The 55,433-nt window shown below is 61.2% G+C and carries 52 protein-coding genes and 5 pseudogenes (2 of these 57 only partly in view); 34 read left to right on the top strand and 23 right to left on the bottom strand.

The window, feature by feature from the left end; genetic code table 11:
* Both GJU48_RS24050 and GJU48_RS24045 read left to right on the top strand, forming a co-directional pair.
* Window positions 1–677: the end of an aldehyde dehydrogenase gene (locus GJU48_RS24050; RefSeq protein ID WP_094948713.1), read on the top strand. It extends 817 nt beyond the left edge of the window; 677 of the gene's 1,494 nt are visible here — the last part of the coding sequence; its start codon lies off the left edge, out of view; its stop codon occupies window positions 675–677.
* A gap of 178 nt (window positions 678–855) precedes the next feature.
* Entirely contained in the window at window positions 856–1,998 is a 1,143-nt protein-coding gene (locus tag GJU48_RS24045) for an MFS transporter (protein ID WP_094948714.1), read from the top strand.
* A 123-nt stretch (window positions 1,999–2,121) separates the two neighbouring features.
* On the opposite strand, the gene GJU48_RS24040 is transcribed toward GJU48_RS24045, so the two are convergent.
* Window positions 2,122–3,690, bottom strand: coding sequence for a phospholipase D family protein (locus tag GJU48_RS24040; protein WP_094948833.1), 1,569 nt, complete (start codon window positions 3,688–3,690; stop codon window positions 2,122–2,124).
* Between the two features lie 60 nt (window positions 3,691–3,750).
* The gene (locus GJU48_RS24035) at window positions 3,751–5,175 is read right to left on the bottom strand and encodes an aminotransferase-like domain-containing protein (protein ID WP_094948715.1); all 1,425 of its coding nucleotides are present in this window, start codon (window positions 5,173–5,175) and stop codon (window positions 3,751–3,753) included.
* Between the two features lie 166 nt (window positions 5,176–5,341).
* On the opposite strand from GJU48_RS24035, the gene GJU48_RS24030 reads away from it, so the two are divergent.
* Complete coding sequence (locus GJU48_RS24030) at window positions 5,342–5,566, top strand: DUF1127 domain-containing protein (protein ID WP_094948716.1); 225 nt, start codon at window positions 5,342–5,344, stop codon at window positions 5,564–5,566.
* Here GJU48_RS24030 and GJU48_RS24025 read toward each other — a convergent pair whose 3' ends face one another.
* The gene (locus GJU48_RS24025; RefSeq protein ID WP_094948717.1) at window positions 5,567–6,859 is read right to left on the bottom strand and encodes an NAD(P)/FAD-dependent oxidoreductase; all 1,293 of its coding nucleotides are present in this window, start codon (window positions 6,857–6,859) and stop codon (window positions 5,567–5,569) included. It abuts the gene before it with no gap.
* A gap of 115 nt (window positions 6,860–6,974) precedes the next feature.
* On the opposite strand from GJU48_RS24025, the gene GJU48_RS24020 reads away from it, so the two are divergent.
* Complete coding sequence (locus tag GJU48_RS24020; protein WP_003176897.1) at window positions 6,975–7,328, top strand: YkgJ family cysteine cluster protein; 354 nt, start codon at window positions 6,975–6,977, stop codon at window positions 7,326–7,328.
* A 25-nt stretch (window positions 7,329–7,353) separates the two neighbouring features.
* Here the strand turns inward: GJU48_RS24020 and GJU48_RS24015 are convergent, their stop codons facing one another.
* Complete coding sequence (locus GJU48_RS24015; protein ID WP_003176896.1) at window positions 7,354–7,842, bottom strand: Lrp/AsnC ligand binding domain-containing protein; 489 nt, start codon at window positions 7,840–7,842, stop codon at window positions 7,354–7,356.
* Window positions 7,843–7,998: 156 nt separating this feature from the next.
* On the opposite strand from GJU48_RS24015, the gene dadA reads away from it, so the two are divergent.
* The 7 genes and pseudogenes from dadA (at window position 7,999) to GJU48_RS23980 (ending at window position 14,248) form a co-directional block, all read left to right on the top strand.
* Window positions 7,999–9,300, top strand: a complete 1,302-nt coding sequence (gene dadA / locus GJU48_RS24010; RefSeq protein WP_094948718.1) for a D-amino acid dehydrogenase — start codon at window positions 7,999–8,001, stop codon at window positions 9,298–9,300.
* Entirely contained in the window at window positions 9,272–9,625 is a 354-nt protein-coding gene (locus GJU48_RS24005; protein WP_034116404.1) for a RidA family protein, read from the top strand. Before dadA ends, GJU48_RS24005 begins: the two co-directional genes overlap by 29 nt.
* 79 nt (window positions 9,626–9,704) lie before the next feature.
* A complete protein-coding gene (gene alr, locus GJU48_RS24000; protein ID WP_094948719.1) occupies window positions 9,705–10,778 on the top strand; it encodes an alanine racemase in 1,074 nt (357 codons plus the stop codon).
* 116 nt (window positions 10,779–10,894) lie between these two features.
* On the top strand, window positions 10,895–11,443 hold the full coding sequence (locus tag GJU48_RS23995) for a cupin domain-containing protein (protein ID WP_094948720.1): 549 nt from the start codon (window positions 10,895–10,897) through the stop codon (window positions 11,441–11,443).
* 181 nt (window positions 11,444–11,624) lie between these two features.
* Window positions 11,625–12,065, top strand: a pseudogene (locus GJU48_RS23990) (c-type cytochrome); the annotation flags it as partial.
* A 31-nt stretch (window positions 12,066–12,096) separates the two neighbouring features.
* A pseudogene (locus GJU48_RS23985) lies at window positions 12,097–12,189 on the top strand (c-type cytochrome); the annotation flags it as partial.
* A gap of 136 nt (window positions 12,190–12,325) precedes the next feature.
* Entirely contained in the window at window positions 12,326–14,248 is a 1,923-nt protein-coding gene (locus GJU48_RS23980; RefSeq protein ID WP_094948721.1) for an acetyl-CoA hydrolase/transferase C-terminal domain-containing protein, read from the top strand.
* 125 nt (window positions 14,249–14,373) lie between these two features.
* On the opposite strand, the gene GJU48_RS23975 is transcribed toward GJU48_RS23980, so the two are convergent.
* Window positions 14,374–14,946: a xanthine phosphoribosyltransferase gene (locus GJU48_RS23975; RefSeq protein ID WP_094948722.1), complete on the bottom strand. Its 573-nt coding sequence runs from the start codon at window positions 14,944–14,946 to the stop codon at window positions 14,374–14,376.
* A gap of 58 nt (window positions 14,947–15,004) precedes the next feature.
* A complete protein-coding gene (rep, locus tag GJU48_RS23970; protein WP_094948723.1) occupies window positions 15,005–17,014 on the bottom strand; it encodes a DNA helicase Rep in 2,010 nt (669 codons plus the stop codon).
* A gap of 257 nt (window positions 17,015–17,271) precedes the next feature.
* On the opposite strand from rep, the gene GJU48_RS23965 reads away from it, so the two are divergent.
* A complete protein-coding gene (locus GJU48_RS23965; protein ID WP_094948724.1) occupies window positions 17,272–18,936 on the top strand; it encodes a putative bifunctional diguanylate cyclase/phosphodiesterase in 1,665 nt (554 codons plus the stop codon).
* Window positions 18,937–19,062: 126 nt separating this feature from the next.
* Here GJU48_RS23965 and GJU48_RS23960 read toward each other — a convergent pair whose 3' ends face one another.
* Window positions 19,063–20,466 carry a NorM family multidrug efflux MATE transporter gene (locus tag GJU48_RS23960; protein WP_094948725.1) on the bottom strand — a complete coding sequence of 468 codons (1,404 nt, stop codon included), beginning with the start codon at window positions 20,464–20,466 and terminating at the stop codon, window positions 19,063–19,065.
* Between the two features lie 137 nt (window positions 20,467–20,603).
* On the opposite strand from GJU48_RS23960, the gene GJU48_RS23955 reads away from it, so the two are divergent.
* Together GJU48_RS23955 and GJU48_RS23950 are read left to right on the top strand one after the other, a co-directional pair.
* Window positions 20,604–21,524, top strand: coding sequence for a LysR substrate-binding domain-containing protein (locus GJU48_RS23955; protein ID WP_094948726.1), 921 nt, complete (start codon window positions 20,604–20,606; stop codon window positions 21,522–21,524).
* A 175-nt stretch (window positions 21,525–21,699) separates the two neighbouring features.
* Complete coding sequence (locus GJU48_RS23950) at window positions 21,700–23,715, top strand: methyl-accepting chemotaxis protein (protein ID WP_155296086.1); 2,016 nt, start codon at window positions 21,700–21,702, stop codon at window positions 23,713–23,715.
* Here the strand turns inward: GJU48_RS23950 and GJU48_RS23945 are convergent.
* On the bottom strand, window positions 23,612–24,583 hold the full coding sequence (locus tag GJU48_RS23945) for an ABC transporter six-transmembrane domain-containing protein (RefSeq protein WP_155296085.1): 972 nt from the start codon (window positions 24,581–24,583) through the stop codon (window positions 23,612–23,614). The two genes, GJU48_RS23950 and GJU48_RS23945, sit on opposite strands and share 104 nt — an antisense overlap.
* 113 nt (window positions 24,584–24,696) lie before the next feature.
* Here GJU48_RS23945 and GJU48_RS23940 point away from each other — a divergent pair.
* Window positions 24,697–25,266 (top strand): annotated as a pseudogene (locus tag GJU48_RS23940) (TetR/AcrR family transcriptional regulator); the annotation flags it as partial.
* A gap of 21 nt (window positions 25,267–25,287) precedes the next feature.
* Here GJU48_RS23940 and GJU48_RS23935 read toward each other — a convergent pair.
* Both GJU48_RS23935 and GJU48_RS23930 read right to left on the bottom strand, forming a co-directional pair.
* Window positions 25,288–26,766, bottom strand: a pseudogene (locus GJU48_RS23935) (YifB family Mg chelatase-like AAA ATPase); the annotation flags it as partial.
* A gap of 214 nt (window positions 26,767–26,980) precedes the next feature.
* Window positions 26,981–27,244 (bottom strand): accessory factor UbiK family protein, encoded by a 264-nt coding sequence (locus tag GJU48_RS23930; RefSeq protein WP_094948733.1) that lies wholly within the window; start codon window positions 27,242–27,244, stop codon window positions 26,981–26,983.
* A 421-nt stretch (window positions 27,245–27,665) separates the two neighbouring features.
* Between GJU48_RS23930 and glnK the strand changes: the two genes are divergently transcribed.
* The 4 genes from glnK (at window position 27,666) to sutA (ending at window position 30,448) form a co-directional block, all read left to right on the top strand.
* On the top strand, window positions 27,666–28,004 hold the full coding sequence (glnK, locus tag GJU48_RS23925; protein ID WP_002555808.1) for a P-II family nitrogen regulator: 339 nt from the start codon (window positions 27,666–27,668) through the stop codon (window positions 28,002–28,004).
* A 35-nt stretch (window positions 28,005–28,039) separates the two neighbouring features.
* The gene (locus tag GJU48_RS23920; RefSeq protein WP_094948734.1) at window positions 28,040–29,380 is read left to right on the top strand and encodes an ammonium transporter; all 1,341 of its coding nucleotides are present in this window, start codon (window positions 28,040–28,042) and stop codon (window positions 29,378–29,380) included.
* Between the two features lie 211 nt (window positions 29,381–29,591).
* Entirely contained in the window at window positions 29,592–30,017 is a 426-nt protein-coding gene (locus GJU48_RS23915; RefSeq protein ID WP_065938004.1) for a secondary thiamine-phosphate synthase enzyme YjbQ, read from the top strand.
* A gap of 101 nt (window positions 30,018–30,118) precedes the next feature.
* Window positions 30,119–30,448: a transcriptional regulator SutA gene (gene sutA / locus GJU48_RS23910; RefSeq protein WP_094948735.1), complete on the top strand. Its 330-nt coding sequence runs from the start codon at window positions 30,119–30,121 to the stop codon at window positions 30,446–30,448.
* A 197-nt stretch (window positions 30,449–30,645) separates the two neighbouring features.
* On the opposite strand, the gene GJU48_RS23905 is transcribed toward sutA, so the two are convergent.
* From GJU48_RS23905 to lptM, 6 genes are read right to left on the bottom strand one after another with little or no spacing between them, the layout of a single operon-like run.
* Window positions 30,646–31,341, bottom strand: a complete 696-nt coding sequence (locus GJU48_RS23905; protein WP_094948742.1) for an HAD family hydrolase — start codon at window positions 31,339–31,341, stop codon at window positions 30,646–30,648.
* Window positions 31,338–32,237, bottom strand: a complete 900-nt coding sequence (gene xerC, locus GJU48_RS23900; RefSeq protein ID WP_094948743.1) for a tyrosine recombinase XerC — start codon at window positions 32,235–32,237, stop codon at window positions 31,338–31,340. Before xerC ends, GJU48_RS23905 begins: the two co-directional genes overlap by 4 nt.
* 2 nt (window positions 32,238–32,239) lie before the next feature.
* Entirely contained in the window at window positions 32,240–32,956 is a 717-nt protein-coding gene (locus tag GJU48_RS23895; protein WP_094948744.1) for a DUF484 family protein, read from the bottom strand.
* A gap of 13 nt (window positions 32,957–32,969) precedes the next feature.
* A complete protein-coding gene (dapF, locus tag GJU48_RS23890) occupies window positions 32,970–33,800 on the bottom strand; it encodes a diaminopimelate epimerase (protein ID WP_094948745.1) in 831 nt (276 codons plus the stop codon).
* Between the two features lie 3 nt (window positions 33,801–33,803).
* Complete coding sequence (gene lysA, locus GJU48_RS23885; protein WP_094948746.1) at window positions 33,804–35,051, bottom strand: diaminopimelate decarboxylase; 1,248 nt, start codon at window positions 35,049–35,051, stop codon at window positions 33,804–33,806.
* A gap of 9 nt (window positions 35,052–35,060) precedes the next feature.
* Window positions 35,061–35,228, bottom strand: coding sequence for an LPS translocon maturation chaperone LptM (lptM, locus tag GJU48_RS23880; RefSeq protein WP_017845169.1), 168 nt, complete (start codon window positions 35,226–35,228; stop codon window positions 35,061–35,063).
* A 238-nt stretch (window positions 35,229–35,466) separates the two neighbouring features.
* Here lptM and cyaY point away from each other — a divergent pair, with 238 nt between their 5' ends.
* The 3 genes from cyaY to rnk all read left to right on the top strand — a co-directional run bounded on the left by cyaY (window position 35,467) and on the right by rnk (window position 36,562).
* Entirely contained in the window at window positions 35,467–35,799 is a 333-nt protein-coding gene (gene cyaY, locus GJU48_RS23875) for an iron donor protein CyaY (protein WP_094948747.1), read from the top strand.
* A gap of 2 nt (window positions 35,800–35,801) precedes the next feature.
* Window positions 35,802–36,020: a DUF1289 domain-containing protein gene (locus GJU48_RS23870; RefSeq protein ID WP_094948748.1), complete on the top strand. Its 219-nt coding sequence runs from the start codon at window positions 35,802–35,804 to the stop codon at window positions 36,018–36,020.
* 131 nt (window positions 36,021–36,151) lie between these two features.
* Window positions 36,152–36,562, top strand: coding sequence for a nucleoside diphosphate kinase regulator (rnk, locus tag GJU48_RS23865; RefSeq protein WP_094948749.1), 411 nt, complete (start codon window positions 36,152–36,154; stop codon window positions 36,560–36,562).
* A gap of 11 nt (window positions 36,563–36,573) precedes the next feature.
* Here the strand turns inward: rnk and GJU48_RS23860 are convergent, their stop codons facing one another.
* From GJU48_RS23860 to GJU48_RS23850, 3 genes are all read right to left on the bottom strand, one after another.
* Window positions 36,574–39,414 (bottom strand): class I adenylate cyclase, encoded by a 2,841-nt coding sequence (locus tag GJU48_RS23860; RefSeq protein ID WP_094948750.1) that lies wholly within the window; start codon window positions 39,412–39,414, stop codon window positions 36,574–36,576.
* 168 nt (window positions 39,415–39,582) lie between these two features.
* Window positions 39,583–39,837, bottom strand: a complete 255-nt coding sequence (locus GJU48_RS23855) for a TIGR02647 family protein (protein WP_014720451.1) — start codon at window positions 39,835–39,837, stop codon at window positions 39,583–39,585.
* 151 nt (window positions 39,838–39,988) lie between these two features.
* Entirely contained in the window at window positions 39,989–40,273 is a 285-nt protein-coding gene (locus GJU48_RS23850; RefSeq protein ID WP_094948751.1) for a hypothetical protein, read from the bottom strand.
* 125 nt (window positions 40,274–40,398) lie between these two features.
* On the opposite strand from GJU48_RS23850, the gene GJU48_RS23845 reads away from it, so the two are divergent.
* Window positions 40,399–41,058 (top strand): glutathione S-transferase family protein, encoded by a 660-nt coding sequence (locus GJU48_RS23845; RefSeq protein ID WP_094948752.1) that lies wholly within the window; start codon window positions 40,399–40,401, stop codon window positions 41,056–41,058.
* Between the two features lie 116 nt (window positions 41,059–41,174).
* On the opposite strand, the gene argH is transcribed toward GJU48_RS23845, so the two are convergent.
* Window positions 41,175–42,569 (bottom strand): argininosuccinate lyase, encoded by a 1,395-nt coding sequence (gene argH / locus GJU48_RS23840; RefSeq protein ID WP_094948753.1) that lies wholly within the window; start codon window positions 42,567–42,569, stop codon window positions 41,175–41,177.
* Window positions 42,570–43,072: 503 nt separating this feature from the next.
* Here argH and GJU48_RS23835 point away from each other — a divergent pair.
* The 7 genes from GJU48_RS23835 (at window position 43,073) to rsd (ending at window position 49,471) form a co-directional block, all read left to right on the top strand.
* Window positions 43,073–43,819 (top strand): LytR/AlgR family response regulator transcription factor, encoded by a 747-nt coding sequence (locus tag GJU48_RS23835; protein WP_094948754.1) that lies wholly within the window; start codon window positions 43,073–43,075, stop codon window positions 43,817–43,819.
* A 138-nt stretch (window positions 43,820–43,957) separates the two neighbouring features.
* On the top strand, window positions 43,958–44,899 hold the full coding sequence (hemC, locus tag GJU48_RS23830) for a hydroxymethylbilane synthase (protein WP_094948755.1): 942 nt from the start codon (window positions 43,958–43,960) through the stop codon (window positions 44,897–44,899).
* Window positions 44,896–45,645 (top strand): uroporphyrinogen-III synthase, encoded by a 750-nt coding sequence (locus GJU48_RS25430; RefSeq protein WP_094948756.1) that lies wholly within the window; start codon window positions 44,896–44,898, stop codon window positions 45,643–45,645. The genes hemC and GJU48_RS25430 overlap by 4 nt, the downstream gene beginning before the upstream one ends.
* 39 nt (window positions 45,646–45,684) lie before the next feature.
* A complete protein-coding gene (locus tag GJU48_RS25425) occupies window positions 45,685–46,800 on the top strand; it encodes a uroporphyrinogen-III C-methyltransferase (RefSeq protein ID WP_094948757.1) in 1,116 nt (371 codons plus the stop codon).
* 5 nt (window positions 46,801–46,805) lie between these two features.
* On the top strand, window positions 46,806–48,047 hold the full coding sequence (locus tag GJU48_RS23820; protein WP_094948758.1) for a heme biosynthesis protein HemY: 1,242 nt from the start codon (window positions 46,806–46,808) through the stop codon (window positions 48,045–48,047).
* A 236-nt stretch (window positions 48,048–48,283) separates the two neighbouring features.
* A complete protein-coding gene (locus GJU48_RS23815) occupies window positions 48,284–48,805 on the top strand; it encodes a disulfide bond formation protein B (RefSeq protein WP_094948759.1) in 522 nt (173 codons plus the stop codon).
* Window positions 48,806–49,012: 207 nt separating this feature from the next.
* Window positions 49,013–49,471: a sigma D regulator gene (gene rsd / locus GJU48_RS23810; RefSeq protein WP_094948760.1), complete on the top strand. Its 459-nt coding sequence runs from the start codon at window positions 49,013–49,015 to the stop codon at window positions 49,469–49,471.
* Between the two features lie 53 nt (window positions 49,472–49,524).
* Here rsd and GJU48_RS23805 read toward each other — a convergent pair whose 3' ends face one another.
* Entirely contained in the window at window positions 49,525–50,202 is a 678-nt protein-coding gene (locus GJU48_RS23805) for an FKBP-type peptidyl-prolyl cis-trans isomerase (protein ID WP_094948761.1), read from the bottom strand.
* 192 nt (window positions 50,203–50,394) lie between these two features.
* Here GJU48_RS23805 and GJU48_RS25820 point away from each other — a divergent pair.
* A pseudogene (locus GJU48_RS25820) lies at window positions 50,395–51,556 on the top strand (AlgP family protein).
* On the opposite strand, the gene GJU48_RS23795 reads toward GJU48_RS25820, so the two are convergent.
* A complete protein-coding gene (locus GJU48_RS23795; protein ID WP_094948763.1) occupies window positions 51,553–52,017 on the bottom strand; it encodes a TIGR02444 family protein in 465 nt (154 codons plus the stop codon). The pseudogene GJU48_RS25820 and the gene GJU48_RS23795 sit on opposite strands and share 4 nt — an antisense overlap.
* Before the next feature lie 50 nt (window positions 52,018–52,067).
* On the opposite strand from GJU48_RS23795, the gene GJU48_RS23790 reads away from it, so the two are divergent.
* The 3 genes from GJU48_RS23790 to GJU48_RS23780 all read left to right on the top strand — a co-directional run bounded on the left by GJU48_RS23790 (window position 52,068) and on the right by GJU48_RS23780 (window position 55,272).
* A complete protein-coding gene (locus GJU48_RS23790; protein WP_094948764.1) occupies window positions 52,068–53,978 on the top strand; it encodes an ATP-binding cassette domain-containing protein in 1,911 nt (636 codons plus the stop codon).
* A complete protein-coding gene (locus GJU48_RS23785; protein WP_094948765.1) occupies window positions 53,978–54,550 on the top strand; it encodes a mechanosensitive ion channel family protein in 573 nt (190 codons plus the stop codon). The genes GJU48_RS23790 and GJU48_RS23785 overlap by 1 nt, the downstream gene beginning before the upstream one ends.
* Window positions 54,551–54,639: 89 nt before the next feature.
* On the top strand, window positions 54,640–55,272 hold the full coding sequence (locus tag GJU48_RS23780; RefSeq protein ID WP_094948766.1) for a LysE family transporter: 633 nt from the start codon (window positions 54,640–54,642) through the stop codon (window positions 55,270–55,272).
* A gap of 138 nt (window positions 55,273–55,410) precedes the next feature.
* Here GJU48_RS23780 and GJU48_RS23775 read toward each other — a convergent pair whose 3' ends face one another.
* Window positions 55,411–55,433, bottom strand: partial view of a penicillin-binding protein activator LpoB gene (locus GJU48_RS23775; RefSeq protein WP_094948767.1) — the end only. It continues 718 nt past the right edge of the window; only the last 23 of its 741 coding nucleotides appear in the window; its start codon lies off the right edge, out of view — the gene reads right to left on this strand; the stop codon is at window positions 55,411–55,413.

The following is a 55,433-nucleotide window of genomic DNA, read 5'->3' as shown; positions in this document are numbered from 1 at the left end:
CGAACATCGTGTTTGCCGATGCGCCAGACCTGCAAGCGGCTGCCGAATCCGCCGCGGGCGCCATCGCCTTCAACCAGGGCGAAGTCTGCACCGCCGGTTCGCGACTGCTCGTCGAGCGTTCAATCAAGGATAAATTCCTGCCGCTGGTGATCGAGGCCCTCAAGGGCTGGAAGCCAGGCAACCCGCTGGACCCGGCAACAACCGTCGGCGCGCTGGTGGACACCCAGCAGATGAACACCGTGCTGTCGTACATCGAAGCCGGCCACGCCGACGGCGCCAAGCTGGTCGCGGGCGGCAAGCGCACCCTGGAAGAAACCGGTGGCACGTACGTTGAGCCGACGATTTTCGACGGGGTGACCAATGCCATGAGGATCGCCCAGGAAGAGATCTTCGGCCCTGTGCTGTCGGTCATCACCTTCGACAGCGCCGAAGAAGCCATCGCCATTGCCAACGACACCCAATACGGCCTGGCCGCGGCGGTGTGGACGGCGGATATCTCCAAGGCACACCTGACCGCTAAGGCCTTGCGCGCTGGCAGCGTATGGGTCAACCAGTACGATGGCGGCGACATGACCGCGCCGTTTGGTGGCTTCAAGCAGTCGGGCAATGGTCGCGACAAGTCGCTGCACGCGTTCGACAAGTACACCGAGCTGAAGGCGACCTGGATCAAGCTCTAAGCAATACTGCTGATCCCCTGTAGGAGCAAGCTGGTGTGGGAGCTGGCTTGCCTCCGGTAGCAGCACCAAGGTGTGACTGACACACCGAGGCGTCTGCATCGCGGGCAAGCGCGGCTCCCACATAAGTTCGCTCCTACAGTTCGTTTGAAACCCAGAAATTATCCACAGGAGCGTGGAAATGCGTTGGGCGACTTATTTCGCCGTCCTGGCCTCGGTACTCAGCGTTGGCCTGGCCCTGGGCGTCAGCATGCCGCTGGTGTCCCTGCGCCTGGAAAGCTGGGGCTACGGCAGTTTCGCCATTGGGGTGATGGCAGCCATGCCGGCCTTCGGCGTGCTACTGGGCGCGAAGGTCTCCAGCCGCATGGCTTCATGGCTGGGCACCGCCAACCTGATGCGCTTGTGCCTGTGGGCCGGTGCAGTGTCCATCGGCCTGCTGGCAATCCTGCCCAGCTACCCGGTCTGGCTGGTGCTGCGGCTGATGATCGGGGTGATCCTGACCATCGTGTTTATCCTCGGTGAAAGCTGGATCAACCAGTTGGTGGTGGAGCAGTGGCGTGGCCGCTTGGTCGCGCTGTATGGCTGCACGTATGCCTTGAGCCAATTGTCGGGGCCATTGCTGCTGGGCGTGCTCGGCACCGACCATGATTACGGCTTCTGGGTGGGCGTGGGCCTGTTGATGGTCGCGCCGCTGCTGTTGCTCGGGCGTTCCGGTGCGCCGACGGCCGAATCCTTCAGCGTCACCTTCGGCGATCTGTGGCGTTTTTGCCGGGGCCTGCCGGCGATTGCCTGGGCGGTGGCGTTGTTCGCTGCATTCGAGGCGATGATTCTGACGCTGCTGCCGGTGTATTGCCTGCAGCAAGGTTTCACGGCCGAGATTGCTTTGGCCATGGTCAGTACGGTGGTGGTCGGCGATGCGTTGCTGCAATTGCCCATTGGCGCATTGGCCGACTATCTGCCGCGACGCACGCTGTTCTTGAGCTGTGCGCTGCTGTTGCTGGCCTCCAGCCTGGCGATTCCGCTGTTACTGCACACGCCGCTGATCTGGCCGGTGTGGGTGGTCTTCGGCGCCAGTGCCGGTGGGTTGTTCACCTTGTCGCTGATCCTGATCGGCGAGCGTTACCGCGACGATGCGCTGGTGCGCGCCAATGCCCACGTGGCGCAGTTGTGGGGCATCGGTTGCCTGATCGGGCCGCTGGTGGCCGGTGCGGGCAGCCAGTGGATCAGCGGGCATGCATTGCCGTGGCTGATGGCAGCCGGGGCGTTGGGGCTGGTGGTGTTGTTGTTGCGCCAGGGCGCGTTTGGCGTCGCGCAACCGGCCTGACCTGAAATGCAATCAACCGTGGGAGCTGGCTTGCCTGCGATAGTGGTGTGTCAGCTGCCAATACAGTGCCTGACACTCCGCCATCGCGGGCAAGCCCGGCGCCCACAGGGATCTACTCTGTCCTTAAAGCATCCGCTCCAGGCCGACTGACGTGGCGAACCAGGCATTGAACCGGCGCCACCAACTGCCGGGTTCATCGGTCAGTGTGTGCAATTGGCCGTTATCTTCGGTCACCCACACCACTTGCCCGTCCTGCAGTTTCGCCTGGTAGCTCAAGGCCGGTGCCATGCCTTGCAACGCCAGGTTGCGAACGTGCTCCGCCAGTTCGGGGCTGTCCACCAGCACGCCGACTTCGGTGTTCCACAGCACTGAACGTGGGTCGAAGTTGAATGAGCCGATAAACGACTTCTCCCGATCAAAGATCATCGCCTTGCTGTGCAGGCTGGAGTCCGAGCCGTGGAAGGCGCCTCGGCGAAACAAGTGCGGGCCGCTGCCGGCGCTGGGGTCGCCGGGTTGGCGGCGCAGCTCATAAAGTTTTACGCCGTGCTCCAGCAGCGCCTTGCGATACGGCGCATAGCCGCCGTGCACGGCCGGTACGTCGGTGGCCTCCAGTGAGTTGGTCAGCAGGCTCACCGACACCCCCGCATCGGCGCGGCCGGTCAGGTACACCAGCCCAGGCTGGCCGGGCACGAAGTACGCCGAAATCATGATCAGCTCATGGTTGACGCCTTCCAGCTCCGGCGCCAGTTGGGTGGTGAGCAGCAAGCGCGGGTCGGGGTCGGCCTTGGCCAGCACCTTGCTCGGCGCGTCCCACAACGCCTGGTTCCAGGCCCAGATCAGCTCGCGGCGCCAGATGTCCATGCGCGGCTGGGTCTGGTAGGTGCGCAAGCGGTTATACAGGGTGTGATTCTGCTGGCGTGATTCGGCCAGCGAGTCGTGCAGGCGCACACGTGCGGCGGCCAGGTCGCGTTTGGACGGGGCGTTGGAGACGAAGTCATCAATCGGCTTGCTCAGCGCGCTGTTCCAGTACTGATCAAAACTGTGGCCGAGCTGCTCAGCCACCGGGCCGACGCTGAGCATGTCGATATCGGTGAAGTTCAGGTTGGGCTCGGCGTCGAAATACTCGTCGCCCAGGTTGCGCCCGCCGACAATCGCCACGCTGTTGTCCGCCAGCCACAGCTTGTTGTGCATGCGCCGGTGTTGCAGCGACAGGTTGAACAATCGGCCCATGGCCCGCGTCACGCCGGTGCTGCGGCCCAGGTGCAGCGGGTTGAACAGGCGGATTTCAATCTGTGGGTGGGCGGCGAGGGTGGCGATGATCTGGTCGAGGCCATCGCTGGTGGTGTCGTCCAGCAGGATGCGCACGCGCACGCCACGGTCGGCGGCCTTGAGCAGTTCATCCACCAGCATGCGCGTGCTGATGCCGTCGTGGACGATGTAGTACTGCAGGTCGAGGCTGCTTTGGGCGTTACGGATCAGTTCGGCGCGGGCCATGAAGGCTTCACTGCTGTTGGGCAGCAGGCGAAAGCCTGAGCGGCCCTGATACGGCGCCGCCTGCGCCTGGATCGAGCGGCCGAACGACGATTGGGCGGCGGGCAGGGCGTCGCTGGGCACGCGCGGCGTATCGACCGTAGCGCAGCCGCCCAGGGCCAGGGCGCCCAGCAGGAAAAACGGTAAAAGCCGTCGAGTCATCAAGGGCGCTGCTTCCAGGTCAGGGCGGTTGGGCATATGACGGCCAATTCCGGCGAAAGGTCAGTCTGACGCCTCGGCAAGCATCTTGATCGCGGCGGCGCCGACCTTGCGCACCGCTTCTTCGATCTGCGCGGTTGGCTTGGCAGCGTAGTTCATGCGCAGGCAGTTACGGTACTTGCCGGAAGCGGAAAAAATGCTGCCCACCGCCACCTGTACGCCTTGTTCCACTAGCACGCGGTTGAGCTTGAGGGTGTCGAAGCCTTCTGGCAGCTCGATCCACAGCATGAAGCTGCCCTGGGGCCGACTGGCGCGTGTGCCTGCCGGGAAATAGCGGCTGACCCAGTCGAGCATCAGGTCGCGATTACGCTGGTATTGGGTGCGCATCCGCCGCAAATGTGGCTCGAAGTGGCCGTTTTTGAGGAATTCGGCGATGGCGATCTGCGGTTGGGTCGCAGTGGAACCGGTGCTGATGTATTTCATGTGCAGCACCCGCTCCAGGTATCGCCCGGGCGCAACCCAGCCGATACGCAAGCCTGGCGCCAGGGTTTTCGAGAACGAGCTGCACAGCAGCACGCGGCCGTCCTCGTCGAAGGATTTGATCGTGCGTGGGCGTGGGTAGCTGTAGGCCAACTCGCCATACACATCGTCTTCGATGATCGCCACGTCAAAGCGCTGGGCCAGGGTCAGCAACGCGCGTTTGCGCGCCTCCGGCATGATGTAGCCCAAGGGGTTATTGCAGTTGGGCGTCAGCTGGATGACCTTGATCGGCCACTGTTCCAGGGCAAGCTCCAGTGCTTCGAGGCTGATGCCAGTGACCGGGTCCGTCGGGATTTCCAAGGCTTTCATGCCCAGGCCCTTGAGGGTCTGCATGGCGCCATGGAAGCTCGGCGAGTCCACGGCAACGATATCGCCCGGCTCGCAAATGGCATGGATGCTGGCGGACAGCGCCTCGTGGCAACCTGTGGTGATCACAATGTCTTCGGCCGTCAGTTGGCAGCCGGAATCCAATGACAGTCGCGCAATCTGTTCGCGTAATTCCATACAGCCGAGGATGTTGTCGTAATACAGCCCCGGCAGATCCTGGCGGCGACTCACCCGTGCAAGGCTGCGCAGCAAGGGTTTCAGGGTCGGCGACAATACATCCGGCATGCCCCGGCCCATCTGTATGACGTCTTTGCGGGGCACCGCGCGAATCAGTTCCAGCACCTGATCCCACTGGGAAATCTCCACCGGGCGCTGGGCCGGGCGGCCTACCTCGGGCAGCGCCGGCAGCTCGCGCCCAACGGGTACAAAGTAGCCGGACTTGGGCTTGGGCATTGCCAGGCCGTTGTCTTCCAGCAAGCGATAGGCTTGTTGCACGGTGCTCAGGCTGACCCCGTGTTCCACGCTCAAGGCTCGTACAGAGGGCAAACGATCGCCGGGGCGGTAGAAGCCCTGTTCGATGCGAGTGCCCAGCAATTCGGCGAGGTTGACGTAAAGGGTCATGGCGGTCACTCCCGAGGGACCAGTACAGATACCGGGAAAATACAGGATTCAGGCACCCTTGGGCAGCATCTGTATGGATTTAATAAAGATGGGTTGAATCTGTAATGGTTTGGCGTGCGCGCTCACTCTAGTCACTCATGGCAACAAGCAAATGAGGGGCAGCAAAATGAGCGGCATAAGCGATGTGCGTCTGATGCTACACAGTCAGGAGTTGCAGGCAGGGCAGGAGCGGGGGACGGCGCCGCGCGATATCAGCCGATGGAGCCTGTTCTGGCACCGCCGCCACACGCGCAAAGCCTTGCTGCATTTGACCCGCGAGCAACTGCGCGACGTTGGGCTGACCGCCGAACAAGCGCGCCAGGAAGGCCTGAAACCGTTCTGGCGCGATTGATCAGATCAGCTCTTTGAACCGGTGCCAGAGCATCCCCAGCGCCAGCAGCGGCGAACGCAAATGTTTACCGCCGGGGAAGGTGATGTGCGGCACCTGGGCGAACAAATCGAAACGGCCCTGCTGCTGGCCGCGGATCGCCTCGGCCAGCAGCTTGCCGGCCAGGTGCGTGGCGTTGAGGCCGTGGCCGGCGTAGGCCTGGGCGTAATACACGTTAGGCTGGTCGGCCAGCCGGCCAATCTGCGGCAGGCGGTTGGCGCCGATGCCGATCATGCCGCCCCACTGGTAGTCGATCTTCACGTCGGCCAGTTGTGGAAACACCTTGAGCATCTTCGGGCGCATGTAGGCGCCGATGTCCTGAGGGTCGCGTCCGGAATAGTGGCAGGCACCGCCAAACAACAGGCGGCGGTCGGCGGATAACCGGAAGTAATCCACCGTCACCCGCTGATCACACACAGCCATGTTCTGCGGCAACAGGTTGGCGGCTTGTGCTTCGCTCAACGGCTCGGTGGCGATGATGTAACTGCCGGCGGGCAGCACTTTGCCGCTCAGGTGTGGGTTCAGGCCATTGAGGTAAGCGTTACAGGCCAGCACCAGGGTCTTGGCGCGCACATTGCCAAGGGCGGTGTGCACGTTGACCTCGGGGCCGTAGTCGATGCGCGTCACTTCGGACTGCTCGAACAGCTTCACGCCCAACTGCTGCGCGGCGGCGGCTTCACCGAGGGCCAGGTTCAGCGGGTGCAGGTGGCCGGAGCCCATGTCGATCATGCCGCCCACGTAGCGGTCAGAGCCGACCACGCTGCTCATCTCGCTGGCTTGCAGCAGGCGCACTTCATGGCGATAGCCGAGGCTGCGCAATTCTTCGGCGTCCTCGGCCAGGTCGTGCAGATGCTGAGGTTTGTTCGCCAGGTCGCAATAGCCCCACGTCAGGTCGCAGGGGATCTGATAGCGCTCGACGCGTTCGCGCACGATCTCCACGGCTTCCAGGCCCATCAGCTTCATCTGGCGTACGCCGTCGCTGCCGATCACATTGGCGAACTGGTCCAGGCCATGGCCGACGCCACGAATCAGCTGGCCGCCATTACGGCCACTGGCGCCCCAGCCGATTTTGCGCGCCTCCAGCAACACCACGCTAAAACCGCGCTCGGCCAGCTCCAGCGCCGTGTTAAGCCCGGAATAACCACCGCCAATCACGCACACATCGGCGCTGACTTCGCCCGCCAACGCCGGGCAGTCGGGTTGTGGGACGCTGCTGGCGGCGTAGTAGGAAGCGGTGTGCCGGGCGCTGGCGGTCATGGGGAGCATCCCTGTTTGGAAAATTTGACGCAGGATACAGCGGTCGGACGAAGCTGTCTGCGCAGGGCGTTTTGCGTCAGAATCAACGCCTATTCGCCGTTCGGTACGTGTTTCGATGAGTTGCAACAGCCAGAAAATCAGCGCGCTGCGCCGACAGATTCCTTCGTTCGAGTGCGTCCCCGGCTGCCACGACTGCTGTGGGCCGGTGACCACATCGCCCGAAGAAATGTCGCGACTGCCACGTAAGACCGCTGCTGAGCAGGACGCGGCCATGGACGAGCTGAACTGCGTACACCTCGGGCCAAATGGCTGCACGGTGTATGACGAGCGGCCGTTGATCTGTCGGTTGTTTGGTACCACCAAGACCTTGCCGTGCCCCAATGGGCGGGGGCCGGTGGAGCTGATTCATCCGCGAGTAGAAAAGCAGATCCATGAATACATGGCGAGCACCCGGCAGGTGCTGGTCTAGAGCCACCTTGATCGCGGCGTATCCGTTAATCCGGGATCGGCAGGTTCAGGCTCTCTTTCACCTCTTCCATCACGATATAACTCTTGGATTCCCGCACATGGGGCAGCTTGAGCAAGATATCGCCCAGCAATTTGCGGTACGAGGCCATCTCGGAAATCCGCGCTTTCACCAAGTAGTCGAAGTCGCCTGACACCAGGTGGCACTCCAGCACATGCGGCAGTTTCAACACCGCACGGCGGAACTCTTCAAAAGTGTCGCCGGACTTGTAATCGAGGCTGATCTCGACAAATACCAGCAAACTCCCCTTCAAATGCTGCGGGTTGAGCCGCGCGTTGTAGCCCATGATGATCCCTTCGCGCTCCAGGCGGCGTACGCGTTCGGTGCACGGCGTGGTCGACAGCCCGACTTTTTCACCCAGCTCCGTGAACGAAATACGCCCGTCGGTTTGCAGGATGCGCAGGATATTGCGGTCGATCTTGTCCAGCTCCCGCTTGGTCTGGGTGTTGGTACGCATAGGGGATACGCCTCTGTGAAAAGGGTTTTTGCCGAGAATTGTCGCCAAATATAGGCATTTATATAGTGAAATGCACTGGTCATTGTTTTTTACACTGCGCTCATCATTGCTCGAATAACACACGTCAGCGGCTAAGCCCGTGATGAGGATATAAAAATGCGCGTTCTGGTCTTGGGTAGCGGCGTCATTGGGGTGACCAGTGCCTACTATTTGGCGCGGGCCGGCTTTGAAGTCGTTGTGGTCGACCGTCAGCCTGCTGCTGCCATGGAAACCAGTTTCGCCAACGCCGGCCAAGTGTCTCCAGGGTATGCCTCGCCATGGGCCGCGCCGGGCGTGCCGCTCAAGGCGATCAAGTGGTTGCTGCAACGCCACGCGCCGCTGGCGATCAAGGCCACCACCGATATCGATCAATACCTGTGGATGGCGCAGATGCTGCGCAACTGCACGGCCAGCCGCTATGCGGTGAACAAGGAACGTATGGTCCGCCTGTCCGAGTACAGCCGCGACTGCCTCGACGAGCTGCGCGCTGAAACCGGCATTGCCTACGAAGGCCGCAGCCTCGGTACGACTCAACTGTTCCGCACCCAGGCCCAACTGGATGGCGCGGCCAAAGACATCGCCGTGCTGAAAGAATCCGGCGTGCCGTTCGAGTTGCTCGACCGGGCCGGTATCGCCCGCGTTGAGCCAGCATTGGCCAGTGTCACCGACATCCTCGCTGGCGCCCTGCGCCTGCCGAATGACCAGACGGGCGACTGCCAGATGTTCACCACGCGCCTGGTGGAGATGTGCAAACAGCTGGGCGTGGAATTTCGCTTCGATCAGGACATCCAGCGCCTCGACTACGCAGGCGACCGTATCAACGGCGTGTGGGTCGACGGCAAGCTGGAAACCGCCGACCGCTACGTGCTGGCTCTGGGCAGCTACTCGTCGAAACTGCTCAAGCCGCTGGGGATCAAGGCGCCGGTGTACCCGCTCAAGGGTTACTCGCTGACCGTGCCGATCACCAACCCGGCGATGGCGCCGACTTCGACCATTCTCGACGAGACCTACAAGGTCGCGATCACCCGTTTCGACAACCGCATCCGCGTCGGCGGCATGGCTGAAATAGCCGGTTTTGACCTGTCGCTTAACCCGCGTCGACGCGAAACCCTGGAGATGATCGTCAACGACCTTTATCCTCAGGGCGGCGATTTGACCGAAGCCACGTTCTGGACCGGCCTGCGCCCGACCACACCCGACGGCACGCCGATTGTCGGTGCCACGCCCTTCAAGAACCTGTTCCTGAATACCGGCCACGGCACGCTCGGCTGGACCATGGCCTGTGGCTCTGGTCGTTTGTTGGCCGACCTGATGGCTTCGAGGACGCCACAGATCAGCGCCGAAGGCCTCGATATTTCCCGTTACGGCAACCACCAGGAGTCCGCAAAACATGTCCATCCAGCGCCAGCTCACCAATGAGCGCATGAGCCAGATCGTTGTTCACAGCGGTACCGTGTATCTGGCAGGGCAAGTCGGCGACGACATGAGTGCCGGGATTGAACAGCAGACCCGTGAAACCCTGGCCAATATCGAGCGTCTGCTGGACTTGGCCGGCACCGACAAAACCAAGTTGCTGTCGGTGACGATCTACCTGAAAGACATCGACGCCGACTTCGCCGGTATGAACGCGGTGTGGGACAAGTGGCTGCCTAAAGGCGTCGCCCCGGCCCGTGCCACGGTCGAAGCCAAGCTGTGCGAACCGGAAATTCTGGTAGAGCTGTCCGTCGTGGCCGCGCTGCCTTAAACCCAGATCCCTCTCCCGGCGCCGACGTTGTTGGTCGGTGCCGGTTTTTCTTCACTCTGCCGCCTAGAAGCCTGCCGCCATGCGTCCTGCCCGTGCCCTGATCGACCTCCAAGCCCTGCGCCACAACTACCAATTGGCCCGTGAAGTCACGGGGGCCAAGGCCCTCGCCGTGGTCAAGGCCGATGCCTATGGCCATGGCGCCGTGCGCGTGGCCCAGGCGCTCGAAGCCGAAGCCGACGGGTTTGCCGTGGCGTGCATCGAAGAGGCGTTGGAACTGCGGGCCGCCGGGATTCGCGCGCCGGTACTGCTGCTGGAAGGTTTCTTCGAAGCCGACGAGCTGCCTCTGATCATCGAGCATGATGTGTGGTGCGTGGTGCATTCGCTGTGGCAGTTGGACGCGATCGAGCAAGCCCGGCTGAGCAAACCGCTGACTATCTGGCTCAAGCTGGATTCGGGCATGCACCGTGTTGGCCTGCACCCCAAGGATTACCACGAGGCTTATCAGCGGCTGCTGGCCAGCGGTAAAGTGGCAAAAATCGTATTGATGAGTCACTTCGCCCGCGCCGACGAGCTCGACTGTGTACGTAGCAATGAACAAGTCGAAGTATTTGAGGCGGCGCGCCAAGGCTTGTCGGCGGAAGTCAGCCTGCGCAACTCGCCGTCGGTGATGGGTTGGCCGAGCATGTCCAGCGACTGGGTGCGCCCGGGCATCATGCTCTACGGCGCCACGCCGTTTGGTGAAGACCAGGCCATCGCCGCGCGTTTGCAGCCGGTGATGACCCTGGAGTCCAAAGTCATCTGCGTGCGGGAACTGCCGGCCGGTGAGCCGGTGGGCTACGGCGCCAAGTTCATCACGCCAAAGCCGATGCGCATTGGCGTGGTTGCCATGGGCTATGCCGACGGTTACCCACGCCACGCGCCGACCGGCACGCCGGTGCTGGTGGCGGGGCAGCGCAGCCAATTGCTGGGCCGCGTGTCCATGGACATGCTGTGTGTCGACCTGACCGACGTGCCCCAGGCCGGGCTTGGCTCCACGGTAGAGCTGTGGGGCAAAAATATCCTCGCCAGTGACGTCGCGGCTGCCGCCGAGACCATTCCCTACCAGATCTTCTGCAACCTGCGCCGCGTGCCAAGGCTCTATTCCGGGGCTTGAACGCCGCCGACGAGTGGGGCCGGCCAGGATTTAGGTCCAAGTGTTGTAAATACTGAACGCTGTCGCCATGATAACGCTCAATTACAACAACGCCTGAATCCTAGGAGGCTCCCGCATTGGACGTCGGCGAACGACTGCAATCCATCCGTAAACTGAAGGGTCTTTCCCAGCGCGAGCTCGCCAAGCGCGCGGGTGTCACCAACAGCACCATTTCGATGATCGAAAAAAACAGTGTCAGCCCCTCGATCAGCTCCTTGCGCAAGGTGCTGGGCGGTATCCCCATGTCCATGGTCGAGTTCTTTTCCGAGGAGATCCTCCAGGAAAAACCGACCCAAATCGTCTATAAAGCCAATGAGCTGATCGACATCTCTGACGGCGCCGTCACCATGAAACTGGTCGGTCGCGCGCACCCGAGCCGGGCGATTGCGTTTCTCAATGAGATTTACCCGCCGGGCGCCGACACCGGCGAAGAAATGCTCACCCACGAAGGTGAAGAAACCGGGATTCTGGTGGAAGGTCGCCTTGAATTAGTGGTCGGTATTGAAACTTTTGTGCTCGAAGCCGGCGATAGCTACTACTTTGAAAGCACCAAGCCGCATCGTTTTCGCAACCCGTTCGATGTGCCGGCGCGACTAATCAGCGCAGCCACACCCGCGAACTTTTAACAAAAGAGGCGTCCTGCCAGCGTTGCAGAGGCACCCGAGCAGTATTCCGTATGACTGAATTTCCCTTTAGTTAATAGGGTTGTTTCAGCCGGACGGGCTAACCGTTATACTTTCGCCGCCTGCGAAACCGTGGCCGCAGGCGTGAATAGCCACCATTGAGGGTGAACGCGTGAACCTAATTATGAAAATGCTGGCTGCACCAGCAACCGTACTGGCCCTATGGGCTGTCAGCGCCCAAGCTGCGACCAATGATGAAATTGCCAAGCGCCTGGAGCCTGTCGGCCAAGTCTGTGTTCAGGGCCAGGAATGCAAAGGCATGGAAGTGGCGGTGGCAGTCGGTGGCGGCGGCGGTGCAAAAACGCCGGATGACGTAGTCGCCAAGCACTGCAACGCATGCCACGGCACCGGCCTGCTGAATGCTCCGAAGATCGGTGATACCGCTGCCTGGAAGGAGCGGTTAGGTCATTTGGATACTGTATTGGCGGAGCTCAAAATTGAGGATCCGCAGAAAGGGACCAAGGGGTTGGCCCAGGTCGCCAAGCATGGCTTGAACGCTATGCCTCCGATGGGGACTTGTGCTGACTGCAGCCTTGAGGACCTTGAGGGTGCGATCAAGAAGATGTGGGACCAAGGGGTTGGCCCAGGTCGCCAAGCATGGCTTGAACGCTATGCCTCCGATGGGGACTTGTGCTGACTGCAGCCTTGAGGACCTTGAGGGTGCGATCAAGAAGATGTCAGGGCTGTAAATTGCCGATCTTCGCCAAAAAGCCGCTGACCAGCGGCTTTTTTGTGCTTGGGATTTGTACTTAGAGGCTGTTCATTGCAGCAAAGACCCGGCAAGCTCGGTCCAACCCCTAATCATGGAATGTTCAGGAGGGTCGGATGGTGCAGTTGTGTTCAATCGAGCAAGCAGTTGACGACGTACTGGCGCGTTTGCCCGCGCATATCCACATGGGCATGCCCCTTGGCTTGGGCAAGCCCAACCTGTTCGTCAACGCGCTGTACCGGCGCATCGCTACGTTGCCGGAGCGGGCGCTGACGATCTACACCGCGCTGGCCTTGGGCCGCCCAACCATGGGCGATGGTTTGCAAAAACGCTTTCTCGAACCCTTTATCGAGCGGGTGTTCGGTGATTACCCTGAACTGGATTTTCTCGCTGACCTGCACAAGGACAGCCTGCCGAACAACATCCGCGTGCAGCAGTTCTTCATGCAGCCCGGCAGCCTGCTTCACAGCGCATCGGCGCAGCAGGATTACGTCAGCAGCAATTACAGCCATGCCGCCCGCGACATCAACGCCGCTGGCCTCAATCTGGTGGCGCAGCTGGTGGCCAGCAGCACTGAGCATCCTGATCGCCTGAGCCTGAGCTGCAATCCCGATATCACCCTCGACCTGCTGCCCATGATCGAGAAGCGCCGCCAAGCTGGCGAAACCATCCTGATCGTTGGCCAAGTTCACAGCGATTTACCCTACATGCCCGGCGATGCCGAACTGGGCATGGATGCGTTCGACTACCTGATCGACGAAAAGGACAGCACCACGTTGTTCTCCACACCGAACATGCCCGTGGGTTTTCAGGACCACTTTATCGGTCTGCATGCCAGTACCTTGGTGCGCGATGGCGGCACCTTGCAGATCGGCATCGGCTCCATGGGCGATGCGCTGACCGCCGCCTTGCTGGCGCGTCAGGCCGATAACGACGCCTATCGGCTGCTGTTGACCGACCTCGATGTGTACCAATGGGCGCCGCTGATCAGCCATGAAGGCGGCGTCGCGCCGTTCGCCCATGGCTTGTACGGTTGCAGCGAAATGTTCGTCAACGGCCTGCTGGTACTGGCCGATGCCGGGATTATCCGTCGCAAGGTCTACCCGGATGTGGCGACTCAGGAGCAAGCCAACGCCGGCACCCTGGACGATGCGGCGCAGCCCGACGGCGTCTCGATTCACGGTGGCTTCTTCCTCGGGCCGCGCAGTTTTTACCAGCGCTTGCAGGAAATGACTCACGCCAAGCGCCTGGAATTCAACATGACCCGCATCAGCTACATCAACGAGCTCTACGGTCAGGAAGAGCTCAAGCGCCTGCAGCGCCTGGACGCGCGGTTTATCAACAGCGCGATCGTGGTGACGCTGCTCGGTGCAGGTGTGGCGGATCAGCTGGAAGGTGGCCGTGTGCTCAGCGGCGTCGGTGGGCAGTACAACTTTGTTGCCCAGGGCCATGCCCTGGAAGGCGCGCGTTCGATCCTGATCCTGCGCAGTTGGCGTGAGTCGGCGGGGGAGGTCAGTTCCACTATTGTCTGGGAATACGGCCACTGCACCATTCCTCGTCACCTGCGCGATATCGTCATCACCGAGTACGGGATTGCCGATTTGCGTGGGCAGACGGATGCCAAAGTGATTGAGGCGCTGCTGAATATCACCGACTCCAGGTTCCAGGGCGATTTGATCGAACAGGCGCAGAAGGCCGGCAAGTTGCCCAAGGATTTCCAGCTGGACCCTCGCTTTGCTGACAACACGCCGCAGCGGCTCCAGGATATTCAGGCGCGGCATCGCCGTTTGTTTCCGGAGTATCCGTTGGGCACCGATTTCACGGATGAGGAAAAGGATCTGTTGCGGGCGCTGAACTGGCTCAAGAGCAAATTTAAGCTGACGGAGATTCTGGAGCTGGGCAAGGCGGCGCTGGACGCACCGGAGCCGCAGGTGTTTCCCAAGCATCTGGAGCGGATGCGGTTGGATAAGCCGGACGGGCTGAAAGAGGATCTTTACCAGCGTTTGCTGCTCGCCGGCCTGCAGGCCACCGCGCACTGACAGGCACCACAAATCAAATGTGGGAGCTGGCTTGCCTGCGATAGCGAGGTGTCAGGCGACAGAGATGTCGACTGTCGGGCCCCATTTTGACTTGTGCCCACCCCAATTATTTGGGGTGTTATCGATTACTCGATAAAGGTCACAACGCCGCCAGCCAGCGACTTCACCCGTGCCAGCGACTCAACCCGATAACCCTGCGCATCCAGCTCCGCACGGCCACCCTGGAACGACTTCTCGATCACAATCCCCAAGCCCGCGACAGTCGCGCCGGCTTGCTTGATGATCGAGATCAGCGCCTGGGACGCCTTGCCGTTGGCCAGGAAGTCATCGATCACCAGCACGCGGTCGCTGCTGGTCAGGTGGCGCGGGGAGATCGCCACGGTGCTTTCGACCTTCTTGGTGAAGGAATACACGGTCGCCGACAGCAGGTTTTCCGTCAGCGTCAGGGATTGCTGCTTGCGGGCAAAAATCACCGGTACGCCAAGGTTCAGGCCAGTCATGATCGCCGGCGCGATGCCCGAGGCTTCGATGGTGACGATCTTGGTGATGCCCGAGTCCTTGAACCGCTCGGCGAATTCGTCGCCGATCAGTTTCATCAGCGCCGGGTCGATCTGGTGGTTCAAAAAGGCGTCGACCTTGAGTACCTGATCGGAAAGCACGATGCCTTCTTCGCGAATTTTCTTGTGCAGTGCTTCCACGGAAAGCTTCCTCTAATGGCGCGGTGTGCGCCGAAAGTAGATTAAAAAGTAGTCGATTCTAGCGCTTTAACATCGCGCGTATATCCGCCAAGGCGGTGTTGCCGCGAACGGCCTTCACCTCGGTCGGGGTGTCGTCATTGCCTTCCCAGGCCAGGTCGTCCGGCGGTAGCTCGTCAAGGAACCGGCTGGGGGCACAATCGATGATTTCGCCGTATTGCTTGCGCTTGGCGGCAAAGGTGAAGGCCAGCGTCTGACGTGCGCGGGTAATGCCCACGTAGGCCAGGCGCCGTTCTTCTTCGATGGTGTCGGCTTCGATGCTGGAACGGTGCGGGAGGATTTCCTCTTCCATGCCCATGATGAACACGTAGGGGAATTCCAAGCCCTTGGAGGCATGCAAGGTCATCATCTGCACGCCTTCGGCACCGTCTTCCTCTTCTTGCTGGCGCTCGAGCATGTCGCGCAGCACCAGCTTGCCGATGGCGTCTTCGACAGTCATCTCGCCTTCTTCGTCCTTCTCCAGCGTGTTTTTCAACGCTTCGATCAGGAACCAGACGTTGCCCATGCGGTAATCGGCGGCTTTGTCGCTGGAACTGTTGGTGCGCAGCCAGTTTTCATAGTCGATGTCCATGACCATGCTGCGCAGCGCGCTGATCGGGTCTTCGCCGGCGCACTGCTCGCGCACCTTGTCCATGAAGCGTTTGAAGCGCGACAGGCGGTCGGTGAAGCGCGTGTCCAGGTGTTCGCCCAGGCCGATTTCGTCGGTGGCGGCGTACATCGAGATCTTGCGTTCGGTGGCGTAGTTACCGAGCTTTTCCAGGGTGGTGGAGCCGATCTCCCGACGCGGCACGTTGATCACGCGCAGGAAGGCGTTGTCGTCGTCTGGGTTCACGATCAGGCGGAAGTAGGCCATCAGGTCTTTTACTTCCTGGCGTCCGAAAAAGCTGTTGCCACCCGAAAGCCGATAGGGAATCTGGTGGTGCTGCAGCTTCAGCTCGATCAGCTTGGCCTGGTAGTTGCCGCGATACAGGATCGCAAAGTCGCTGTAGGGGCGATCGGTACGCAGGTGCAGCGTCAGCAATTCGACGGCTACGCGCTCGGCTTCGGCGTCTTCGTTGCGGCAGCGGATCACGCGAATCTCGTCGCCATGGCCCATCTCGCTCCACAGTTGTTTTTCAAACTCGTGGGGATTGTTGGAGATGAGCACGTTGGCGCAACGCAGGATGCGGCTGGTGGAGCGGTAGTTCTGCTCCAGCATCACCACTTTCAGGGACGGGTAGTCGTCCTTGAGCAGCATCAGGTTTTCCGGGCGCGCGCCACGCCAAGCGTAGATCGACTGGTCGTCGTCGCCTACCACGGTGAACTGGTTGCGCTTGCCGATCAGCATTTTCACCAGCAGGTATTGGCTGGCGTTGGTGTCCTGGTACTCGTCCACCAGCAGGTAGCGGACTTTGTTCTGCCATTTTTCGAGGATGTCGGCGTGTTCCTCGAACAGTTTCACCGGCAGCAGGATCAGGTCGTCGAAGTCCACTGCGTTGAACGCCTTGAGCGTGCGCTGATAGTGGGTGTAGACAATGGCGGCGGTCTGTTCCTTGGGGTTGCGTGCGTTTTCCAGGGCCTGGGGCGGCAGGATCAGGTCGTTTTTCCAGGCGCCGATCATGTTCTTGATCTCATCTACGCCGTCGTCGCCTGCGTATTCCTTTTGCATGATGTCAGTCATCAGCGACTTCACATCGGTCTCATCGAAGATCGAGAAGCCCGGCTTGTAGCCCAGCCGCGCATGCTCCTTGCGGATGATGTTCAGGCCCAGGTTATGGAACGTGCACACCGTGAGGCCACGGCCTTCGCCGCCCTTGAGCAGCGTGCCGACACGCTCTTTCATTTCGCGCGCCGCCTTGTTGGTAAAGGTCATGGCGACGATGTACTGGGCGCGGATGCCGCAGTTCTGGATCAGGTGCGCGATCTTGCGGGTGATCACGCTGGTCTTGCCGGAGCCAGCACCGGCGAGCACCAATAGAGGGCCGCCGACGTAGTTCACGGCTTCTTGCTGCCGGGGATTGAGTCGGGACATACAGAATTTTAGGAGTCGTTGTTCAAAAGGGCGGGCATTTTAACAGGCTCGCAGGATTCTGCTCTCACAGAACGACAGTGTGACGTACCACTCGATCTAAATTTGCCGGTTTTGATACTTTGCCGCAGGATGTAGGGGGCTTTTTGAGGCTAATCCTTACAGCCAGCGTATTTGATAACCCTTATCATTGGTGATTATCAGGCCGCGCGTCATAATGCCGGCCGCCAACGAAATTTTGCAGAGTCTAGGGAGCTAGCTTGTCTACGCCTGTCGAACCCTTGCGTTTGCTGCTACTGGCCGATGAGCCAGCGTGGGCAGCGTTGTTGCGCGAGTGCCTGGTGCCGATGGGCGATGGGGCTGTGCTGATCAGCGCGCCCAACTGGGACTCGGTGAGCCGTCTGTTCGATGACGACCACACTGCTGTGCTACTGACCACGCCCAATCTGCAACCCGGCCCCGGCCGTTGCAACTTGCCGTGTGTGTTGCTGTTGGAACAGGAACCGCTGGTTTCGCCCGTGGGCGTGAGCGATTGGTTGATCCTCAATGCATTGGATGCCGATATATTGCGCCGCTGCCTGCGCCATGTCCGCGAGCGTGGCGTGCTGGAGGCCACCTTGCAGCGCCTGGCCGAACAGGACCCGCTCACCGGTATCGCCAATCGCCAGGGGTTCCAGACCTTGCTGGCGGCGCGGCTGGCTGAAAACGAAGGCCGTGGCCTGGCCCTCGGCCATCTCGACCTCGACAATTTCCGGCATGCCAACGACGCATTAGGCCACCAGGCCGGTGACCGGCTTATCCTGCAAGTGGTCTCGCGCCTCAAGAGCCAGCTCGAAGCTGGCGACCAACTGGCGCGCCTGGGCAGCGACGAATTCGCCCTGCTGATTGATACCCGCCGCGCGCCCCAGCGTGCTGAATGGATGGCTGAACGCATCACCGAAGCCATGGCCGAACCCTATTGGGTCGACGGCGAAAGCCTGCTGATCGGCTGCAGCCTGGGTGTGGCGCATGCCCGCGCGCGCGCCGGCGCCGACCCGTTGATGTGGCACGCGCACATCGCCATGCAGCAAGCCAAAAGCACCCAAGGCTGCACGTTTCATATCTTCAACGAACGCATCAACCGCAACGCGCGCAGCCTGGCCGACCTGGAAAGTGAATTGCGCCGTGCGTTGCGCCGTGACGAGTTGGAACTGCATTACCAACCGCGCCTGGACCTGGACGATGGGCATATCGTCGGCCTGGAAGCCTTGGTGCGCTGGCGCCACGGTGAGCGTGGGTTGTTGCCGCCCAGCGAATTTGTGCCGTTGGCCGAACAGAGTGGCCTGATCGTACCGTTGGGTTACTGGGTAATCTCCCGAGCCCTGCGCGACATGCAAAACCTGCGCGAACGCGGCCTGCCGCCGCTGCACATGGCGGTCAACCTGTCGTTTCGCCAGTTCCAGGACAGCCAATTGCTCTCAACCCTCAGCCGGCTGATTGCCGAGCGCGGTGTGGAGGCGCAGTGGCTGGAGTTTGAACTGACCGAAACCGCCGTGATGCGCCGCAGTGACTTGGTCAAACAGACCATGGACGCCCTCGGCCGCTTGGGTGTGCGGTTTTCCCTGGATGACTTCGGCACCGGGTTTTCGTCGTTTGTGCACCTCAACAGCCTGCCCATTGCCTTGCTGAAGATCGACAAGAGCTTTGTCGGCGGTATGGAAGAGCGCGAAGAAAACCGCAAGCTGGTGCACGCCATGATCAACCTGGCCCACAACCTCAACCTGGAAGTGGTGGCCGAAGGCGTGGAAACCCCTGAGCAGCTGGCGCTGTTGCGGTTGTTCGGCTGCGACCAGGCCCAGGGTTACTTGATCAGCAAGCCGTTGCCGTTGCCGGAGTTGGTGGAATATTTGACGTTCGGCAAGAGCCAGCAGGCGCTGCTGGGTTAGGTTGCGAACCCAATCAACACTGTGGGAGCTGGCTTGCCTGCGATGGCATCACCTGGTTATGCCTGACACACCGAGGTGCCTGCCATCGCAGGCAAGCCAGCTCCCACATTGACCGAGTACATCCTATTAGTCAGGTTGCATGGCTTGGAATACAGGCTGTATTTCCGGCTCCCGGCGAATCATCCGCTTCATCTTCGCCTCAAACGCCCACGTCAGGCTGACTGCCGCACACGCCAGGCCTAGCGCCAAGCCCCACCACACGCCGGTCGGCCCCCAGCCGAGGGTGAACGCCATCAACCACGCGGCCGGCGCGCCGATCAGCCAATAGCAGCCCAAGCCCACCAGAAAGGTGGTCTTGGCATCTTTCAGCCCACGGATGCAGCCCATGGCGATGGTCTGCACACCGTCGAACAACTCAAACCACGCGGCTACGGCCAGCAAGCTGACGGCCAGGACGATAACGTCATGGAACGCCGGGTCGTTATGGTCGAGAAATAACCCGATAAGCGCATCGGAAAACAGCCACAACACTGCCGCAAATCCCAACATCACCACCGCGCCAAAGCCGATACCAACCCGCCCCGCCATGCGCGCCTGCAGCAACTGCCCGGCGCCGTAATGCTGGCCGATGCGCATGGTGATCGCGTACGACATCCCCGCCGGCACCATGAACGCCACCGAAACAATCTGCAGGGCAATCTGATGCGCCGCCAATTGCGTACTGCCCATGGTGCCCATGCACAGCGCGGCGAAGGCAAACAAGCCGACTTCCACCGCGTAGGTGCCGCCAATCGGCAGGCCCAGGCGCCACAGCTCGCGCAGATACTGGGTGTTGAGGCGCAGCAGGCCCGAACTCAGTGGGTAGGCCGCATACGCCCGGTTACTGCGGATGTACCACATCAGCGCCAGGGCCATGCCGTTGGCGACAATGGCCGTGACCAGGCCGATGCCCATCAAACCGAGTTTCGGCAGGCCGAACATGCCCTCGATCAGCGCATGGTTGAGGAAGTAGTTGAGCACCGTGCCGCACAGGCTGATCACCATCACCGGCGTGGCCTTGCCGATGGCACTGGTAAAGCCGCGCAACGCCATGAAGCTCAGGTAGCCGGGCAGGGCGAACGGCAGGATGGTCAGGAATTGCCCCGCCGCGTGCACGTTGGTTTCGGTTTGGCCAAACATCAGCAGCACCGGCTTGAGGTTCCACAGCAGCAAGCCGGCCACCAAGGCCATCAGCCAGGCGAGCCAAAGCCCGGCCTGGGTCAGGCGGGTGGCGCCTTCGATGTCGCCCGCGCCGTGGCGGATGGCCACGAGGGTGCCGACGGCGGCAATTACGCCGATGCAGAAAATCGCCACGAACGAATAGCTCGCCGCGCCCAGGCCGCCACCGGCCAAGGCTTCGGGGCTCAGGCGGGCCATCATCAGGGTGTCGGTCAGCACCATCAGCATGTGCGCCAACTGTGAGGCAATCAACGGCCCTGACAGCCGCAGAATGGCCCAGAGTTCAGTACGCACCGGAGGCTGCATGATCATCACGCTCAAAAAGTCGAAGGGTTGGGAAAGGGTTGATTCTCGGCGCTCCTGACGCATTACACAAAAGGATAAAAGCGATCGTTTACATGATTAAAACTCATGGTAGGGTTCGGTATTGCCCTGTCGCAGGTTCATTTATGCCACGTCGTCTCCCCCCGCTTTATGCCCTGCGCGCATTCGAGGCAGCCTCACGGCACAACTCCTTCACCCGGGCGGCGCAGGAACTGTCGATCACGCAAAGTGCCGTCAGCCGGCATATCCGCACGCTCGAAGAGCATTTCGCCTGCCGCCTGTTCCAGCGTAGCGGCCGCAACCTGCAGCTCACCGAAGCGGCGCGCCTGCTGCTGCCCGGTGTGCGTGAGGGCTTCGCCGCCTTGGAGCGGGCCTGTCATACCCTGAATGCCGAAGACGACATCCTGCGCATGAAAGCGCCATCGACCCTGACCATGCGCTGGTTGCTGGCGCGCCTCAGCCGCTTCCGGGCGTTGCAGCCGGGCAATGAGGTGCAACTGACCAGTGCGTGGATGAGCGTGGATGAAGTGGACTTCAACCAGGAGCCGTTCGATTGCGCGGTATTGCTCAGCTACGGGCATTTTCCGGCGGACTGGGAGGCCAGCTACCTGTTCCCCGAGCTGCTGATCCCGGTGGGCGCACCGAACCTGCTGGAAGACGGGCCCTGGGATGTCACACGCCTGGCGTCCGCTGAGCTGCTGCACCCAACGCCCGACCGCCGCGACTGGCGCAATTGGCTCGAGCGCATGGGGCTGTCGTCCCAGGTGTCGCTCAAGGGCGGGCAAGTGTTCGACACCCTCGAATTGGGCATGATCGCTGCCGCGCGCGGGTACGGCGTCTCTATGGGCGACCTGCTGATGGTGGCCGAAGACGTGGCCCAGGGGCGATTGAGCCTGCCGTGGCCGACAGCGGTGGCGAGTGGGGAAAATTACTATTTGGTGTGGCCTAAAACCCGTCCCGGCGGTGAGCGCTTACGGCGGTTGGCGGAGTTTCTCCAGGGTGAGGTCAAGGCCATGGAATTACCCCAGGTCGAGCGCCTCGACTGAGGCGCTACACACCTTTGTGCAATCGTTTGCGCGATACCCCTGTGAATCGCTCAAGTATTGCCCGCGCCCGCCGAAGAAGGTGTGTTGGAACGCACCGTGCCAACGTTTCCCACCCGATAATTTGCCGAGCAGCGCTAAGAGATCAGGATGATCCTGGCCTCGGCCAGGAGCTGTCATGTCTCAACCTCGTGCTCGGATTGCCTCCCAGTTAGGCCTCGCACTCGCCGTGATTCTGGCTGTCGTTATCAGCGGCAGTACGGTTTTCGCCCTGCGTTCCCTCGACTCTGCCAACCTCGACACGCGCGAGGAGCACCTGGCCAGCGAGGCGCGCTTGCTTGCTGACCAACTCAATACCTTCCACAGCACCTTGCGCGAAAGTACCCAGCGTTTGAGCGGGCTGTTTGAAAAGCGCTTCGGCGCCGGTTTGAGTGTGCGTGGGGAGCAGCAGGTCACGGTGGCTGGCGTACAGACACCGAGCCTGTTCTTGGGCCTCGACCTGTTGAACAACAATTTCGATGAGGTCGATGAATTCAAGGACACCTCCGGCGGAGTGGCCACCGTATTCGTGCGCAGCGGCGAAGACTTCATTCGCGTCAGTACATCCCTGACCAAACAAGACGGCAGTCGCGCCATCGGTACGGCCCTGGACCACCAGCATCCGGCTTATCAACGGCTGCTCGCCGGGCAGAGTTATGTCGGCCGTGCTGTGCTGTTCGACCGCTCCTACATGACCCAGTACACCCCTGTGCGCGATGCTGCCGGCAAGGTGATTGCGGTGCTGTTTGTCGGTTTCGACTACACCGACGCGCAGAAGGCCCAGTTCGATAACCTCAAGCGCTTCCGTATCGGCCAGACCGGCTCCCTGGCCTTGTTGGACGAACAGAAACACTGGCTGGTGCCACCGGCCGGCGTGCAGGCGCTGGACCAGGCGATCCCAGTGATGCTCGACCTGGCCAAGAACCCAGGCAAAGGCAGCTTCTGGAGCGACAAGAACGAAGATTTCTACAGTGTCTCGGTACCGTTCGACGGCGGCCCGTGGGCGGTGGTGGCGAGCATGCCGAAGTCCGAAATCCGCGCAGTGACCTGGGCGGTGGGTATTCGACTGGTGATCGGCAGCGTGCTGGCGATGTTGCTGGCGGTAGGCGCGGCGGTGTGGTTGCTGCGCAGCAAATTGCAGCCGCTGAGTGACTTGGTACGCCAAGCCGAAGCCCTCGGCGCGGGTGATTTGAGCGCGCGTCTCAATGTGTCCAGCCATGATGAAATCGGCCAATTGGCGCGCAGCTTCAACCAGATGGGTGAAGCGCTGTCGACCATGGTCTCGCATATCCGCAAGGCCGCCGAAGAGGTCAACGGCCGTGCCCAGGCGTTGTCCGGTTTGTCGGGTGGCGCCTATGAAGGCATGGAGCAGCAGTCCGGCGAGATCACCAGCATGGCCGGCGCGGTGGAAGAATTTAGCGCCACCTCGCTGAACATCGCCGACAACATGGGCAACACCGAGCGGTTGGCCCAGGAAAACGCGCAGCAAACCCGCATCGGCCGGACCTCGATGCAAGAGGCCTCGTCGTCGCTGGAACATATCGCCACCGCGCTGAACAGCACGGCCACGGTGATCAATACCTTGGGCCAGCGCTCCCAGGAAATCGGCGGGATCGTGGGTGTGATCACCTCGATTGCCGAACAGACCAACCTGTTGGCGCTCAACGCGGCTATCGAAGCCGCCCGCGCCGGTGAACAAGGCCGCGGTTTTGCCGTGGTCGCCGACGAAGTGCGCAACCTGGCCTCGCGCACCCGCCAGGCCACCGATGAAATTTCCGGGATGATCCAAAGCATCCAGCAGGAAACCGGCAACGCCATCAGCACCATGGAACACGGCAACGTGTTGATGCAGGAAGGCCTGTCGCTCAACGCCGACGTGGCTTCGGCCCTGGCGCGGATCGACGAGCAAAGCCGCTCGGCGGGTCAGCAATTTGCGGCGATCACCACCGCTACCCAAGAGCAGAGCAGCACCGCGACCTTGCTGAGCAGCAACTTGCAGAGCATTGCGCTGGCCAACAGCGAGCAGCGTGAAGTGGTGTCGAACCTGGCGATTACCGCCAAGGAGCTGGAGACCTTGGCGGCAGGTTTGCGGCATGAAGTAGACCGGTTCGACACTCGCCTAGGCCTGGGTCCACGCGCTTGCCGATATCCTTGAGGCGCGCCAGTTGATCGACCATACCTGGCGCCTCGTCCAGGCTGCTGACGAAGGTCCACAGGTAAGTCATCACGGCGTACACGTGGCCGGCCTTGACCGCCGGTGACAACGCCAACTGACTGATCGCCACCACAAACAGCAAGGCTGCCAGCGTACCGATAAACAGGAACGCGGCGGCTTCGCGGTCAGACAGCCAGATGCGCAGGCGCGACAGTACTTGATAATGGCGCTGCAAGGTCTGTGCGCCGACCTTTTCCACCAGGCCGATTTCCTTCTCCAGGCGGTCGTTCAAGCGTTCATGCAGCTCCTGATTGCGCCGTGCAAAGCGTGGCAGCAAGGTGGTGCACAACAGCAACGCGGTCAGGCATGCCAGGCCGATCCACGGTTCGATCACCAACAACATCACCGCCGCGCCGACGATCGACACCAACGCCGTGGCGATGATCGGCACGTGTTTTTCGAAGAAGTCGACAAAGTCCCGCGCCAGCACCACCCGCGCCGCAGCCCGTGAGGTGCTGTGGTTTTGCAGGCGCTGATTGAGGATCACCGGCACCGCGAGGTCGGCATAGATCCGCGTGAACGTGCGCGTGTCCAACGCCCGACGCGCCGCCCCGACGACCCAGAACGCCAAGACTACGGCGGCGTAGAACAACGCGCTGCCGGCATCGCCACGGATAATTGAATCCACCGCGAACCCGGCAAACAGCGGGTACGCCAGCAGCAGCGCATTCTCCAGCGCAACCAGCGACAAGGTGCAGAACAGCTTGCCGGGATAAGCCCGAGCGATGGCTTTCAACGTCTGGCTGGCGGACTGTTGGCCGATTTTCTTGCTTTCTTCGATCAGAATTTTCGGGGTGGCGGATGACATGGGGTGCACCAAAGGAGTGATAGACGCTATTATTGAGCGACTGCTCAAGTATCCTTGAGCGATCGCTCAAAAAGCAAGCGCCGTTTATCTACCGGCGCCTGAAGGAATTGCCCATGTCGCGTATCGACCGTAAAGACCAGATCATCGCCGCTGCCCTGGAACTGTTTCGCAGCAAGGGGTTTGCCGATGTGTCCACCCGCGACTTGGCCGAACATGCCGGCCTGTCGCGCAGCCACGTCTACCACTACTTCAGCGACTGGAATGAACTGCGCCGCGAAGCCTTTGTGCGTTTTGCCAATGAGCAACTGGATGAAGTGCGCGCGCCGCTGGTGGGCTTGCCGCCGCTTGAGGCGCTGGTGGGTTTCTTGCGCGACTGCCTGCCGTGTACCGCCGATGCCGGCTGGGCACTGTGGCTGGACGCCTGGGACGAGGCGATGCACGACCCGCAAATGGCCCAGGCGTATTTGGTGATCAACGCCCAATGGCAAGGCATGCTCGCCGAGGTGATCGAACAGGGCGTCGCCGCTGGCGTGTTCCGGTGTGATTCGCCCCAGCGCGCTGCCCGGCAGATCTTCGCGATGGCGATGGGTTATGCCGATGACCTGATGCTGAATCCCTCCACCGAGTCGGCGGAGTCGGTGTTGGATGAGGTGATGGAAGTGGCGAGGCTGTTGCTGGATTTGCGCGCCTACTCCACCCTCAGGCCGGTACTGCAATGCCTCGGCCAAATGATGCCGAGTGATGTGCTCAACCCGCTCAAGGTCGGCCAGCGTGCGCGCCACCTTGAGCAAACGGTGAGCCGCTCGCAACGACAACGTCAGCCGCTCGCAGGCGCTTTCCAGCCAGCTTTCATCGGCTTTCGCCAGTTGGCAATGTTTGCGTAGCCCGGGCAGATCAAGGAAGGCATTGGCGCAGCCCTGGCGCTTTAGTTGGCGCTCGCGGGCTTCGGCAACCTCAGCCGAGGCCTTCGCCGTGTTATCGCCAGGCTGTTGGGCCGGGTTAAGTGCCGTGGTTTCCCGGGCGACGGTCAGGTGCAAGTCGATCCGGTCCAGCAACGGCCCTGAGAGTTTATTGCGATAGCGCTGGATCTGCTCCGGCGTACACCGACAGCGTCCACTGGGTTCGCCCAAATAGCCGCAAGGGCAGGGGTTCATGGCGGCCACCAGTTGAAAGCGTGCCGGGAAACTCACCCGGTCACGCGCGCGGGAAATCACGATATGCCCCGACTCAAGCGGTTCGCGCAGCACTTCCAGGACCTTGCGATCGAACTCCGGCAACTCATCCAGAAACAACACACCATGATGGGCGAGGGTGATTTCCCCCGGTTGCGGTTTTGACCCGCCGCCCACCAGTGCCGGCCCCGACGCCGAATGGTGCGGCTGGCGAAACGGGCGGTGCGGCCAATGGCTCAGCGGCGCGAGGCTGACCACCGACTGAATCGCCGCCACTTCCAAGGCTTCCTGTTCACTCAACGGCGGCAGCAAACCGGGCAAGCGGCTGGCGAGCAAGGTTTTGCCGGTGCCAGGTGGCCCGCTAAACAGCAGGTTATGCGCGCCTGCTGCCGCAATCAGCAGCGCGCGCTTAGCCGCCAACTGCCCTTGTACTTCGCTAAGGTCTGGATAGGGTTTATTCAAGTACAGCAGGCCATCGGACTTGTAAGGCTCAATCGGCACATGCCCATTCAAGTGCGCCACCACCTGTAGCAAGTGATCCACCGCAATCACCTTTAACCCCGACGCCAAGCACGCCTCCTCGGCATTCGCCCGAGGCACTATCACGGTGCGTCCGGCCTTGCGCGCCGCCAGCGCTGCCGGTAACACGCCTTTCACTGCTCGCACTTCGCCCGACAGTGCCAGCTCGCCCAGGCATTCCACGTCATCGAGCATCAATGCCGGCACCTGCACACTGGCTGCCAGAATCCCGAGGGCAATCGCCAAATCAAACCGCCCGCCGTCCTTGGGCAGGTCGGCGGGCGCGAGGTTGAGGGTGATGCGCCGGGCTGGATATTGCAGCGCCGAGTTGAGAATGGCGCTGCGCACGCGGTCTTTGCTTTCCTTGACGGCGGTTTCCGGCAGGCCCACCAATGTCAGGGACGGCAGACCATTGGCCATATGCACTTCGACGGTGACGGCAGGGGCTTCGACGCCAATTTGGGCGCGGCTGTGGACGATGGCGAGGGACATGCTCGTTCCTTGAAAGAGAGGCCGCTTCCTGCGGGTTTTTCAAGGGTAGACGAGGCGGGGAAGAGCGAAGTGGGGGAGGTTTTACAGAACGTATCCGGAGTCGTTCGCAGAGCTTTACGTGGGGGCTGGCTTGCCTGCGATGCAGACGCCTCGGTGTATCAGGCAGACTGAGGCGATACTTTCGCAGGCAAGCCAGCTCCCACACTGACCGCGTTTATTCAGCAGACGGCGGCGTCAACTTGGCTTCCAACTCCGCCACTTTAGCCTCCAGGCTCTCCAACCGCGCACGCGTGCGGGCCAGCACCACCATTTGGCTGTCAAACTCTTCCCGGCTTACCAGGTCGAGTTTGCTGAAGCCGCTTTGCAGCAGCGCCTTGAACTGGCTTTCGATTTCGTTGCGGGGCAGCGGGGTGTCGCCGCTGAACAGGCGAGAGGCGTGGCCGCTCAGGGCGTCGAGGAGGTCTTTGGGCGCGAGCATGGGAAATATTCCGGAAAACTGTTGGCGGGCAGTGTATCACGCAGCGTCTATAGTCCTTTCACGGCCGCGGGCGCACGCTTTTCGCGCAGAGGCTCGGGCGGCGATGCACTGTTTTTGTGCGCATTGCAGCCGCGAATACGCCCCGCAGGTGGGCATAAGTGGGCAAAGGACTGATTTCAGTGGTTTTTACGGAGCTGGCAAGGTTTCTGCTTAGACGATCATGACCCATGCACTGATGCAGTCGCTGTGACGAATGCAGTGCGCCGACGGATCAGGGGTACAGGTTTCGTCACCAGTGGTTCGCTGGCGTCGTAACGGCAACTGCCGAGGCGACGACGCGTTACAAAGCCAGGCACTGCGCTTAGACTTGAGACGGGTTTGTTTTCCTGGGGCAAGTCCACCAATTCGGGAGAGAGTTTTCATGAAGCTAGTCACTGCCATCATCAAGCCGTTCAAGTTGGACGATGTACGCGAGTCACTGTCCGAGATCGGCGTGCAGGGCATTACCGTTACTGAGGTCAAAGGCTTCGGGCGGCAGAAGGGTCACACCGAGCTGTATCGCGGCGCGGAATACGTGGTCGATTTCCTGCCAAAGGTGAAGATTGATGTCGCCATTGACGACAAGGATCTTGACCGGGTTATCGAGGCGATAACCAAGGCGGCCAACACCGGCAAGATCGGTGACGGCAAGATCTTCGTGGTCAATCTGGAACAGGCTATTCGCATCCGTACCGGCGAAACCGATACCGACGCAATCTAAGCCGCCAAACCCCCAACGCCCCAGGAGAAAACAATATGACTCTGCGTAAATTCGCAGGGCTAGGAGCCCTGTTGTCCCTCGTAATGCCGGCCTTGGCATTGGCGGCGGACCCAGCCCCTGCTCCAGTCCTCAATTCCGGCGACACGGCGTGGATGCTCACATCCACCGCGCTGGTGCTGTTCATGACCATTCCGGGCCTGGCGCTGTTCTACGGCGGCATGGTTCGCTCCAAAAACATTCTTTCCGTGATGATGCAGTGCTTCGCCATCACCGGCCTGATCACCATCTTGTGGTTCGTTTACGGCTACAGCATGGCGTTCGACACCACCGGTATGGAAGCAGGCGTCGTCAACCTCAACTCGTTCGTGGGCGGCCTGTCCAAACTGTTCCTGTCGGGTGTGACCCCGGCGAGCATCACCGGCCCTGCGGCGCTGTTCCCTGAGGCGGTGTTCGTCACCTTCCAGATGACGTTCGCCATCATTACTCCTGCGCTGATCGTCGGTGCTTTCGCCGAGCGTATGAAGTTCTCCGCGATGCTGATCTTCATGGGCGTCTGGTTCACCCTGGTCTACGCACCGATTGCCCACATGGTGTGGGGCGGTCCGGGTTCGTTGTTGGGCGACTGGGGCGTGCTGGACTTCGCAGGCGGCACCGTGGTGCACATTAACGCCGGTGTGGCTGGCCTGGTGGCGTGCCTGGTGCTTGGTAAGCGCAAAGGCTTCCCGACCACCCCAATGGCGCCTCACAACCTGGGTTACACCCTGGTGGGTGCGGCCATGCTGTGGGTCGGCTGGTTCGGCTTCAACGCCGGTTCCGCTGCTGCGGCCAACGGCACTGCCGGTATGGCCATGCTGGTCACCCAGATCGCTACCGCTGCTGCGGCGCTGGGTTGGATGTTCGCCGAGTGGGTCACCCACGGTAAGCCAAGCGCACTGGGCATCGCCTCGGGTGTGGTGGCGGGTCTGGTTGCCATCACCCCGGCTGCCGGCACCGTGGGCCCAATGGGCGCCCTGGTGATCGGTTTGGCGGCGGGCGTGGTGTGCTTCTTCTGCGCCACTACCCTGAAACGCAAACTGGGCTACGACGACTCGCTGGACGCCTTCGGCGTGCATGGTATCGGCGGTATCCTCGGCGCGATCCTGACCGGCGTGTTCGCTGCGCCTTCCATGGGCGGCTTCAACGCGGCGACCACTGACATCGCGGCGCAAGTCTGGATCCAGTGCAAAGGCGTGGGCTTCACCGTGATCTACACGGCTATCGTGACCTTCATCATCCTCAAGGTGCTGGATGCGGTCATGGGCCTGCGGGTTACCGAGGAAGAAGAGGCCGTGGGCCTCGACCTGGCGCAACACAACGAGCGCGGTTACAACTTGTAAGTACGCGAAAAAAAGGTGCCCGGCTTGCCGGGCATTTTTTTGCCTGGCGTTTGTCAGTGATAGGAAGCTGTACCGGTTTTTGCTCCGCGTTTGTGATGGGGCGCACGCGGTACTTTTCATCGTGCAAAAGTCTTACATGCATGTAGGCGTATTCGGCACTTTGTTTTTTCCCTGAGCGCGCTAGAATGCGCGCCGATGGGCGGAGAACTGTATGTGGCAACAGACCCTGATTACCCTACGGGCCAAGCCCCGGGGCTTTCACTTGGTAACGGATGAGTTGCTCGCCGGCTTGCCTGAATTGAAGGCGTGCCGTGTGGGCCTGTTGCATTTGTGGCTGCAGCACACCTCGGCCTCGTTGACGGTCAACGAGAATGCCGACCCGGCGGTTCGCCGTGACTTCGAGCGTTTTTTCAACTCGCTGGTGCCGCAAGGGCGTGCAGGGTTCGAACACAACGACGAAGGTCCGGATGATCTGCCGGCGCACTTCAAGGCCAGTCTCCTGGGCTGCCAGCTGAGTTTGCCGGTCAAGGCCGGCCGCTTGGCGATAGGGACCTGGCAAGGTGTTTATCTGGGCGAGCACCGTGATCATGGCGGTGCTCGTAAAGTCCTCGCCACCTTGCACGGTGATGGGGCATAAGCCACTGGTTATCCAGTGGATGTGATTTTTTTCCGGCAACCTCGACAGAGGGCGAAGCTGGGCTATAACTAATCTGCTTTTCGCAAGTCATGAGGTAGAACATGAGCGACGATGATCTGGAAAACGACGAACTTGAAGTAGACGACGAGACTGACGATAGTCTTGACGCGGCAGCTGCTGAAGACGGTCCTGACGAAGGCGATGACGGTGGCGATGACGCGCCTGTCAAAGTAGCCAAAGGCAAAGCCAAGGCCGCTGTTTCGGTAGATGAGCTGCCGAGCGTTGAAGCCAAGAACAAAGAGCGCGATGCGCTGGCCCGTGCGATGGAAGAATTCCTCGCTAAAGGCGGCAAAGTGCAGGAAGTCGAGGCCAACGTGGTGGCAGACCCACCGAAGAAGCCGGATAACAAGTACGGCAGCCGACCTATCTGAGGTCAGCTCTCGCTTGTAAGAAAAAGCCCGCCGTCGCTGCGGGCTTTTTTTGCATGCGGGCCTAGCAGCGTTAGGCTTTAGGCTTTTAACTCGATTTGTTCCCCCACTTGTTCCCCCACTTCGACGGTGCGTGACGATCCTCAGAAGCGCCGTTATATGTGTGAGCAAGCAAGCCAGCGCCCACATTAGGTTTTGCGTTACGTCCAGCTGTTCAGCAGCGCTGGTAACTCCGCCAAGTTACGAATCTGCGCATCCGGGCGCTTATCCGCCTCCCAAGCCTTACCCGTCGGGTTAAACCACACCGCGCGAAGCCCTGCCTGCTGCGCCCCGGCGATGTCATCGCCTGGGTGATCCCCGATATGCACCGCCTGACTGGCGTCCACACCGCCGCGTTGCAGCGCCTCTTGAAACAACCGCGCATCCGGCTTGGCAATGCCGATATCTTCGGCGCGCAGGGCAAAGTGGAAATAGTCCGCCAGGCCCACGCGCTGCACGTCAGCGTTGCCATTGGTGATCACGCCCAGTAGGAAATGCTGGCGCAGCGCCTGCAACATCGGCTCGGCTTCGGGAAATGGCGTGAGTTGGTGTCGGGCATGTATGAACGCTTCGTAGCACACGTCTGCCATTTGCGTGGCCTCAGGCTGTGGATAGCCTGCCTCTTCAAACGCATGCATCAGTACCCGATGGCGCAGGATGCTGATGCGGTGTTTGAGCTCAGGATGGCGCTCCAGTACCTGCTGGCGAAGGCTGGCGAAGTGCTCCAAGGGCAAGTCGCCGACCTTGGTGGCGTGCACCGCCAGCCACTCGCGCATCGACGCTTCGGCGCCGATGATGACCGGTACGTTGTCCCAGAGTGTGTCGTCCAGGTCGAAGGTGATCAGCTTGATACTCATGAGTCGCCGCCCTTGATGCGTTTGGCCCGTGGATGGGCGCTGTCGTACACCGTTGCCAGGTGCTGGAAGTCGAGGTGGGTGTAGATCTGCGTGGTCTTGATGTCGGAGTGGCCGAGCAGTTCTTGCACCGCGCGCAGGTCCTGGGATGATTCGAGCATGTGGCTGGCAAAAGAGTGACGCAGCATGTGTGGGTGCAGGTTCTGCCCCAGCTCACGCTCGCCCGCAGCCTTGACCCGTACTTGAATGGCCCGTGGCCCCAGGCGTCGGCCTTGCTGGCTGATAAATACGGCATCGTCCACCGGGTTGGCCAATGCCCGCAGCGGCAACCATAGTTGCAAGGCTTCCCGAGCCTTGCGGCCGACCGGCAGCACGCGGGTCTTGCTGCCCTTGCCGAGTACCTGCACCAAGCCGTCCGCCAGGTCCAGTTGGTCGAGGTTCAGGCCGGTCAGCTCCGACAGGCGCAGGCCCGAGGAATAGAACAGCTCAAGGATGGCCTGGTCGCGGTGGGCGAGGAAGTCATCCTCGACGGCGCCGTCGAGCAATTGCAGGGCGCGATCGGTGTCCAGGGTCTTGGGCAGGCGCCGTTCGCCCTTGGGCGGGGCCAAGCCGTTGGCCGGGTCGTGGTCGCACAGGCCTTCGCGGTTGAGGTAGTGATACAGGCCGCGCACCGCCGACAGCAGCCGCGACAAGCTGCGCGAGGACTGGCCTTGCTGGTGCAGCCGCGCGACCAGGCTGCGCAGGCTTTGGATATCCAAGGCCTTCCAGCTGGCGATCTGTTGTTTTTCGCAGTACGCCAGGACCTTGTTCAAGTCCCGTCGATAGGCTTCCAGCGTATGGGGCGACACCTGGCGCTCGTTGCGCAGGTGAGCGCAATAAGCGTCCAGTTGCCGTTCCATGGCTAGCGCACCGCGCGCAGGGCAGTGGTGAAGCGCGGCAATACGCGGCCCAGCACTTCGGCGATGTAGGTCAGGAACAGTGTGCCCACTGAGCTTTTGTAGTGCTGCGGGTCACGGCTGGCGATGGCCAATACGCCGTGCAGGCCTTGATGGCTGAGGGCGACCACGGCGGTGGAGCCGATCTGCTTGCGCTGTTCGGCGCCAAATAGGAAGTCCAGCTCATGCTCGCGCAAGGTGCCGCTGATGGTCTTGCCTTCCGAGAGCAGGCCGCCGATGGCGGTTTGTGCTTCGCCGCCGCTGACCCAGCGACCCACCGGCATCGCGTTGTCGCTGAACAGGATCAGGCTCACAAACGGCACCTGGAAGTCCTGGCGCAGACTGTCTTCCACGGCGATCACCGTTTCTTCCAGGCTGGTGGCGTCCATCAAGGTAAGAATCAGGCGACGGGTCTTGTCGAAAAGACGGTCGTTATCGCGGGCCACATCCATAAGGTGCGAGAGCTTGTGGCGCATTTCGATATTGCGCTCACGCAGAATTTTCATCTGCCGCTCCACCAGGGACACGGTATCGCCGCGCTGGTGAGGGATGCGCAGCGCGGGCAACAGTTCTTCGTGCTGGGTGAAGAAGTCCGGGTTAGCCTCAAGGTACGCCGCGACAGCAGCGGCCTCCAGACTTTCGCTCGGGGACGCTTCGGCGGGTACTTGAGGCTTATCGGTCATTAGATTTGCTCACTCATAGACGGACCTGTCCTTCGTATACGCGCGAGGCCGGCCCGGTCATCATCACCGGGTGGCCAGGGCCTGCCCATTCGATGGACAAACGTCCGCCGGGCAGGTCGATCAGCAGCGGCGAATCCATCCACCCCTGGCTGATCGCGGCCACGGCCGCAGCGCAAGCGCCGGTGCCGCAAGCCTGGGTTTCGCCGGCGCCGCGCTCCCACACACGCAATTGCGCGCGGGAACGGTCGATCACCTGCAGGAACCCCACATTCACCCGTGCCGGAAAGCGCGGGTGATGTTCGATTTTCGGCCCAAGCTCATGCACCGGGGCGTTATTGATGTCGTCGACGCGCAGCACGGCGTGGGGGTTGCCCATCGACACGGCGGCGATGTCCACCGTCTTGCCCTCAACGTCCAGCGCGTAGTGGGTGGCCTGCTCGGTGGCCTGGAACGGAATGTCCGCCGGCACCAGGCGTGGCGCGCCCATGTTGACGCTGATCTGGCCGTCGCTGCGAATATCCAGCTCGATGATGCCGCTCTTGGTCTCGACCCGAATCTGGCGCTTGGCGGTCAGGCGCTTGTCCAGCACAAAGCGTGCGAAGCAGCGCGCACCGTTGCCGCACTGTTCCACTTCGGAGCCGTCGGAGTTGAAGATCCGGTAACGGAAATCCACGTCCGGGTTGCTCGGCGCCTCGACGATCAGCAACTGGTCGAAGCCAATGCCGGTGTGACGGTCGCCCCACTGTTTCGCGTGTTTGGGCAGGATGTGCGCGTGTTGGCTGACCAGGTCGAGGACCATGAAGTCGTTGCCCAGCCCGTGCATCTTGGTAAAACGCAGCAGCATGGCTTACTCCGGCAGCAGGCTTTCGCCAGCATACAACTCGGCTACCGTCTCGCGGCGACGCACTTCAAACGCTTGATCACCGTCCACCAGCACCTCGGCGGCACGGCCGCGGGTGTTGTAGTTGGAACTCATGACAAACCCGTAGGCTCCGGCCGAGTGCACGGCCAGCAAGTCGCCTTCTTCCAGGGCCAGCTGACGCTCCTTGGCCAGGAAGTCGCCGGTTTCGCAGATAGGGCCGACGATGTCGTAGTTACGGCCTTCGCCAGTACGTGGCTTGACGGCAGTCACATCCATCCAGGCCTGGTACAGCGCCGGGCGGATCAGGTCGTTCATCGCCGCGTCGACGATGGCGAAATCCTTGTACTCGGTGTGCTTAAGGTACTCGACCTGGGTCAGCAGCACGCTCGCGTTGGCGACGATATAACGGCCCGGCTCGAACATCAGGGTCAGGCCGCGGCCTTCGGTGCGCTCGCGCACGGCCTGGATGTAGTCAGCGATCTGCGGTGGTTCTTCATCGCGATAACGCACGCCCACACCACCACCGAGGTCGATGTGTTGCAGGTAGATGCCGCACTCGCCCAGGCGGTCGGTCAGCGCCAGCAGGCGGTCGAGCGCATCCAGGAACGGTGGCAGGGTGGTCAGTTGCGAGCCGATATGGCAGTCGACACCCAGCACTTCAAGGTTCGGCAGTTGGGCGGCGCGGATGTACACATCCTCGGCGTCGGCAATGGCGATGCCGAACTTGTTCTCTTTGAGACCGGTGGAAATGTACGGGTGGGTGCCGGCGTCAACGTCGGGGTTGACGCGCAAGGAGATCGGCGCGCGAACGCCCATTTCGGCAGCGACCACCTGCAGGCGCTCCAACTCGTCGGTGGATTCGACATTGAAGCAGTGCACGCCGACTTCGAGGGCGCGGCGCATGTCTTCGCGGCTCTTGCCGACGCCGGAGAAGACGATCTTGTCAGGCGTGCCGCCAGCAGCCAATACACGCTCCAGCTCGCCACGGGAGACGATGTCGAAACCGGCGCCAAGGCGCGCCAGGACATTCAGTACACCCAGGTTGGAGTTGGCCTTGACCGCGTAGCACACCAGGTGTGGAACGCCCTTGAGCGGGTCGGTGAAGGAGCGGTATTGGGCTTCGATGTGCGCACGCGAGTACACATAAGTCGGGGTGCCAAAGCGCTGGGCAATCGCGGACAGCGCCACGCCTTCCGCGAACAGCTCGCCGTCCCGGTAGTTAAAAGCGTCCATGAGTTTCCCTTAATAGGTGTCGTGCTTGTGCGCTTTTGCCGGCTTTTGCGACGATTGCGCCTGTTCATTCGGGTCTTTGCTGTCATCGGGCAGGTACAGCGGGCCTTTTTGACCACAGGCACTAACGAGGCAAGCGACCGCGACGAGCGCAGCAAGGGACGAGATCAGGCGCTTCATGGCGAAATCCTTGAATATGCATTAATTGCGCCCGAGTATACCGACCACCCGCCAGCTTGCCTATGCGCCGCAATACCCGTCCGACGGGGGTTTGCCGAGACGGTCAGGAAGCGTCCTACCCTTGATGGGGATATTTCATTCCGCCATTCGTGATGAAATCGGTATCCTTTGCAATCGGCGGGGCTCGCCCGTATCGTGCGGCGCTTGAGCAAAACCAGACACTTTTGAGGTTGCCACAATGAGTTTGACCGAAGCCCGTTTTCACGACCTGGTGGATGCGACACAACAGGCGCTGGAAGATATTTTCGACGACAGCGGCCTGGACGTGGACCTGGAAAACTCGGCCGGCGTGCTGACCGTCAAGTTTGAAAACGGTACCCAACTGATTTTCAGCCGCCAGGAGCCGCTGCGTCAGCTGTGGTTGGCGGCACGTACCGGTGGTTTTCACTTCGACTATGACGAGGAGGAAAATCGTTGGGCGCACGACACCACCGAGGAGCTGCTGAGCGAAATGCTCGCTCGCCTCACGAAGGAACAGTCCGGCGCTGACCTGGACTTCGACGAGATCTGATCGTGACCCAGCCTGCATCCGTTCGCCCGCCGAAGCCGCTGTTCAGCAATGTCAGCCCGGCGGTGCCGTCACCTTGTATCAGTTTGTGTCGACTGGACGAGCAAAAAGTCTGCCTCGGCTGCTTCCGTCATGTGGAAGACATCCGCGAATGGCGCTCCGCCGACGATGCCCGGCGCCGGGTGATCTGCGCCGAGGCCGAGCAGCGCCGGAGCCACGTCTGAGACCGTCTTGTTTATTTGTGTCGCTGTGGTAGTGTCCGGGTACACCTCAACTCATCGAGGTCCGTGAGAACCCCGCCTTTTTCTGGCGGGGTTTTGCTTTTGTGTGCAGAAAAAAGGAGTCTGCCTGAATCATGACCGCACCTTCCATCATTCTTACCCGTCTTGACGTGCAGCGTCTGGAGCAACTGATCGACCGCGTAGGCGAGGGCTCGCCGGGCGTCGAAGCCCTGCAACGCGAACTCGATCGTGCCGAAGAACTGGTTGGCCACGATGAAGTGCCTGCAAGCGTCGTGACCATGAACTCCAGCGTGCATTGCCGTGAGCAAGGCAGCGGCAAGGACTACCACCTGACCCTGGTTTACCCCAAGGACGCGAATGCCGACGAAGGCAAGATCTCGATCCTGGCCCCAGTGGGCAGTGCGTTGCTCGGCCTGCAAGTAGGCCAGCACATCGATTGGCCGGCGCCGGGTGGCAAGACCCTCAAGCTTGAATTGCTCAGCGTTGAAGGCCAGCCCAAAGACGGCGGCGCATTCTCTCTGTAACAAGAGCCGCTTTAAACTTGTTTCAGTGCTTTGTTGAGTGACAGCTCCAACTCGGCCTTGTAGCGCAGGTACAAGTTGCTCGGGCTTTGCACATCACCGAGTAGTCCGGACAAGTCCAGGTCGGTGATGTAGCAGCGGTAGCGCTCGGGTTCCCGGCGCTGCCCGACGATTTCCTGGGCGACCACTGCAAACAGCTGGTCGCCAAACTCCAGTTCGCAAAATTCCCGCTGATTGCAGTACAGGGTGATGCCTACTTGGCCGGGCGCCGCCTTGCCGATAATTGCCTGCACGTCATAAAACGGCTTATTCGCCGGGTTCTGCGGTGACGGGCGAGGTTCGATGCCGCGTGCGCGATTACTGCCTGATGGCAACAGTTGGTAATACAAGGTTTGCACCTCGGCCAACGGCTGCTGTGTGTCCAGCGGCGAGAGTGCTTCGCGGCGATAGATGATCGACTGCAAGAAGCGCTGCAACGGCGCCAACAGGCTCTGCTCATCATGAAACGGCAAGCGTTGCCGCCAGAGCGCGTTGAATTCATCGAGTACATATAGCTCGGCGAAGCCTTCATTGACCCGGTAGAACACTTGCACGCAATCGGCCAAACCCATCGGTAGCAGCAACGCCAGGTCATGGTCTTCCAAGGCCATGGCGTCCAGGTGCAGCGGGCTGTAGCTGGCCAATTCTTCGCTGAGGTAAGCGATCAGCGCGTCCTGGGTTGGCAGTGACACATGGGTGGCCTGGCCCGGCGTCAGCTCCATCACGTGATAGTGCTGCTGTACCTGCAACAGGTAGCGGTGGTTGGACTGGCCGAGCAGCAGGTTCTGTGCGGTATCGAAGATTTCTTCCACGCGCTGGGCAATGAACTGCGCACGGTTGTGACAGAAACAGCGCACTCGCAGGCGGGGCAAATGGTCCGACGGCAATTGGTTGAGGTAGTCACGCAGGCAGTCGAGCAGCGCGTGAGGGCCGTCGTAGCGGCTCACCATCACCTCGTTCCAACTGTTGCGCGTGACCTGATCCAGGGTCAGCACCAGGTTGTCGCGCACACCGGCATAGCTCAGGGAGTCGGTGCGCTCGGTGGTCATCAGGATATTCAGGTCGCGGTGATGCTTGAGCGGGTCGATGCCGACGTTGACCAGCAACAGCACTTCTTCCGGCACTGCCGAGCGCAACAGACGCTCCTCATCGACGCTGGTCAAGGGCAGGGCGATGGTCTGTTGCAGGCTGCCCAGCAGGTTGAACAGCTCGAATTCGGTCATGTCGCTGACGCCCGGGTGCAGCGCCAGGCGCGTGCTGCTGTCAATCACGCCATTGCGGTGGCACCAGGTGAGCATTTCCAACAGGTCGCGACTGCGCTTGATCGGCGCGAAGTGCTCCCATTCCAGCGCCGTGAGGTTGCCGTTGTACAGGCCCCAATGGTGCTGGCCCGGCTCCTTGCGATTGGGTGATTGCACCAGCGTGAGGGTGTCTTCGGCCAAATCAGGCGCGATGCCGGGGTTGATGAACTCGACCTTGCCGGCCTTGCGTTCGAACGCCGCGTACAAGCGCCGGCCCAGCACATTGAGGTCGCGCTTGTTGATCAGGCTGACGGTCTGCTCGGTGCGGGCGAACTGGGTGAGAAAGCGATAGCTGTAATTGAGCTCATTGACCAGCGCGCGGCGCTCGGAGGCGACCTGGCGCACTTTCCACTGGCTGCGGCTGTCCAGCAGGGCCAGTTGGCGCTGGTCCCAGCCCCATTCGTGGGCCAGGCGCTCCAGCAACAAGCGTTGCCAGCCGCTGGCGCGTTGGCCGGCGCTGAGCTTGCGGTTGACCTTCAGGTACAGCGCACGCCGTACCAGTTCCAGGCGTTCAGGCTCGTTGCGCGCCTTGAGGTATTCCTCAATGCGGCGGTAAACCACGATGTACGGGTCCAACTCGTCCAGGTCCACCTGGTTGGCGAACACGGCACGTTTAAAGCGCAGGCTCAAACAGTGCACGTTCGGGTGTTCGCTGGCGTAAACCTCAGTCAGCAGCAGCTTGAGCACCGATTTGTAGGGCGACTCGATGCCCTTGAACAGCTGCCATAGCCCGGCACCAATGAACTCGCCCGGTGGGATGTTGGCCAGGTGGCCGAGGTCGAGGGTTTCATCGGCGCGGATAAAACGCTTGGAGATCAGCGTGTGGGTGAACTCGGCGTAACGGGTTTCTTCGTACACCGGCACCAGCCACCAGATCGGCGTGCGCCCAGCCAGCCAGATGGCGGTGCGGTAGAACTCATCCAGCAGCAGGTAATGCTGGGTGGTGCCGCAGTCGTCGGAGCTCAGTTGCGTGTCGCGTTCACCCAGTACAAAACGCGTCGGCTCGATCAGGAAAAAGTGCGCCTCGGCCCCCATGGTCAGTGCCCAGGCTTCGAGCAGCTGGCATTTTTTGCGCAGTTCGGCGAGTTCCGCTTCGCCAAGGTCAGGCGCGTGGCACACCCACACGTCCATATCGCTCTGATCGGCCTGGGCCAGGGTGCCGAGGCTGCCCATTAGGAACAAGCCGTGGATCGGCCGGGGCGGGTTGCCATGGCGTTGCTTGTAGGAAAACGAGCGGGTCAGGCGTTGGGCTTCGGCCAGGGCTTGGGCGTCGGGTTCGAAATTCGACAGCCCAGCCGGCGTGCTGCCTGAGACATACCCCGGCAATAGCGGGTGATTGACGTGGAAAAACAGCGGCAACAGGGTCAGCACGCTTTGCTGGCGCGGCGTCAGGCCCTCGACTGCCCGGGCCATGCGGCCTTCATTGAGGCCCATGAACCGCGCACGCAGCTGGGTCAGCACCTTGCGGTCGATGCCTTCGTCCAGGTCGGGGCGGATTTCATGGGTGCGGGTCATGTCGAACTCGGTGGCTCGCAGGGCCCGACGTGGGCGGCCATGTGGGAGTTTACAGACACAAGCGTAGGAGGTTTAGAGGGAAATGGTTTTCGGCGTCAGAATTTTGTGTCGTCCACAGCAACGCCCTCGGAATCCGCAGAGGGCGGACTCCATGGGCGGTATCAGAGGTCAGGCAGCTTCTTTGGTGTTGGCGGTGGTCAGGATGGTCAACAGGGTTTGTGCCTGCTCTGCAGCGTCCCGGCCAAGGCTGGTCAGGTAGCCCCCGTCTGGCTGGTCGATAAGTCCTTTCGCATGGAGGCGCTTGGCCGCGGCGATGGCAGTGGGAGCGGCGGTCTGGTGGACTTTCAGACCTTCCTTGGTGCTGTCCAAGGGGAAGAGTACAAGGATTTCCAGTTCGGCAACCAATTCAGGGGTATACGACATAAGGACTCCAGACGTTCTAAAATTTATTAGAGGCTAGCAGGGCATAAGGTGAACGCACTTTGCCGGGCTGTCCAGTGAGAAAGTCGTGGGTCTTGATATGGCGCAGGTTTGTGGCGAGGAAGCAGGCGTCCCGGCCACAAAGGTGCTCGATTCAGTCGTTTTCCGGAGGCAATTGCGGCAGCGCCCGCAGCGCGGTTTCGTACCATTCGGTATTGAATGCGCGGTCTTCGTCCAGCATCTTGTCGATTTCCACGGCCAGCACGTGAGCCATGAGATGCAGAATCTCTTCGCGCTCGTAACCCACCAGCGTCAGCTTATTCAAGGTGGCTTTGGCGGCAGGTGGATTGTCGCTTTCGATCTGGTTTTCGATGACCTGGGTCAGCGTACTTTCGGTGAACTCTTCTTCGTCGCTGTCGATATCGGTCGGCTCGCTCATGGCAGGCTCCTCAAGGAAAGGGTGTCAGTTTACCCCCATTCAGGCAGGTGATGCTGCTGGTCAGGTGGGGCTGCACGCACTATAACTTCTGCAGCCAACCCCATACCCGGCCTGGAGGCATCGCAATGCTCAAGCTTTACGGATTTTCGGTCAGCAACTACTACAACATGGTCAAACTGGCACTGCTGGAGAAAGGCCTGCCGTTTGAAGAGGTGCCGTTTTACCCGGGCCAGACGCCAGAAGCCCTGGCCGTCAGCCCGCGCGGCAAAGTGCCGGTGCTGGGCGTCAAGCAGGGGTTTATCAACGAAACCAGCGTGATCCTCGAGTACATCGAACACACCCAGGAAGGCCCGTCGCTGCTGTCGGCCGAGCCTTTTCAGCGGGCTCAGGTGCTGGCACTGTGCCGGGAAATCGAGCTGTACATCGAATTGCCTGCCCGTGCGTGTTTCGCCGAGGCGTTCTTCGGGATGCCGGTGCCGGAGGCGGTCAAGGAAAAATCCAAGGCCGAATTGCTGTTAGGGGTCAGCTCTTTAAGCAGGCACGGCAAGTTTGCGCCGTATGTGGCGGGGGAAAATTTTACGATTGCCGATCTGTACTTTATGTACAGCGTGAACCTCGCCTGTGGTGTGGGCGAGAAGCTGTTTGGCGTGGATTTGCTGGCTGAGTTGCCGAAGGCTAAAGCGTTGCTGGAGCGCTTGCATGGCATGCCCAACGCCCAGAAAGTGGCGGCGGACAGGGAGGCGGCGATGCCGGCGTTTATGGCGATGATTGCTGCCAAGAAGTAAATTCTCGGCGCCTTTCAGGACGCTATCGCGGGTAAGCCCGCTCCCACATTCGACTGCATTCCAAAGGTGGAACTCGGTCAATGTGGGAGCTGGCTTGCCTGCGATGCTTTTAGCTTTTAGCGACTGGCGAGCAGTTCCCGGCCGCGCACGACGGCTGCCTTGACCTGCGCCGGCGCAGTGCCGCCGATGTGATTGCGCGCATTCACCGAACCTTCCAGGGTCAGCACGGCAAACACGTCCTGCTCGATCTGGTCGCTGAACTGGCGCAGTTCTTCCAGGCTCATTTCCGCCAGGTCCTTGCCGGTGTCCACGCCGTATTTCACGGCGTGGCCGACGATTTCGTGGCAGTCACGGAACGGCAGGCCGCAGCGTACAAGGTAGTCCGCCAGGTCGGTCGCGGTAGAGAACCCGCGCAAGGCCGCTTCACGCATGATCGCGTGCTTGGGCTTGATCGCCGGGATCATGTCGGCAAACGCACGCAGCGAATCACGCAGGGTGTCGGCGGCGTCGAACAGCGGCTCTTTGTCTTCCTGGTTGTCCTTGTTGTAGGCCAGCGGTTGGCCTTTCATCAAGGTCAGCAGGCCCATCAGCGCGCCGAATACGCGGCCGCTCTTGCCACGTACCAGTTCGGGCACGTCGGGGTTTTTCTTTTGCGGCATGATCGAGCTACCGGTGCAGAAGCGGTCCGGCAGCTCGATAAACTGGAATTGCGCGCTGGTCCACAGCACCAGTTCTTCGGAGAACCGCGACAAGTGCATCATCGCAATGCTGGCGGCGGCGCAGAACTCGATGGCGAAGTCACGGTCGGACACGCCGTCCAGGGAGTTGCCGCCCACAGCGTCAAAACCCAGCAACTGCGCGGTGTACTCGCGGTCGATCGGGTACGTGGTGCCGGCCAATGCGGCACTGCCCAACGGCATGCGGTTGGCGCGCTTGCGGCAATCCACCAGGCGCTCGTAGTCGCGGCTGAGCATTTCGAACCAGGCCAGCAGGTGATGGCCGAAGGTCACAGGCTGCGCAGTTTGCAGGTGGGTGAAACCGGGCATGATCGTGCCGGATTCACGCTCGGCCTGTTCCAGCAGACCTTGTTGCAGGCGGGTGATTTCGGCCAGGATCAGGTCGATTTCATCGCGCAGCCACAGGCGGATATCGGTCGCTACCTGGTCGTTACGGCTGCGACCGGTGTGCAGTTTCTTGCCGGTCACACCGATGCGATCGGTGAGGCGGGCCTCGATGTTCATGTGCACGTCTTCCAGGTCGACGCGCCAGTCGAACGTGCCGGCCTCGATCTCACCGCGAATGGTGGTCAGGCCATCGATGATGCTGTCGCGCTCGGCGTCGGTCAGCACGCCGACCTTGGCCAGCATCGTGGCGTGGGCGATCGAGCCCATGATGTCGTGGCGGTACAGGTGCTGGTCGAAGGTGACGGAGGCGGTGAAGCGCGCGACGAAGGCGTCGACGGGTTCACTGAAGCGGCCGCCCCAGGACTGGTTGGTCTTGTCGGTGCTCATGGATTCGCTCGTGATCTGCTTAAAAGAGGCGTGGAGGTGTGCCGCCGATAATAACAGGGTTGCCTGCGCAGGCGATGCTGCGGGTGGTCGGCATTTTTATTTGTGCGAAGGATGGCTAAGTGCCTTGCCGCCGAACGCATCCGGGAAGAGACTGGAGGGAGGCGTTAATTGAAACGATATTTGACGATTGAGCAATATCGTCTCAGCGAGCGTCTACAGTTGCACTGATAGAGCGTGAATGCACCAAAGTCGGGTGATGCGGTCATATCCCTGACTAGCCATTTAAAAACGGGGGTATTCGGATTGTGTATCAGCAAACCCTACGACGATGCCCGAAGGCAGCAGGTCTTGGGCGCAATTGAACAGGTCCGGGTAAATATGGGTGCCGCTGCCGGGGCACTTTTTGCCGCTCGCACTAGTCTTAGCGTGGATCGCTGTGACGCAAGTCACCGCACCTGTCTACGCTATCCTTGTGCGAGACTCACGCAGGAATCCAGCGCAATATGAATGTCCTGATCGTTGATGACGAACCCCAAGCCCGCGAGCGACTGAGCCGTCTGGTCAGTGAACTCGAGGGTTATACAGTCCTTGAACCGAGTGCCACCAACGGCGAGGAGGCGTTGACGCTGATCGACAGCCTCAAGCCGGATGTGGTCTTGCTCGATATTCGCCTGCCGGGCCTTGATGGCCTGCAAGTGGCCGCCCGCCTCAGCGAGCGAGAATCGCCGCCTGCCGTGGTGTTGTGTGCAGCTCAAGAAGAGTTTTCTGCACAGACGCTCGAAGACAGTGGTGTCAGCTTTGTCGCCAAGCCGGTGACCGCCGAAGCGCTGCTCAAGGCCCTGAAAAAAGCCGAGCGCCCTAACCGCGTGCAACTCGCCGCGCTGACCCAGCCGGCAGCCCAGAGTGGTAATGGGCCGCGCAGCCATATCAGCGCGCGGACGCGCAAAGGTATCGAGCTGATTCCACTGAACCAGGTGGTTTACTTTATTGCCGACCACAAGTACGTGACCCTGCGTCACGAGGACGGCGAAGTCTTGCTCGATGAGCCGCTCAAAGCCCTTGAGGATGAATTCGGCGACCGCTTTGTGCGCATCCACCGCAACGCGCTGGTGGCCCGCGAGCGAATAGAACGCCTGCAGCGCACGCCCCTTGGGCACTTTCAGTTATTCCTGAAAGGGCTTAACGGCGACGCCTTGATCGTCAGCCGACGCCACGTCGCGGGTGTGCGCAAGATGATGCAGCAGCTTTAGCCCAAGGCCTTTGGCGCGGTCTGCATACTTTATCCCGGTGTGATGCGGCCAGGGAGGCCCCGCACTTGCTGATTCAAATCAAAGCGTATTTGCCTGAGCTGTTATTATCTGCCGTATCTATTCAGTACGGATTGATCCATGTCCTCTCGCGAAATCCGCATCGCCACCCGTAAAAGCGCCTTGGCCTTGTGGCAGGCCGAATACGTCAAAGCCCGTCTTGAGCAGGCCCATCCGGGGCTGAAAGTATCCCTGGTGCCCATGGTCAGTCGCGGCGACAAGCTGCTGGACTCGCCATTGTCGAAGATCGGCGGCAAGGGCTTGTTCGTCAAAGAACTGGAAACCGCGCTGCTGGAAAACGAAGCCGACATCGCCGTGCATTCGATGAAAGACGTGCCGATGGACTTCCCCGAAGGCCTGGGCCTGTATTGCATCTGCGAGCGCGAAGACCCGCGCGACGCCTTTGTTTCCAACACCTACGCATCGCTGGAAGAACTGCCCCTGGGCAGCATCGTCGGCACCTCGAGCCTGCGTCGCCAGGCGCAGTTGCTGACCCGGCGCCCGGACCTGCAAATCCGTTTTCTGCGCGGCAACGTCAACACCCGCCTGGCCAAGCTGGATGCCGGTGAATATGACGCGATTATCCTCGCGGCGGCCGGTTTGATTCGCCTGGGTTTCGAAGACCGTATCACCTCGGCCATCAGCGTCGAAGACAGCTTGCCTGCCGGTGGCCAGGGCGCAGTGGGCATCGAGTGCCGCACTGCCGACAGCGAAATTCACGCCCTGCTCAAACCCCTGGATCATCAAGACACCGAAGTCCGTGTGACGGCCGAGCGCGCCCTGAACAAACACCTCAACGGTGGCTGCCAGGTGCCGATCGCCTGCTACGCCGTGCTGGAAGGCGAAAACCTTTGGTTGCGCGGCTTGGTAGGTGACCCGGCAGGTGGCACGCTGCTCACCGCCGAGGTGCGCGGGCCGCAACGCGATGCCACCGCATTGGGTATCCAGGTGGCAGAAGAGCTGCTGGAGAAGGGCGCTGGCGCCATTCTGCAGAAAGTCTACGGCGAGGCCGGCCCGCAGTGACCGACTGGCGTGTGCTGCTGACGCGGCCTGCCGAGGAGTCGTTGGCCCTGGCCGCGACGTTGTCCGACGCCGGTATTTTCAGCAGCAGCCTGCCATTGCTGGGCATCGAAGCCTTGCCGGTAACGGCTGAGCAGCAGGCGGTTTTTCGTGACCTGGGCCGTTATAACGCGGTCATTGTGGTCAGCAAACCGGCTGCGCGACTGGCCTTGCAACTGTTGGATCAGCCCTGGCCGCAGTTGCCGTGGTTCAGCGTCGGCGCGGCCACCGCGCAGGTACTGGCCAACCACGGCCTGACTGTTCACTACCCGCCAAGCGGCGACGACAGCGAGGCCTTGCTTGCATTGCCGGCCTTGCGCGAGGCTATTGCACAGCCAAATGCCCGAGTGCTGATCTTGCGTGGCGAGGGTGGGCGGGGGCTGCTGGCTGAGCGTTTACGCGAGCAAGGTGCTAGTGTCGACTATCTGGAGTTGTATCGTCGTTTCCTTCCGGCTTACGACCCGGGGGCGTTGATGCAACGCATCCAGTTGGAACGCTTGAACGGCGTGGTGGTCAGCAGTGGGCAGGGTTTTTTGCACCTGCAAGCCTTGGCTGGCGAAGATTGGCCTGAGGTAGCGCAGCTGCCGTTGTTCGTGCCCAGCCCGCGGGTCTATGAAATGGCGCGGGCCGCTGGCGCAGAAAAAGTTGTGGATTGTCGCGGCGCGAGTGCCGCGGCTTTGTTAGTGGCGTTGCGCAGCTGTGCCATATAAGGCCGCCGCCCCACTCTCTGATACGCAAAGGACGGATACGTGAGCGAAACAGCCTTGCCTAAAGATGAAGCCCAACCCGCACTTGATGTGCCGGTTGAGTCACCGGTCAGCGCGCCACGCCGTGGCAATGGTCTGGCAATCGTAGCCCTGTTGCTTGGCGCCGCAGGTGTTGCCGCCGGCGGTTGGGGCATCTGGCAGGTCCGCGCCCTGCAAGCCAGCAGCCAGCAACAGCTGGGCCAGGTGCAGACCCTCGATGACCAATCCCAGGCGCTCAAGCAGAGCCAACAACAGCTGGCCGCTCGTTTGGCACAGTTGCCCGCAGCGGATGAGCTGGAGGAGCGTCGCCGTCTGGTCGCCCAGTTGCAGGGTGATCAGCAGCGCTTGAGCCAGCGCTTGGAAACCGTGCTGGGTGCCAGCCGCCAGGACTGGCGGCTGGCCGAGGCCGAGCACCTGATCCGCCTGGCCAGCTTGCGTCTTTCCGCACTTCAAGACATCAACAGTGCTCAGTCGCTAGTCCAGGGCGCCGACGAAATTCTGCGCGAGCAGAGCGACCCAGGTTCCTATGCCGCGCGTGAGCAGTTGGCCAAGAGCCTCGCCGCGCTGCGCAGCACCGAGCAGCCGGACCGCACCGGCCTGTACCTGCAACTGGCGGCACTGCGTGATCAGGTCGTGCAACTGGCGGCCATTGCCCCGCAATACCAGCTCACCGAACCGGCCTCCCAAGGGCGCCCAACCACCGATACGCAAAGCCGCTGGAGTGAATGGTGGGAGCAGATCTCTCGCTACTTCCGCATCGACTTCAACCCTGACGACAACATTCGTCCGTTGCTTGCCGGCCAGGGCCTGAACCAAGTGCGCCTGGCCTTGAGCCTGGCCCTTGAGCAAGCGCAATGGGCCGCGCTCAACGGTGAAACGGCGGTGTACAGCCGCTCCCTGGGTGAGGCGCGCAGCGTGCTGCAAGACAACTTCAACCAGGACAACCCGCAGAGCAAGGCGATGCTGGCGCGGATTGCCGAGCTTGAGCCCAAGGCCGTCTCTGTGGTCACGCCGGACCTGGCTGCAAGCCTGGCCGCCGTGCAGGCCTATCTTGAACGCCGTCATCTGTCTGCCGATGAAGCCAAGGCGTCGGCGGGCACGCCGGCGACCAAGGAGTAGAGCCGATGAAGCGCTTCTATGTGATTTTGGTGCTGGCGATTGCAATCGCCCTGGCACTGGCTGTGGGTATTTCGAAACACACCGGTTACGTGCTGATTACCTACCCGCATCTGCTGCATTACGAGTCGAGCCTGTGGGCCACGCTGGTGGCGGTGTTTGCAGTGGTTCTGGTGATCTACTTGATCCGCGTGCTGCTGAGCTTGCTCACCACCTCCGGTGGCGTGGTCAACCCGTGGTCGCGGCGCAACCGGAGCCGTCGGGTACAGATCGCGATTGAACAGGGCCAGATGGACCTCGCCGAAGGCCGCTGGGCCAGCGCCGAACGCCACCTGCACCGTGCCGCCGAAGCCGAGCGTCAACCGTTGCTCTACTACCTTGGCGCAGCGCGTGCGGCCAATGAGCAGGGCCGCTATGAAGAGGCTGACGCTTTGCTGGAGCGCGCCTTGGAGCGTCAGCCCCAGGCGGAGTTGGCGGTCGCCTTGAGTCATGCGCAATTGCAGATGGACCGCGGCGACACTGAAGGTGCGCTGGTCACCCTGCAAGCGATGCACGAGCGTCATCCGCATAACCCGCAGGTGTTGCGTCAGTTGCAGCGCTTGCATCAGCAGCGGGGCGATTGGCCGTCGGTGATCCGTCTGCTGCCGGAGTTGCGCAAGGACAAGGTGCTTCCCGCCAGCGAATTAGCTGAGCTGGAGCGTCGCGCCTGGGGTGAAAACCTTGGCCTGGCGGCCCAGCGTGAAGAGCAGGGCGAGGCCGGTTTACAGTCTTTGGACCGGGCATGGGAGCAACTGACTTCCGCCCAGCGCCAGGAGCCACAACTGGTGCTGGCTTACGCTGAGCAGCTGCGTCGATTGGGCGCCGATGCCAAGGCCGAGGAGGTACTGCGCGGCGCGATCAAGCGCGGTTACGACAGCCACCTGATCCGGCTTTACGGTTTGCTGCGTGGCGCAGACCCGGCTCGACAACTGAAATTTGCCGAAGGCTGGCTGAAGGACCATCCGGGTGATGCCAGCCTGCTGCTGACCCTGGGTCGCCTGTGTTTGCAAACCAGTTTGTGGGGCAAGGCGCGGGACTACTTGGAAAACAGCCTGCAGGTGCAGCGCAATCCTGAGGCATGCGCTGAGCTGGCGCGTCTGCTTGCCCAATTAGGTGACACGGAGCGTAGCAACCAATTGTTCCAAGAAGGGCTTGGCCTGTTGGACAGCCGTCTGTTGGCCGCACCATTACCCGTTCCTGCACGGGTTTGAAGTAGGAAAGAGGGTGGAGGTTGGCTCAGAAGCGTCTGAGGGCCAGCCCTCCATCACTGTGCAAATGCTGGGTCTAAAGCCCTGCGTAGTAAATTCCTACTGCTGGCGGCTTGAAGTCATCCATGTTCTGACGGCATATCCCCATGCTCTTGCGGAATTGTCTGCTCTAGCGCGTATTGAAAGGGGTCGGGCCTTTCCTCTACCGTAACGACCTATCTCTTGCGGTACGGATAACAATGTCTTTGGCCCCTTCACGCTCCTTGTTTTTCCTGGCGTTCATGGCTGGTGCGCTGACGTTGGGTGCGTCTTTTTATCTTGAGTATGGCGCGCTGCTCCGTCCGTGTTTCCTGTGCCAGATGCAACGCATCTTTCTGGCAACCTTCACGCTGATCAATTTGATGGCTGCGTTCCATAGCCCACGGCGCTCTGCGGCCTACTTTTATGCGATGGGCAGCATGGGGTGTGCATTGCTCGGCGCCATCACTGCCGTACGGCAAGTGCTGCTACAAAATGCCGCGCCGGAGCAGGCCACCGATTGCTGGCCGAGCTTGCAGTACATGATCGAAAACCTGTCGTTATGGCAGGCCCTGCAATTGACGGTCAAAGGCACCGTTGATTGCGTGGAGATCAACTGGACACTGTTTGACTTGAGCCTTCCCGAGTGGAGCCTGTTGTTCTTCGTGGCGATGCTGATCCTGGGCATCATGCAGTTTTCACCGCTGTTATTCGGCCGCCGCTTGGGCCTTGCGACGCAGTAAAAGTAAGTCGCAGTGGGTAGGAAGGGATTAAACACTTGTATGAACTTTCTCTCCTGCGTACCTTGAAGCGATAGTCATGCGGGCATAATCTGGCCCGCACGCATTATCGAAACCGTTTGTCAGATGCGGCTTTGTCCGGCTGCCGCTTTATCCTTGAGTTGCGCGGGCACAGAGCGGCAGCGCCCCCTATAGGGAAGAGAGATCATCATGCTGGAAAGTTGTCAGAATGCTCAGGAACGCTGGGGTGGGGTGCACAAGCTGATCGACAGCTGGTTGAAGGCACGTCACGAACTGGTTCGAGCCTTTGATGCTCTCGGCGCCAAGCCCGAGGCACTGGCTGAGAATCGCGAACCGCTGCAAGACTTTTGCGGTGTATTGGTGGACTACGTGTCTGCCGGCCATTTCGGGGTCTACGAGCAACTGACCAAAGAGGCGGAAGCCTTTGATGATCAGCGCGGTCTGGAATTGGCCGAGACCCTTTACCCACGCATTGATGTCATCACGGAAAAGCTGCTGGCGTTCACCGACCTGTGTGATGCCGGCAAATGTGTTGCGGAAAAATTCAAAGAGCTCGGTGGGTTGCTACATGAGCGTTTCGAACTGGAAGACTGCCTGATCGAAGTGCTGCACAACGCCCACAAGGAAGAGGCGGCCACCCAGGCCTGACCCTTCGCGGCGAGAAAAAAAACGGTGCGCATGGCGCACCGTTTTTTATTGGGTCAGTGGCGGGTACCGAGCAATTCGATCTCGAACACCAGCGGCGTATACGCGGGTATCAACTCACCTGCACCGTCGGCGCCATAGGCTTGCGCCGATGGAATCACCAGGCGCCATTTCGCACCTACCGGCATTTGTTGCAGGGCGCTGCTCCAGCCGCTGATCACGCTGTCCAGGCGAAACCACTGCGGCTGCGTGCTCTTATCGAAGACGGTCCCATCGGGTAACCGACCCACGTATTTCACTTGTACCTCATCACTGGCCAACGGTTTGCTGCCGTTGCCGGGTGTGAGTTCCGTAAGCAGGATGCCATCTGCCAATTCGCGTACGCCGCTTGCGGTTTTTTCCTTGGCTAAAAATTGCTGCTCAGCGGCGAGTGCTTTTTCGCTGCTTGGCACCTCGGCGTCGGCTGCGCTTTGTGCTTCGTGCTGGGCCAGGATCTGCTCGATGCGTGCGTTGTCCAGCGCCAGTGGTTTGCCTTGGTAGGCTTGCTTGAGGCCGTCGACGAGGGCCTGGATCTGCAGGTCGGGGACTTCCTGGCGCAAGCGTTCGCCGAGGCTCGCCCCCAGGCTGTAGGCAAGATCGTGTGGGTCTTGGGCAGTGGTTTTGGGCGGCGATTGCTCACCCGCATTGGCTGCAAAAACCGCCAAGCCAAGCACTAAAAAAAGGTAACGCGACATGAGCATTCTCCCGCCGAAAGTGCGACGGATTATGCCAGTGTGAGTGCGCAAAAAGTGCCGTGGATTTTCGTTATATCGATAAGATTTTTCGCACGGTGCAACGCAAGGCAAACGATACTGTCAACATGCCCTAGCGGCGGTAAGAGCAGAGGGCTAGTATGAGCCGCACCCACGTCAGCCAGGAGGTAAACCATGTCGGCCAAACAGAAGCCTGTAAATACCCCGTTGCATTTGCTCCAACAACTTTCGGGCAGCTTGCTCGAACATCTGGAAAGCGCGTGTTCCCAGGCCTTGGCCGATGCAGAAAAACTGCTCGCCAAACTGGAAAAACAACGCGGTAAAGCGCAAGAAAAGCTGCACAAGTCCCGCACCAAACTGCAAGACGCCGCCACTGCCGGCAAGGCCAAGGCTCAAGCCAAAGCCAAAGGCGCGGTCAAAGAACTTGAGGACCTGCTGGACGCTCTCAAGGATCGCCAAGCTGAAACCCGTACCTACATTTCCCAACTCAAACGCGATGCTCAGGAAAGCTTGAAGCTGGCCCAGGGCGTTGGTCGAGTGAAAGAAGCTGTGGCTAAAGTGCTGGGCGCTCGTACTCCGGCAAAAGCTGTTGCGTCGAAGGCTTCGGCTAAGACTGCGGTCAAGCCAGCGGCTAAAAAAACTGCTGCTGCAAAACCAGCCGCTAAGCCAGCTGCCAAAACCGCTGCTGCAAAACCAGCCGCTAAGCCAGCGCCAAAACGCTGCTGCAAAACCAGCCGCTAAGCCAGCCGCCAAAACTGCTGCTGCGAAACCGGCCGCCAAGCCAGCTGCCAAAGCTGCTGCTGCGAAACCGGCCGCCAAGCCAGCTGCCAAAACTGCTGCTGCAAAACCGGCCGCCAAGCCAGCTGCCAAAACTGCTGCTGCGAAACCAGCTGCCAAGCCAGCTGCTAAAACTGCTGCTGCAAAACCGGCCGCCAAGCCAGTTGCCAAAACTGCTGCTGCGAAACCGGCCGCCAAGTCAGTTGCCAAAACTGCTGCTGCGAAACCAGCCGCCAAGCCAGTAGCCAAAACTGCTGCTGCGAAACCAGCCGCCAAGCCAGCTGCCAAACCTGCTGCTGCGAAGCCAGCCGTTAAGCCGGCTGCCAAACCTGCTGCTGCCAAACCAGCCGCTAAGCCAGCAGTTGCAAAACCAGCTGCAAAGCCAGCAGTTGCAAAAGCAGCCGCAAAACCTGCTGCTGCAAAGCCTGCACCGGCCAAGCCAGCAGCCTCGGCTGCTACCCCGGCTGCTACCCCGGCTGCGTCCACCGCGCCAACCGCATCGGCCAGCAGCACCCCTGCACCGGTAGCGCCAAGCACCACCCCAACCAGCGCTTCCTAAGTGCCGGTGGCCATGGCGCGCAGCGATTGCAGCGCGTCGTGGTCAAGGTTGGCGGCTTCGGTCGCCAAGCCTTCAAGCCATCCTTGGTGATCCTCGCTTTCTCCGATCGGCCATGCTTGCGTTAGCGTCTCCAGCCGCGTCAGCAACTCCCGTTCCGCCTCCTGCTCCAGGGCTTTGACCCGTTCGCGTAACGCCGCCAATGGCTCATCCTGCTGCGCCATGGCTCGCCACTGCACGCGCACCTGTCGTAACGGTTCGACCACTTCTTTCTGCCACGGCCGCGCAATGTCCTGCAGCGCCTGCATGCGTTCGGGCGTCGACGCCACGCCGCGTTGCTCCAGCCACGCGCCACAGAGCAGCAGGCACACATCCGCGCCTTTGGCCTGTAAACGCAGGCAAGCGGCCTCGACGCCCGGGCGGGCGTAAATCGAGAGGGCAAAGCTCCACAGGTCAGCGCACATATTCACACCCAAGCCAGCGGCCAACGAAGCTGGTAGACTCCGCCGCCATTATGATCCGACTTCAAAGCCTAACATTACAGCGTGGCCCGCAACGTCTTCTTGAAGACGCCGAGCTGACCCTGCACGCCGGTCACAAAGCCGGCCTGATCGGTGCCAACGGCGCCGGCAAATCCACGTTGTTCGCTCTGTTGCTGGGTGAGCTGACCCCGGATTCCGGGGACTGCCTGCTGCCGGCCGACTGGCGCATCGCCCATATGCGCCAGGAGATCGACACCCTGGACCGTATCGCGGTCGACTACGTGCTCGATGGCGACCAGCGCCTGCGTCAGGTGCAACACGACCTGGCCGAGGCCGAGAAAGCCCAGGACGGCGCCGCCCAGGCCCGCCTGCACTCGGAACTCGACAGTGCCGACGGCTACACCGCCGACGCCCGCGCCCGCAAGATGCTTGCTGGCCTTGGTTTTACCAACGAGCAGATGGATCGCCCGGTCGCCGACTTCTCCGGTGGCTGGCGCATGCGCCTGAACCTGGCCCAGGCGCTGATGTGCCCCTCGGACTTGTTGCTGCTCGACGAACCGACCAACCACTTGGACCTTGATGCGATCCTGTGGCTGGAAGATTTCCTCAAGAGCTACCCGGGCACTTTGCTGCTGATTTCCCACGACCGGGATTTCCTCGACGCCGTGGTCGACAACATCGCCCACGTCGAACAGAAGAAAATCACCCTGTACCGTGGCGGCTACACTGCGTTCGAACGTGCGCGCGCCGAGCGCCTGGCCCAGCAGCAACAGGCTTTCGAGAAGCAGCAGGCGCAGCGTGCGCACATGGAAAGCTACATCGCCCGGTTCAAGGCCCAGGCCACCAAGGCCCGTCAGGCCCAGAGCCGGATCAAGGCGTTGGAGCGCATGGAAGAGCTGTCGGCGGCCCACGTCGATTCGCCGTTCGACTTTGTCTTCCGCGAGTCGGTGAAAATCTCCAGTCCGTTGCTGGATCTTTCGGATGCACGCCTGGGTTATGGCGACAAAACCATCCTGGAGAAGGTCAAACTTCAGCTTACGCCGGGCGCGCGCATCGGTTTGCTCGGCCCTAACGGTGCGGGCAAGTCGACGCTGATCAAGAACCTGTCGGGTGAATTGCAGCCCCTGGCTGGCCGCCTGACCCGTGGTGAGAACCTGGTGGTGGGCTACTTTGCCCAGCATCAGCTGGACTCCCTCGATGCCAAGGCCAGCCCGCTGCTGCACCTGCAACGCCTGGCGCCGACCGAGCGCGAGCAAACCCTGCGCGACTTCCTCGGCGGCTTCGACTTCCGTGGCGCGCGCATTGATGAGCCGGTGCTGAATTTCTCCGGTGGCGAAAAGGCCCGACTCGCCCTGGCATTGATCGCCTGGGACCGTCCGAACCTGCTGCTGCTTGACGAACCCACTAACCACTTGGACCTGGAAATGCGCCTGGCGCTGACCATGGCCTTGCAGGAGTTCAGTGGTGCGGTGCTGGTGGTCTCTCACGATCGCCACTTGCTCAAGAGCACCACCGACAACTTCCTGCTGGTGGCTGACGGCAAAGTCGAAGAGTTCGACGGTGACCTGGACGACTACGCACGTTGGCTGACGGACTACCGCCTGCGCAACGCGCCGGCCAGCAATACGCCGGTCAACCCGGACAAGACTGACAAGAAAGCCCAGCGCCAGGCTGCCGCCGCACTGCGCCAGCAGTTGGCACCGCACAAGCGCGAAGCCGACAAGCTGGAAGCCGAACTGGGCAAGGTGCACGAGCGCCTGGCCAAGATCGAAGCCAGCCTGGGTGACAGCGCCGTGTACGAGGCGGCGCGCAAGGACGAACTGCGCGACCTGCTCGCCGAACAGGCCAAGCTCAAGGTGCGTGAAGGTCAGTTGGAGGAAACCTGGATGGAAGCCCTCGAACTGCTCGAAAGCCTGCAAGCGGAGCTGGAGGCGCTGTCCTGATGGAAGCGCTGCAATTGCCGTTGCCGACGCAGTGGGTCGAACCTGCCTGGGTCGGCGTGCAAATCCTGCTGATCCTGCTGGCCGGCTACCTTGCCCAACGCTTCGTCGCCAAAGGCCTCACCCGTCTGGGTGAGCGTTATCCGTTCCCGCCGCAACTGCTGATGCCGCTGCGCGGAGGCTTGCGCTGGCTGATCATGGGCAGCGCGCTGATCTTCGTGCTGGGCCGCCTCGGTGTGTCCGCCACGGTGTTGTGGACGGCGCTGTCGGGGTTTGTCGCGGTGGCTGCCGTGGCGTTCTTCGCCATGTGGTCGGTGCTGTCCAACCTGTTGTGCGCGATCTTGATCTTTACTGTCGGGCCGTTCCGCCTCGGTGACATCGTCGAGCTGGTGGATACCGTCGACAAGCCGGGCGTCAAAGGCCGGGTCGTTGCGATCAATCTGCTCTACACCACGCTGATCGAAGTCGAAGAAGCGGGCACCGACAGCGCAATGGTGCAAGTGCCCAACAGCCTGTTCTTCCAGCGCTCGGTGCGGCGCTGGCCTGGCACTCATGTGTTTCCGGGCGACCGCTAGCAGCCAGCCCCATCAAAAATAGATAGCCAGCCTTTGGTCGGCGGAGTTAGCTTTAGGTACAACCGCTAACTCTCTCCCTGAGGTGTGTAATGGCACTCGACACATGGCTGGCCTTTTTCGTGGCCAGTTGGATCATTTCCCTTTCCCCTGGCGCCGGTGCCATCGCTTCGATGTCAAGCGGCCTGCAATACGGTTTCCTGCGCGGTTACTGGAATGCCATTGGCCTGCAATTGGGCCTGGCGATGCAGATTGCCGTGGTCGCGGGCGGCCTGGGTGCCATTCTGGCGGCGTCTTCCACCGCGTTTTATGCGATCAAATGGTTTGGCGTGGGCTACTTGGTGTACCTGGCGATCAAGCAATGGCGAGCCTTGCCCATGGACATGAGCGAGGACGCGGCGATTCGCCCAATCGGCAAGCCAATGGCGATGATGTTCCGTGGGTTCCTGGTCAACGCCAGCAACCCCAAGGCCCTGGTGTTCATGCTGGCGGTGCTGCCGCAATTCGTGAACCCGCAGGCGCCGCTGCTGATCCAGTACCTGATCCTGGGCGCGACCATGATCAGCGTCGATATGATCGTGATGGCAGGCTATACGGGGCTGGCGTCGAAGGTCTTGCGCATGTTGCGCACGCCTAAGCAGCAAAAGCGCATGAACCGCACGTTTGCCGGGTTGTTTGTTGGCGCTGCTGGCTTTCTCGCCAGCTTGCATCGCGCAACGGCGTAACTGACGAAACCAGATTAAAAATGTGGGAGCTGGCTTGCTTGCGATAGCAGCACCTTGGTGTAACTGATACACCAAGGTGTCTGCATCGCAGTCAAGCCAGCTCCCACATTTGATTTGTGTTGCTTGTGAAGTCGCGGCTCAGCGCAGAATCTTCGGCGCCT

The organism is Pseudomonas sp. IB20 (assembly GCF_009707325.1).
GTDB lineage: Bacteria > Pseudomonadota > Gammaproteobacteria > Pseudomonadales > Pseudomonadaceae > Aquipseudomonas.
This window is presented reverse-complemented; position numbering and strand designations above follow the sequence as displayed.

What these genes read in the sequence shown, in the direction of transcription:
- GJU48_RS24045 (WP_094948714.1), top strand. Translation starts at nt 856, where the DNA reads ATGCGTTGGGCGACTTATTTCGCCGTCCTGGCCTCGGTACTCAGCGTT.
- GJU48_RS24040 (WP_094948833.1), bottom strand. Translation starts at nt 3,690, where the DNA reads ATGACTCGACGGCTTTTACCGTTTTTCCTGCTGGGCGCCCTGGCCCTG.
- GJU48_RS24035 (WP_094948715.1), bottom strand. Translation starts at nt 5,175, where the DNA reads ATGACCCTTTACGTCAACCTCGCCGAATTGCTGGGCACTCGCATCGAA.
- GJU48_RS24030 (WP_094948716.1), top strand. Translation starts at nt 5,342, where the DNA reads ATGAGCGGCATAAGCGATGTGCGTCTGATGCTACACAGTCAGGAGTTG.
- GJU48_RS24025 (WP_094948717.1), bottom strand. Translation starts at nt 6,859, where the DNA reads ATGACCGCCAGCGCCCGGCACACCGCTTCCTACTACGCCGCCAGCAGC.
- GJU48_RS24020 (WP_003176897.1), top strand. Translation starts at nt 6,975, where the DNA reads ATGAGTTGCAACAGCCAGAAAATCAGCGCGCTGCGCCGACAGATTCCT.
- GJU48_RS24015 (WP_003176896.1), bottom strand. Translation starts at nt 7,842, where the DNA reads ATGCGTACCAACACCCAGACCAAGCGGGAGCTGGACAAGATCGACCGC.
- dadA (WP_094948718.1), top strand. Translation starts at nt 7,999, where the DNA reads ATGCGCGTTCTGGTCTTGGGTAGCGGCGTCATTGGGGTGACCAGTGCC.
- GJU48_RS24005 (WP_034116404.1), top strand. Translation starts at nt 9,272, where the DNA reads ATGTCCATCCAGCGCCAGCTCACCAATGAGCGCATGAGCCAGATCGTT.
- alr (WP_094948719.1), top strand. Translation starts at nt 9,705, where the DNA reads ATGCGTCCTGCCCGTGCCCTGATCGACCTCCAAGCCCTGCGCCACAAC.
- GJU48_RS23980 (WP_094948721.1), top strand. Translation starts at nt 12,326, where the DNA reads ATGGTGCAGTTGTGTTCAATCGAGCAAGCAGTTGACGACGTACTGGCG.
- rep (WP_094948723.1), bottom strand. Translation starts at nt 17,014, where the DNA reads ATGTCCCGACTCAATCCCCGGCAGCAAGAAGCCGTGAACTACGTCGGC.
- GJU48_RS23960 (WP_094948725.1), bottom strand. Translation starts at nt 20,466, where the DNA reads ATGATCATGCAGCCTCCGGTGCGTACTGAACTCTGGGCCATTCTGCGG.
- GJU48_RS23955 (WP_094948726.1), top strand. Translation starts at nt 20,604, where the DNA reads ATGCCACGTCGTCTCCCCCCGCTTTATGCCCTGCGCGCATTCGAGGCA.
- GJU48_RS23950 (WP_155296086.1), top strand. Translation starts at nt 21,700, where the DNA reads ATGTCTCAACCTCGTGCTCGGATTGCCTCCCAGTTAGGCCTCGCACTC.
- GJU48_RS23945 (WP_155296085.1), bottom strand. Translation starts at nt 24,583, where the DNA reads ATGTCATCCGCCACCCCGAAAATTCTGATCGAAGAAAGCAAGAAAATC.
- GJU48_RS23930 (WP_094948733.1), bottom strand. Translation starts at nt 27,244, where the DNA reads ATGCTCGCGCCCAAAGACCTCCTCGACGCCCTGAGCGGCCACGCCTCT.
- glnK (WP_002555808.1), top strand. Translation starts at nt 27,666, where the DNA reads ATGAAGCTAGTCACTGCCATCATCAAGCCGTTCAAGTTGGACGATGTA.
- GJU48_RS23920 (WP_094948734.1), top strand. Translation starts at nt 28,040, where the DNA reads ATGACTCTGCGTAAATTCGCAGGGCTAGGAGCCCTGTTGTCCCTCGTA.
- GJU48_RS23915 (WP_065938004.1), top strand. Translation starts at nt 29,592, where the DNA reads ATGTGGCAACAGACCCTGATTACCCTACGGGCCAAGCCCCGGGGCTTT.
- sutA (WP_094948735.1), top strand. Translation starts at nt 30,119, where the DNA reads ATGAGCGACGATGATCTGGAAAACGACGAACTTGAAGTAGACGACGAG.
- GJU48_RS23905 (WP_094948742.1), bottom strand. Translation starts at nt 31,341, where the DNA reads ATGAGTATCAAGCTGATCACCTTCGACCTGGACGACACACTCTGGGAC.
- xerC (WP_094948743.1), bottom strand. Translation starts at nt 32,237, where the DNA reads ATGGAACGGCAACTGGACGCTTATTGCGCTCACCTGCGCAACGAGCGC.
- GJU48_RS23895 (WP_094948744.1), bottom strand. Translation starts at nt 32,956, where the DNA reads ATGACCGATAAGCCTCAAGTACCCGCCGAAGCGTCCCCGAGCGAAAGT.
- dapF (WP_094948745.1), bottom strand. Translation starts at nt 33,800, where the DNA reads ATGCTGCTGCGTTTTACCAAGATGCACGGGCTGGGCAACGACTTCATG.
- lysA (WP_094948746.1), bottom strand. Translation starts at nt 35,051, where the DNA reads ATGGACGCTTTTAACTACCGGGACGGCGAGCTGTTCGCGGAAGGCGTG.
- lptM (WP_017845169.1), bottom strand. Translation starts at nt 35,228, where the DNA reads ATGAAGCGCCTGATCTCGTCCCTTGCTGCGCTCGTCGCGGTCGCTTGC.
- cyaY (WP_094948747.1), top strand. Translation starts at nt 35,467, where the DNA reads ATGAGTTTGACCGAAGCCCGTTTTCACGACCTGGTGGATGCGACACAA.
- rnk (WP_094948749.1), top strand. Translation starts at nt 36,152, where the DNA reads ATGACCGCACCTTCCATCATTCTTACCCGTCTTGACGTGCAGCGTCTG.
- GJU48_RS23860 (WP_094948750.1), bottom strand. Translation starts at nt 39,414, where the DNA reads ATGACCCGCACCCATGAAATCCGCCCCGACCTGGACGAAGGCATCGAC.
- GJU48_RS23855 (WP_014720451.1), bottom strand. Translation starts at nt 39,837, where the DNA reads ATGTCGTATACCCCTGAATTGGTTGCCGAACTGGAAATCCTTGTACTC.
- GJU48_RS23850 (WP_094948751.1), bottom strand. Translation starts at nt 40,273, where the DNA reads ATGAGCGAGCCGACCGATATCGACAGCGACGAAGAAGAGTTCACCGAA.
- GJU48_RS23845 (WP_094948752.1), top strand. Translation starts at nt 40,399, where the DNA reads ATGCTCAAGCTTTACGGATTTTCGGTCAGCAACTACTACAACATGGTC.
- argH (WP_094948753.1), bottom strand. Translation starts at nt 42,569, where the DNA reads ATGAGCACCGACAAGACCAACCAGTCCTGGGGCGGCCGCTTCAGTGAA.
- GJU48_RS23835 (WP_094948754.1), top strand. Translation starts at nt 43,073, where the DNA reads ATGAATGTCCTGATCGTTGATGACGAACCCCAAGCCCGCGAGCGACTG.
- hemC (WP_094948755.1), top strand. Translation starts at nt 43,958, where the DNA reads ATGTCCTCTCGCGAAATCCGCATCGCCACCCGTAAAAGCGCCTTGGCC.
- GJU48_RS23820 (WP_094948758.1), top strand. Translation starts at nt 46,806, where the DNA reads ATGAAGCGCTTCTATGTGATTTTGGTGCTGGCGATTGCAATCGCCCTG.
- GJU48_RS23815 (WP_094948759.1), top strand. Translation starts at nt 48,284, where the DNA reads ATGTCTTTGGCCCCTTCACGCTCCTTGTTTTTCCTGGCGTTCATGGCT.
- rsd (WP_094948760.1), top strand. Translation starts at nt 49,013, where the DNA reads ATGCTGGAAAGTTGTCAGAATGCTCAGGAACGCTGGGGTGGGGTGCAC.
- GJU48_RS23805 (WP_094948761.1), bottom strand. Translation starts at nt 50,202, where the DNA reads ATGTCGCGTTACCTTTTTTTAGTGCTTGGCTTGGCGGTTTTTGCAGCC.
- GJU48_RS23795 (WP_094948763.1), bottom strand. Translation starts at nt 52,017, where the DNA reads ATGTGCGCTGACCTGTGGAGCTTTGCCCTCTCGATTTACGCCCGCCCG.
- GJU48_RS23790 (WP_094948764.1), top strand. Translation starts at nt 52,068, where the DNA reads ATGATCCGACTTCAAAGCCTAACATTACAGCGTGGCCCGCAACGTCTT.
- GJU48_RS23785 (WP_094948765.1), top strand. Translation starts at nt 53,978, where the DNA reads ATGGAAGCGCTGCAATTGCCGTTGCCGACGCAGTGGGTCGAACCTGCC.
- GJU48_RS23780 (WP_094948766.1), top strand. Translation starts at nt 54,640, where the DNA reads ATGGCACTCGACACATGGCTGGCCTTTTTCGTGGCCAGTTGGATCATT.